The organism is Pseudomonas sp. NPDC087598, assembly GCF_044743525.1.
Taxonomy (GTDB): Bacteria; Pseudomonadota; Gammaproteobacteria; order Pseudomonadales; family Pseudomonadaceae; genus Aquipseudomonas.
The window spans coordinates 1-56,758 of the sequence record NZ_JBIUWQ010000028.1 but is presented as its reverse complement, the minus strand read 5'-3'; the positions used below and the strand labels follow the sequence as shown (position 1 = coordinate 56,758).

Below are 56,758 nucleotides of genomic sequence, written 5' to 3'. Positions count from 1 at the left end.
GCGGATCGATGCGCAACACATTGGCGCCGAGGCCGGCAAGAAAGCGGCTGGCGGTCGGGCCGGCGAGCACGCGGGTCAGATCGAGTACCTTGATTGCCGCCAGCGGTTGCGCCACCGAGCCTTGCCAGGTTTTGGAGTTTTCGTCCTGCTCATGCGTGAACTGCACCAGTGGCTCGGCATTCACCGCCAACCCCTGCGGATGTTGTTGCCACTGCCCCCAACTGCGCATCTCGGCGGCACAGCCCTTGGCCTCGACCACCGCTTGCTCGAGATCCTTGCTGGCCCATTGCGCAACTTTGGCTGCCATCGCCGCGCGGTCGGCACAGACGCCGAGTACGCTTTCGGCGGCAGCGCGGTGATGCGGGGCGTTGGTGTGCAGACGGATCCAGCCGTCCTGCGTCGCGTAGTCGCCGGCAACCGGATCCCACAGCGGCGGCACTTGCCAGCCGAGCGGGCGGATCGAGGTGGCGAACCAGAACGAAGCCAGACGTCGATCGACTTCAACTTCGGGCAGGTGACCGGTGTGCTGATGCAACAGTTCGCTGATGGCTTGCCCGGCAGCCGCGATGCTGGAGCAGGCCAGATCGGTGACGGCAAACGCCGAGGGCAGGGCGCCGCTGGCGGTGAACGGAATCGACGTGTGCGGCAAGCCGAGTGCGGCTTGAATGGACGTGAGCAGATCAGTCATCGAAAGCCCTCCGGAACGAGAGGGCGATGATAGTGCAAAAAATCGATGGGTTAGATGAAACCCCCGATTCCAGAGTTGCCACTTGACCCTGTGGGAGCTGGCTTGCCAGCGATAGCGGTGTGTCAGTCAACAATCTATCGACTGATCTGCCGCCATCGCTGGCAAGCCAGCTCCCACAGTGATTTGTGGTGATTTTTCGGTCGCTGGTTACACGCGGAACTGGTCCATGAGCTTCATCTGCTGACTGGCCAGGGCATTGAGCTGGCTGCTGATCGCTGCCGATTCGGTCGCCTGTTCAGTCAGGGTTTCAGTCACGGTACGAATCGCCGAAACGTTGCGATTGACCTCTTCGGCCACTGCGCTCTGCTGCTCGGCGGCGCTGGCGATTTGCAGGTTCATGTCGCTGATCACGGTCACCGCGTCGCTGATCTTGCCCAGTGCGTCCACGGCCTGACGGATCTGTCCGGCGTTGTTGTGGGCCTGAGTCTGGCTCGAATGCATGGTCGCGACCACGCCACGGGTACCGGTCTGAATGCGCTCGATGACCACGCGGATTTCCTCCACCGAATCCTGCGTGCGCTTGGCCAGGTTGCGCACTTCGTCGGCAACCACGGCGAAACCGCGACCGCTCTCACCGGCACGCGCCGCTTCGATGGCCGCGTTGAGCGCCAGCAGGTTGGTCTGTTCGGCGATGCTGCGGATCACCTCCAGCACCGAACCGATCTGCTCGCTGTTGACCGCCAGCGCTTCGACTTCGGTCACGGCTTTGCTGACTTCCTCGGCCAATTGATTGATGTCGCGGGTGCTGCGCTCAATGATCGACATACCGTCCTTGGCCGATTGGTCGGCACCTTTCGCTGCGTTGGCGGCGCTCGAGGCGCTGTTGGCGACGTCGTGGGCGGTGGCGCTCATTTCGTTGGACGCGGTGGCGACCTGGTCGATCTCGCGGAACTGCACTTGCATGCCTTCGCTGGTCTGACGGGCAATTTCCGAAGACTGATCGGCGGTGCCGCGTGCTTCGGTGATGCTCTGTTTGATCTGCGCGATGGTCGGTTGCAGCTTGTCGAGGAAGCGGTTGAACCAGTTCACCAGTTCGCCCAGTTCATCTTGCTTGCCGTAGTTCAAACGTTGGGTCAGATCGCCTTCACCGCTGGCGATGTTCTTCAGCATCTCGGCGACGCTGTTGATCGGTCGGGTGACGCCGGAAGCGGTCAGCCAGATCAGCAGCAAGCCAATCAGACCGGCAACCACAGCCACTGCCAATGCAGTGATCACGCCGGTTTCCTGAGCATCGTCGAGCACCGCTTGCAGCTTGACCGAGTCAGCCAGCAGCACCTGTTTCGGCAGATCGATGACCACGCCCCAGGCACGTGAATTGCCAATCGGATCGACCGGATACACCGCCCGGATCAGATCGCCCTGTTCGAGAATCTTCGGCGTGCCAGTGCTGAGCAGTTGCAGCACATCCTTGCCATCGGCCGCGAGGGTGTCGCTGATTTTCTTGCCGACTTTGGCGGCGTCGGAACTGTCGGCAGCCAGCACGCCGCTGCCGGAAACGATGAGCATGTGCCCGGCGTTGTTGAACAGGTTGCGCTGCGAGTCCACCGCCGCCGCTTGCAGGGCATCGAGGGCAATGTCGACACCGACCACGCCGATGGCTTTGCCGTCGACGATCAAGGGCACGGAAATGGTCGTCATGAGCATTTCCTTGGTGCCGACGGTGTCGGCATACGGATCGAGCAAGCAGGTGCGCTTGTTGTCGCGAGGGCAGGTGTACCAACTGTTGTAAGGCGTACCGCTGAGGCTGAGGGTGGTCTTGGTCATGTCTTCTTCGACCATGATCGTGTTCAGCGCCGAGCCGGCGGCACGGCTCCAGTACGTGGCGAAGCGCCCGGCTTCGTTGGACTGGCGTGCGGCGTCGTTGACGAACTCGCTGTCCTTGCCGTCAAGACCATTGGGTTCGAAGGCGAGCCAGATGCCGAGCACTTTGTCGTTGCGCTCGAAGGCGGTTTTCAGGCTCAGGTTCAACTCTTCGCGCAGGGCGCCGGCCTCCAGCGAACGCTTGGCCGCCATCACCCGCATGTCCTTGATCTGGTCAGCCAGCGCGGTGATCACCGTCAGGCTCTCGCCAAAAGTCTTCTGCACTCGCACCGCCTGTTCGGCGGCTTTGGCCTGCAGCAGGTTCTGCACACTGGTGGTGAGCATCTGGCTGCTGGAGTTGCTGACCAGTTCGTCGTTCTGGTTGGTCTGGTAAATGTTCATGCCGACGATCAGCGCAACCACGCCGAGCAGGCACAGACCGGAGAGCAGAACGATTTTCAGGCGAATGGAAAGAGAGTCGAACATGGGGCGATCTCGTGAATGAATAAACCGGTGGCCACGGGGTTTGGAGTTACCCGGTTCGCCAAATCCATTCAGCGCCATGCAATGCTCATCGGCGTGAGGCGAGGGCGCATGAGCGGGATGCCGACGAACGGTCAGCGCTAAACGTTTGCGCAGGAAATTGTGCTGAAAAGGCGATTAATTACAGGGAAGTTTCATTGGGATGAACACGGCCATTTCTGCAGAAGTAAGGCTTTTGTGGCGAGGGAGCTTGCTCCCGCTCGGCGGCGAAGCCGTCGCAAAACCAGTAAACGCGGTGAATCAGAACGAATGCAGGGGAGCGCTTCGCACTCCAGCGGGAGCAAGCTCCCTCGCCACAGAGGGCTCCATCGATTCAGAGGGAAATGCTTTCCGGTCGCGACCAGATCCACAGGTTGCCCATGCTCATCCCGGCAATCGCCAGATACACCGGCCAGCCGTGATCGAGCATCACCAGCATCAGCGTCGCGCACAGCAGCATACTCACCGTGGCGCTCACCTTGGCCTTGCGCGCGATGATCTTGCCGTTGCGCCAGTTACTGAGGATCGGCCCGAACAAGCGATGGTTTTCCAGCCAGGCACTCAGGCGCGGCGAACTGCGGGTCGCGGCCCAGGCGGCGAGAAGGATGAACTCGGTGGTCGGCAGGCCGGGCACGACAATGGCGATCAGGCCAATGCCGAGGCTGACGTATGCAAGCAGGCCGAACAGCAGGCGGGCGAGTTTTGAGGAGGCGGGTTGCGGCATGGGCTCGGAATTGCAGTGAGGCGAGATGGGGATCTTACAGACTTGTGGAGATCCCTGTGGGAGCTGGCTTGCCAGCGATAGCGTCCGGTCAGTCGACATAGATGTTGTTTGACGCGCCGCCATCGCTGGCAAGCCAGCTCCCACAGGGTTTTGTGTTGTGCCGGGATCAGGCAGGTTCGGCTTCGGTGGCGTACGCCTGTTCCAGCAACACCGTGAAGCGGTTGAACGCGTCAATCGCGCCTTGCTCCACTTCGGCTTCTTCCTCGGCACTGAACTCCAGCGCGTCGAGGGTTTTGACGAAGCGTTTCCAGCCTTCGGCGCGGCCACCTTCCGGCTCACCCAAATGACGGGCGCCAAAGGTTTCGCTCAGCTCCAGCGCCACGGCGCGTTTGATCAGGAACGCCGCACCCAGCTTCGAACCTTCGGAGACGAAGATCCAGCCCAATGCCCGGGCCTTGCTCGGGTTCTTCACCGCACCGGCCACCGGCGCCGGGACTTCGGCGTGCAGATCCGCCAGGTCAGCCTTGGCCGCTTCAGCGCGGCAGCGCGCCGGCAGGTCAGGGACGATCGCCGTCAGTTCGGCATCGTTGTACAGGTCGACCAGTTCCGACTGGAACAGGTATTGCGCCACGACGAAACGGGCGAAGTTGGCGCGGGTCTCGAACGGCGCGTGAGCTTTGACCAGGGCGTCGAGTTTGCTGTGCGGCTCGTGGGTGATCTGGTTCAGGCGTTGTGAACGCAGGGCTTTTTCCGAAGTGGTCATGAGGTGTCCTTGATAAAAGAGGCGCTTGATAACGAGACGAACAAGAAGACGCGTGAGCGTAAAAAAACCTCACTGCGCGGTGGCTGAACACGCGCAGTGAGGTCGACGGGATCAGATGTCCCAGATCAGATTGATCGCGAAGTTGCGGCCCGGTTGTGTCAGGCGATCTAGGTTGGCCGGTTGCGTGACCGAGGCTTCGCCGACGCTGTCGTAACCGCGCACGTCATCCCACAGCCAGTATTTCTTGTCGGTCAGGTTGTAAATGCCGCCGCTGACGGTGACGTCGTCGGTGACTTTATAGAACCCGGCCAGATCAAGAATGCCGAAGCCCGGCGTCTTGAACTGGCTGCTGACGCCGTCCGGCGACTTGAAGTTGCTGTCGTCGACACGATCCTTTTTCTTCACCACGGTCCAGCTCAGCAGGCCACCGTAGTTGTCCTGGTCGTAACCCAGGCCGAACACGCCGGTCAGCGGATTGACGCTGTTGAGTGGCTCGCCGTTGTCGTTGTTGCGACCGTAGGCGTAGGCAATCGAACCCTGGGTGTAGAGACCTTGTGGGGCGCCAAACGTATCCAGATTCAGACGGCCTTTGACTTCGGCACCCTTGATGGTGGCGTGCTTGATGTTGGCCGACTGGAAGGTCAGTTCGTTGCGGCCCGGGGTCACGGCGTCTTCGTTGATGAAATCGCGGTACTTGTTATAGAACACCGCTACGTCGAACGAACCTTGCTCGAAGTTGCCGCGCAGGCCGGTTTCATAGCTTTTGCTCTTTTCCGGATCCAGGTCCGGGTTCGGCGTCACGCTGTAGCCGGTGGTGCTGTTCTCGAAGCGGCCGTACAGCGCTTTCGCGGTCGGTGTGCGGAAGCCTTCGGCGTACTGACCGTACCAGGTGTAGTTCTCGGTCAGGGCGTAGGTCAGACCGAATTTCGGCGAGACTTTATGCCAGGTCTTGTTCTTGTCGCTGACCGTGCCCTGGCCATCCGCCGCCACGGTGTTGAGGAACTCCTGAGTGATGTGCGGCTTGAGCTGGGTGTAGTCGTAGCGCAGGCCCGGCAGGAAGGTCCAGTCGTTCCAAGTGATCTGATCCTGAGCGAAGACGCTATAGGTGTTGATGGTCGGGTCCGGGAAGTCGGTGGCCTTTTTCAACACGTCTGCCGCACTGGTCGCGCCAATCGCGGTGCAGCCACGACCGACCGCCAGGCACGTGCCGTCGCCGCTGCGCGAGCCGGTGACTTTCTGTTGCTTGATGGTGGTGCCGTAGGTGAGCACGTGATCGGTTTCACCGATGGCAAACGCCTTGTCCAGTTGCGCATCGAACACCCACTGTTTTTCCTCGTAAATCGTGTCGCGGGTGCGCAGCACTTTACGGGTCATCGGGTAGTAAAACTCTTCGGTGCTCTGGTCGGTCTTGGCGATCTGGTGGTTGAGGCTCCACTTCACGTTGTCGACCAGCAAACTGTCGAGGGCGAAGCGGTGCTCGATGCCGAAACGCTCACGGGTGATGGTGTCGTTACCGGTGCGCCATTGGTACATGCCACCGGGCAACATGCTGTCCGGAATGGTCGGCGCGCCATTGAAGAACGGGCCGCCGTAGGCGCTTTTCTGATCGGTGTCGCGATCATCCTTGTACTTTTCGTAGGTCAGGCCCAGGCGCGAATCTTCGTTGTAGTTCCAGCCGATCTTGGCCAGTACGTTGGTCGCCCTGACGTCTTCCGGGTTGGCGGCGGTGCGTTCAAGGCCAGTGCCGTTGTTGCTGCCGTAGGAGTCGGTTTCGTGACCGTCGCGCTGGCTGTAGTGCAGCAAGCCGTCGAACTGCTCGGCGCGGCCGGCCACGGTGGCGGACTTCAGCCAGCTGTCATCGGCCGAGCTGTAACCGGTTTTCAGGCGGGCGCCGAGGTCTTTGCCGGGTTTGATGATGTCGTCGGCATCGAGAGTGTAATAGCTGACAGCGCCACCGATGGCGTTGCTGCCGTACAGCACCGAGGCCGGGCCACGGAGGATTTCCACGCGTTTGACGATTTCCGGATCGACGTAATTGCGCTGGGTCTTGGCGTAGGGACCGTTGAAGAAACCGTCCGGTATTTCGACGCCGTCCACCTGCGTGAGGATGCGGTCGCCGTCGATGCCACGGATGTTGTAACCGCTGATGCCGCCGCGTGTGCCGGCGCCGCCGACGGAAACGCCCGGCTCATAGCGCACCAGATCCTTGATGGTGTTGACGTTGTTGCGGTCCAGTTCGTCGCGGGTGTGCACGGTTACGGTGCTCGGCACGCTGTTCACCGACTGTTCCTGGCGAGTGGCGCTGATGGTCACCTGATCCAGATTGAGGGCGCCGCCGGTGCTGCGTTTTTCCAGCACGACGTTGTTGTCGCTCAGCTTGCGGAAGCTCAGGTTGGTCCCCACCAACAGGCGCTCGAGGGCTTTTTCCGGTGACAGCGAACCGCGCACGCCCGGCGACGATACGCCCTGACCCAGCTCCGCCGGCAAACCGACCTGCCAGCCCGTTACGGAGGTGAAGGCATTGAGGGCCGACACCAGCGGTTGCTGGCCAATCGAGAACGAGTAATCGCCCATGTTGCGCGCCGGTTGCTCGGTGGCAGCCATCAGCGGTGCGGTACCGGCCATCAGGATGGCAGCGGTCAGCAGCGACAATACGCGGGATGGGGAAGAAGTCTGGCGGGTAAGGCGTGAGGACATCGATAGCGCTCCGTGTCGCACGAATCTTTATAGGTGCTGATCCGCGTCCGAGGATGCGAATCAATTGCATTGGCTATAACGAGACGAACGGCAATCGGCTATCGAGTAAAAATAATTCTCATTTAGTTCAAGATCACCAGCGCGGGGAATTCCTGCAGGCGCGCCGAGGTGATGTGGGCGAGGGAGCGCACCACGTCGAGCGGTTGATCGAGGCGGTAATTGCCGGTCACGGCGACATCGGCCAACTGCTCGTTGGTGTTGATAATCCAGCCCGGGTAGTAGCGGCGCAGTTCGGCCAGGACTTGATTCAACGGGCAGTTTTCGAACACCAGTCGGCCCTGCACCCAGGCAAGGTCAGTGTTCGCGTCGAGTTTGGCCGGGCGGTCGAAACCGTTCGGGCCGATGCGGATGCTTTCGCCAGCACTCAAGCGCACCCGCGCATCGTTATGGGTGGCGCGCAAATCGACATCGCCGCGCTGCACGTTGACCTGCGCCACGCCGTCCAGATAGCGCACGGCGAACGCGGTGTCGCGCACGCTGGCCCTGACCGGGCCGGCATCGATTTCCAGCGGCTGATTGCGATTGGCCGCAACCTCGAAAAACGCTTCGCCCTGATACAGCCGTGCGACGCGCTGTTGCTCGTTGATGGTGCTGGAGAAGGCCGAATTGGTATTGAGCAGGACTTTCGAGCCGTCCTCCAGTTGCAGGCGCTGCCGCTCGCCGACCACGGTCAGGTGATCGGCCTGAATGCGCATCGGCAGGTTGCTGAAACTGAACAGACCGAGAATCAGCACGGCGGCGGTGGCCAGCGGTTTCCAGTGTGGCCGCAGACGTTTGAGCACGGTGACTTTCGCAGGTGCCGTCGCCAGCTTCTGCGCACACTGGGCGATTTGCGGACCTTCCCAGATCGCCTGCGCCTTGGCGAAAGCCTGGGCGTTCAACGGATCAGCCGCCAGCCAGGCATGGAATTGCCGGGTCTGCTCCTCGTCCGGGCTGCCGAGCACGATGAGCCAGTCGAGTGCCTGGTCCATTGCGTTTGCAGCGTCCTGCGCCGATGCCGGCGAAGGCGAGCGGTGGGTGTCCGTCACGGTGTTTCCTCGGCAGTGTCTGTGCACGGCTGTTTTTTCAAGTGAAGCGTAAAAGTCGGGCAAGGGTAACAAAGCCCGATGATCAGTGCAGTCGATCCTGATACTTACAGAAAAGCCCTACAGCCTCAGTCGCCATTCAAGCGTTCGGCGACACCGATGCAGATCGACATGATCAGCTTGAGTTCTTTCTGCACCGTACTGAGCGACACATTCAGTTCGTCGGCGATTTCCTGATAGCTGTGCCCGTGCAGGCGGCTGAGGATGAATATCTGCTGCTGACGCGGGCTGAGTTCACTGAGGCTCACGTTCAAGCGCTCCAGCAATTGTTCGGCGTGGGCGGCGTCTTCGGCGCTGCTGGCAGGGGCGGCGATGCTGTGCACGACGTCCTGCGGCACGTCATCGACCATGGTCCGCGAATGAATCTTGCGCGCACGCAGATGATCCAGCGCCAGGTTGCGTGCAGTCTGGAAGACAAAGGGTTCGAGATGATCGATGGCCCGCTCGCTCAGCGCCCGCGTCACGCGCAGGTAGGTTTCCTGCAACAGGTCTTCAGCGGTGCTGTGGTTGTTGACCATCCGTTCCAGCGTACGTAGCAGTGAAGTGCGCTGGGTGAGGAAGACGTGGTTGAAGCGCGATTGACTCACGGGAGGACCTGATCCATTTTGAGCGAATGATAATGCTTATCATCTAGCTGAATGGTCAAGTACTGATTTCAAATTGGAATAATTGACCTTGTGGGAGCTGGCTTGCCAGCGATGGCGGTGGGTCAGCGGATATCCATATTGGATGTGCCGACCTCATCGCTGGCAAGCCAGCTCCCACAGGAATCAGGGGCGGGGGATTATTCGGCGTTGCACAGCGCCAGGCAGTTATCCAGCATGCGATTCGAGAAGCCCCACTCGTTGTCGTACCAGGCCAGTACCTTCAGCAGTTTGCCGCTGGCTTTGGTGTGGTTGGCGTCGAAGATCGACGACAGCGGGTTGTGGTTGAAGTCGCTGGAAACCAGCGGCAACGTGTTGTAACCCAGAATTTTCGAATGCTGACTGGCCGCTTTCAACAGAGCGTTCACTTCTTCGGCAGTAGCTTCTTTCTTCAGTTGAACGGTCAGGTCCACCAGCGACACGTTGATCACCGGCACCCGCACGGCCATGCCGGTCAGTTTGCCCGCCAGTTCCGGCAGCACCAGGCCTACCGCTTCAGCGGCGCCGGTCTTGCTCGGGATCATGTTCTGTGTGGCCGAACGCGCGCGGTACGGGTCAGTGTGGTAGACGTCCGTCAGGTTCTGGTCGTTGGTGTAAGCATGAATGGTGGTCATCAAACCGCTTTCGATCCCCAGCTCACGGTGCAGCACCTGCGCCACTGGCGCCAGGCAGTTGGTGGTGCACGAGGCGTTGGAGATGATCTGGTGCGACTGGCGCAGAATGTCGTGGTTGACACCATAAACAACAGTGGCATCGGCGCCTTTGGCCGGGGCCGAGATGATCACTTTGCGTGCGCCGGCAGTAATATGCGCAGCGGCTTTGGCACGGTCGGTGAACAGACCGGTGCATTCGAATACCACATCAATCTTTTCCGCAGCCCACGGCAGTTCGGCCGGGTTGCGAATGGCGCTGACCGCAATGCGGTCGCCGTTGACGGTCAGGCTCTCGTTGTCGTGCGCCACTTCGGCGTCGAACGTGCCATGAACAGTGTCGTATTTGAGCAGGTGCGCGTTGATCGAGCTGTCGCCCAGATCGTTGATGGCGACGATCTGCAAATCCTGACGATAGCCTTGGGTATACAGTGCGCGTAGGACATTACGGCCGATGCGGCCAAAACCATTGATTGCGATTCGAAGAGTCATGGAACAGCGCCGCCGTCGTTTTGTTGTTGGAATTACAAGATTATTCGCATAAAAATAGAAAACAAGCCTTTTTAGTGGCAATATTTTGTTTTATCTACAACGAGTGACCTGAATCAACTGGTCCGAATGGTCAAAAAAACCGTCTGTCATTCCAACAACAGCGGTGTTTGATCAGCATAGACAATCAGGTCGCCACATCCGTTAGCCTGGAGTTCTACACATGCATCCCCGCGTTCTTGAGGTCACCGAACGGCTTATCGCCCGCAGCCGCGCCACGCGTCAGGCTTACCTTGCACTGATTCGCGGCGCCGCGACCGACGGGCCGATGCGCGGCAAGCTGCAATGCGCCAACTTCGCCCACGGCGTGGCCGGGTGCGGCAGCGAAGACAAGCACAGCCTGCGGATGATGAATTCGGCGAACATCGCCATTGTTTCTTCGTATAACGACATGCTCTCGGCGCACCAGCCGTACGAAGTCTTTCCTGAACAAATCAAAAACGCCCTGCGCGAAATCGGTTCGGTCGGCCAGTTCGCCGGTGGCACTCCGGCGATGTGCGATGGCGTGACTCAAGGCGAGCCGGGCATGGAGCTGAGCCTGCCGAGCCGCGAAGTGATTGCCATGTCCACCGCCGTGGCGTTGTCGCACAACATGTTCGACGGCGCGCTGATGCTCGGCATCTGCGACAAGATCGTCCCGGGCCTGATGATGGGCTCGCTGCGCTTCGGTCATCTGCCGACGATCTTTGTCCCGGGCGGGCCGATGGTCTCGGGCATTTCCAACAAGGAAAAAGCCGACGTGCGGCAGAAATACGCCGAAGGCAAAGCGACCCGCGAAGAGTTGCTGGAATCGGAGATGAAGTCCTATCACAGTCCGGGCACCTGCACCTTCTACGGCACCGCCAACACTAACCAGTTGCTGATGGAAGTCATGGGCCTGCACTTGCCGGGCGCCTCTTTCGTCAACCCGAACACGCCGCTGCGTGAGGCGCTGACCCGCGAAGCCGCGCATCAAGTGACGCGCCTGACCAAGCAGAACGGCAACTTCATGCCGATCGGCGAAATCGTCGACGAGAAATCGCTGGTCAACTCCATCGTGGCACTGCACGCCACTGGCGGTTCGACCAACCACACCCTGCACATGCCGGCCATCGCCATGGCCGCGGGCATTCAACTGACCTGGCAGGACATGGCCGACCTCTCCGAAGTCGTGCCGACTCTGAGCCACGTCTACCCGAACGGCAAAGCCGACATCAACCACTTCCAGGCGGCGGGCGGCATGTCGTTCCTGATCCGCGAACTGCTGGAAGCAGGCTTGCTGCACGAAGACGTCAACACCGTGCTCGGCCACGGCCTGAGCCAGTACACCAAAGAGCCGTTCCTCGATAACGGCCAGCTGGTCTGGCGCGAAGGCCCGACCGACAGCCTCGACGAAAACATCCTGCGCCCGGTTGCGCGGGCGTTCTCGGCGGAGGGCGGTTTGCGCGTGATGGAGGGAAACCTCGGTCGCGGTGTGATGAAGGTGTCGGCCGTGGCGCTGGAAAACCAGATCGTCGAAGCACCAGCGATGGTGTTCCAGGATCAGCAGGATCTGGCCGATGCGTTCAAGGCCGGTCTGCTGGAAAAAGATTTTGTCGCGGTGATGCGCTTCCAGGGCCCGCGCTCCAACGGCATGCCCGAGCTGCACAAGATGACGCCGTTCCTCGGCGTGCTACAGGATCGCGGCTTCAAAGTCGCGCTGGTGACTGACGGACGCATGTCCGGCGCCTCGGGGAAAATCCCGGCGGCGATCCACGTCAGCCCGGAAGCTTATGTCGGTGGCGCTTTGGCGCGCGTGCAAGAGGGCGATATCATCCGCGTCGATGGCGTCAAAGGCACTTTGGAACTCAAGGTCGACGCCGACGAATTTGCAGCACGCGAACCCGCCAAAGGCCTGTTGGGCAACAACATCGGCAGCGGTCGCGAACTGTTTGGTTTCATGCGTTTGGCTTTCAGCTCGGCGGAGCAGGGCGCCAGCGCCTTCACTTCTGCCCTGGAGACGCTTAATTGAAACTGGCTTTGGTCGGTGACATCGGAGGCACCAACGCGCGGTTTGCGTTGTGGAAAAACCAGCAACTGGAATCGGTTCAGGTGCTGGCCACGGCCGACCATGCCAGCCCGGAAGAGGCGATCAGCCTCTACCTGAGCGGGCTCGGTCTGGCGTCGGGTTCAATCGGCTCGGTATGCCTGTCGGTGGCAGGCCCCGTCAGCGGCGATGAATTCAAGTTCACCAACAACCATTGGCGGTTGAGTCGCACAGCGTTTTGCAAAACCTTGCAGGTCGAGCAACTGCTGCTGGTCAACGACTTCTCGGCGATGGCGCTGGGCATGACCCGTTTGCAGCCGGGCGAATTTCGCGTGGTCTGCGAGGGCACGCCGGAGCCGTTGCGCCCGGCGGTGGTGATTGGCCCGGGCACTGGCCTTGGCGTCGGCACTCTGCTCGATCTCGGCGAGGGCCGTTTCGCCGCGTTGCCGGGCGAGGGCGGTCACGTTGATCTGCCGCTGAGCAGCCCGCGTGAAACGCAATTGTGGCAGCACATCCACAACGAAATCGGCCATGTCAGCGCCGAAACCGCGTTGAGCGGCGGCGGCTTGCCTCGGGTCTACCGGGCGATCTGTGCGGTGGATGGTCACGAACCCAAGCTTGATACACCGGAAGCCATCACGGCTGCGGGCCTTGCGGGCGATCCGATTGCGCTGGAAGTGCTCGAACAGTTCTGTTGCTGGCTGGGGCGTGTGGCCGGCAACAACGTGCTGACCACGGGCGGGCGCGGCGGGGTTTATATCGTCGGGGGCGTGATTCCACGCTTTGCCGATTTCTTCGTCGAAAGCGGTTTTGCCCGCAGCTTTGCTGACAAGGGCTGCATGAGTGATTACTTCAAAGGCATTCCGGTATGGCTGGTGACGGCGCCGTATTCCGGGCTTGTCGGCGCCGGTGTGGCCCTCGAACAGGCTTGATACCGAGTCGCCTTCATCGCTGGCAAGCCAGCTCCCACAGGTTTTGTGAACGACACAGATCCTTGTGGGAGCTGGCTTGCCAGCGATGAGGCCAGAACAGGCAACAAATTTCCAAGGTTCATCAGGCATAATCCGCCCCAATTCCAACAACAAGGATGCCTTCGAAGTGAGCTCAGTCAACAAGTCGATATTGTTGGTCGATGACGACCAGGAAATACGCGAGTTGCTGGAAACCTACCTGACCCGTGCCGGGTTTCAGGTACGTGCCACGGCCGATGGCGCCAGTTTCCGCCAGGCACTCAACGAGGCGCCGAGCGATCTGGTGATCCTCGATGTCATGCTGCCCGACGAAGACGGCTTCAGCCTGTGCCGCTGGGTGCGCCAGCATCCGCGTCAGGCGCAAGTGCCGATCATCATGCTCACCGCCAGTTCCGACGAGGCCGACCGGGTCATCGGGCTGGAACTCGGTGCCGACGATTATCTCGGCAAACCCTTCAGCCCCCGCGAACTGCAAGCCCGCATCAAGGCCTTGCTGCGACGCGCGCAATTTGGGCAGGAGCGCAACGGCAGTGAAGTGCTGGCCTTCGATGAGTGGCGGCTGGATATGGTCAGTCATCGGCTGTTCCACACTGACGGCGAGGAAGTGATTTTGTCCGGCGCCGACTTCGCGCTGCTGAAACTGTTCCTCGATCACCCGCAGGAAATCCTCGACCGCGACACCATTGGCAACGCCACCCGTGGCCGTGATCTGATGCCGCTCGATCGCATCGTCGATATGGCTGTCAGCCGTTTGCGCCAGCGCCTGCGCGACACGGAAAAACCGCCACGGCTGATCCGTACCGTGCGCGGCAGTGGCTACCAACTGGCAGCCAACGTGGTTGCCGGCAATGGTCACTGAGTCGCTGCGCAAACTCGCGGCCAAGGTGCCGGTGCCGCGTTCGCTGCTCGGGCGGATGCTCCTGCTGACCTTGCTCGCGGTGTTGTTCGCACAGACGTTATCCAGCGTGATCTGGGTCTCGCAACTGCGCGCCACTCAGCTCGAAGGCCTGGTCACCAGCGCCCGCAGCCTCGCCCATTCGATGACCGCCAGCGTCAGCTATTTCCGCTCGCTGCCGGTGGCGTATCGGCCGTTGGTGCTCGACCAGTTGCGCAGCATGGGCGGCACCCGGTTCGTGGTGACGCTCAACGACAAACCGTTGGGCATGGACGTGCTGCCGGTCACGCCGCGCAAGGCCGCGGTGATGAAGGCCGTGGACGAAGTGCTGCGCCAGACCCTCGGCAATGACACCGATATTTCGGTGACATTTGTCAGTCCCGAGGACCTGCGGATTTTCAACGCCGGGCTGAAGCTTGATGAACTGCCGCGCTCCTGGGCGCATTACGCGCTGACGCTGGAACCGGTAAACCCGCCCGTGCTGGTCACGCAAATCCAGATGGCGCCGGGCGAATGGCTGTACATCGCTTCCTTGCTGCCCGAGCCCTACACCAGCCTTGAAGAACAAGGCCTGCCGTCACAGCAGGTGTGGTTTATCGTTCTCACCAGCGGTTTCCTGCTGTTGTTCATCGGTCTGTTGGTGCACTGGCAGAGCCGGCCGCTCAAGCGTCTCGCGCGGGCTGCACGGGACATGTCGCTGGGCGCTGACGTCGAGCCGGTGGCCGAGGGCGGCGGCAGCGAAGTGGTTGAAGTGGGCCGGGCCTTCAACACCATGCGCGAACGCATCAGCCGTTACCTGACCGAACGCAGCCAGTTATTCAGCGCGATCTCCCATGACCTGCGCACACCGATCACCCGTTTGCGCTTGCGCGTCGAACTGCTGGAAGACGAAACGCTGCAAGCCAAGTTCGGCCGCGATCTGGATGAGCTGGAGCTGCTGGTCAAAGGCGCGTTGCAGTGCGTGAAAGACACCGATATCCACGAGAACATCGAACCGGTGGATCTGAACCATGTGCTCGATTGCCTGGTGGAGCCGTATCTGGCGCCTAATGGCAATGGCCGCGTGACTCAGGATGGTCGGGCGCTGGCGGCCTATTCGGGCAAGCCTTTGGCGCTGAAACGTTGCATTGGCAACCTGATCGATAACGCGCTGAAGTATGGGCAAAATGCTCACTTGCATATCGATGACGATGAGAGCGCGTTTGTCCTGCACGTCGACGATGAAGGGCCGGGGGTGCCGGAGCAGCGGCTGGAGCAGGTATTCGAGCCGCACTTCAGATTGGCGGGGCAGCAGCAGGGGTATGGCCTCGGTTTGGGAATTGCGCGCAACATTGCCCATAGCCATGGTGGTGAGGTGACGTTGCAGAATTTGCGTGAGGGTGGCTTGCGCGTGACCCTGCAACTGCCGCGTAGTGCTGATTGACACCCATCATTGTGGCGAGGGAGCTTGCTCCCGCTGGACTGCGCAGCAGGCCTTATTTTTGGGTGCCGCTTCGCGCCACAGCGGGAGCAAGCTCCCTCGCCACAGATTTCACTCTAGATCCATGAATGTCACGGATCGGTGACAAAACCCGCCCCCTTCGTTACAAGCCCGCCCCGGCCCGTTGTTTAGACTCCCCGCAGTCATAACAACAAAAAAGGCCACCCATGGATCTCTTCCAACCCGGCTTCAGCAGTTGGCTGAACGCCCCTGCCCACCAGCAATGGCTCGCCGCCGAAGGCCTGCGCCTGCTGGATTTCGCCAAGGCGTCAAAATTGCCCGAAGGTTTCGGCAACCTCGACGAACGCGGCCGTCTGCCCGCGAACGCGCAAGCCGAAACCATGAACACCGCACGCATGACCCACAGTTTCGCCATGGCCCATATTCAAGGCCTGCCGGGCTTCGCTGAACTGGTCGATCACGGCATTGCCGCCCTGCGCGGGCCGTTGCGTGATGCGTTACACGGTGGCTGGTTCGCGGTCGCCGAACACCGCGACGACAACACCGGCAAGAACGCCTATCTACATGCCTTCGTCGCGCTGGCGGCAAGTTCTGCGGTGGTCGCCCAGCGTCCCGGTGCCCAAGCGTTGCTGGATGATGCGATCGACATCATCGACACGTATTTCTGGAGCGAAGAAGAGGGCGCCATGCGCGAATTCTTCAACCGTGACTGGAGTGAAGAGGAAGCCTATCGCGGCGCCAACAGCAACATGCACGCCACCGAAGCGTTCCTCGCCCTCGCCGATGTCACTGAAGATCCACGCTGGCTGGTGCGCGCGCAACGCATTGTCGAGCGAGTGATTCACGGTCACGCCGCCGCCAATGGCTATATGGTCATCGAACACTTCGACCGCGACTGGCAGCCGCTGCGCGAATACAACCACGACAACCCCGCTGACGGCTTCCGTCCTTACGGCACCACGCCGGGTCACGGTTTCGAGTGGGCGCGGCTGTTGCTGCACCTCGAAGCTGCACGGGTGCAGGCGGGAATGCTGACGCCGGGCTGGCTCGCCACCGATGCGCAAAAACTCTTTGAGCAAAACTCCCGTCACGGCTGGGACGTCGATGGTTTGTCGGGCATCGTCTACACCCTCGACTGGGACAACAAAGCCGTGGTTCGCCATCGGCTGCATTGGACCCATGCCGAAGCCAGTGCCGCCGCCAGCGCCTTGCTCAAACGCACGGGTGATGCGCAATACGAAACCTGGTACCGGCTGTTCTGGGAATTCTGCGAGGTGAATTTCATCGACCGTTGCGACGGCAGTTGGCACCACGAACTCAATCCGCAAAACCTTCCGAGTGCCGATATCTGGCCGGGCAAACCCGATCTTTATCACGCCTGGCAAGCGGTGCTGATCCCTCGTCTACCCTTGTCACCGAGCATGGCCAGTGCCCTGGCGCAGTTGTCTCAAGGCGCTCCTGTGTAACCATACGGTGACATTCCCGCGTCCCTTCGTTACCTGCGAGGGGAATAGCCCTGTTTAAACTCCTGTGCAGCGCAAGCACCAGACTTGCAATGCATAACAACAAGAAAGGTACATCTCAGATGAATGCGATTTCTCGCCTCGCTACTGTCATTTCTGTCGCCTCCCTGTTCCCGCTCGCAATTCTGCCTCTCAGTGTGTCCGCTGCCGAATCCAAAGGTTCGGTGGAAGTCGTGCACTGGTGGACGTCCGGTGGCGAAAAAGCTGCCGTTGATGTGCTCAAGGCCCAAGTCGAGAAAGACGGCTTCACCTGGAAGGACGGCGCCGTTGCCGGCGGTGGCGGTGCGACTGCCATGACCGTACTGAAAAGCCGCGCCGTGGCCGGTAACCCGCCTGGCGTTGCCCAGATCAAAGGCCCGGACATTCAGGAATGGGCGTCGACCGGTCTGCTCGACACCGACGTTCTGAAAGACGTTGCCAAAGAAGAGAAGTGGGACAGCCTGCTCGACAAGAAAGTCTCCGATACCGTGAAGTACGACGGTGATTACGTGGCCGTGCCGGTGAACATTCACCGTGTGAACTGGCTGTGGATCAACCCGGAAGTCTTCAAGAAAGCCGGCATCACCAAGAACCCGACCACCCTCGAAGAATTCTACGCCGCTGGCGACAAGCTGAAGGCGGCGGGCTTCATTCCGCTGGCCCACGGCGGTCAGCCTTGGCAGGACAGCACCGTGTTCGAAGCCGTGGTGCTCTCGGTTATGGGTGTCGATGGCTACAAGAAAGCCCTGGTTGATCTGGACAACGGCGCACTGACCGGTCCGGACATGGTCAAGGCCCTGACCGAGCTGAAGAAAGTCGCGACCTACATGGACGCTGACGGCAAAGGCCAGGACTGGAACCTGGAAGCCGCCAAAGTCATCAACGGCAAGGCCGGCATGCAGATCATGGGTGACTGGGCCAAGTCCGAATGGACCGCCGCCAAGAAAGTCGCCGGCAAGGACTACGAGTGCGTAGCCTTCCCTGGCACCGACAAGGCGTTCACCTACAACATCGACTCGCTGGCTGTGTTCAAGCAGAAAGACGCTGGTACTGCGGCCGGTCAGAAGGACATCGCCAAAGTCGTATTGGGTGAAAACTTCCAGAAAGTCTTCAGCATCAACAAAGGCTCGATCCCGGTTCGCAACGACATGTTGAACAACATGGAGAAACTCGGTTTCGACTCCTGCGCACAAACCGCGGCCAAGGACTTCCTGGCGGACGCCAAGTCCGGTGGTCTGCAGCCGAGCATGGCGCACAACATGGCGACCACGCTGGCTGTGCAGGGCGCGTTCTTTGATGTCGTGACCAACTACATCAACGACCCGAAAGCCGACCCGGCCGACACCGCCAAGAAACTTGGTGCAGCGATCAAGTCGGCTAAATAAGCATCGGTAGCACAGGCCCCTCCTGTAGGAGCGAGCCTTTGTGGTGAGGGGATTTATCCCCGATGGGTTGCGAAGCGACCCCGGAAAGTTGCAGCGGCGCAGTATCAGACATGCCGCATGCAATGGTTTTGCGACTGCTTCGCAGCCGATCGGGGATAAATCCCCTCGCCACAGGGCTCACTCCTACAAGGGGACGAGTTGCCCAAGTAGTCCTTTTCTCTCGTAGTGGATTTCCCCATGAGTTCTGTTGCTGTATTCAGCAAGGCCTCGCCGTTCGATGCATTGCAGCGCTGGCTACCCAAACTGGTGCTGGCGCCGAGCATGTTCATCGTGCTGGTGGGCTTCTATGGCTACATCCTGTGGACGTTCGTGCTGTCGTTCACCACCTCGACGTTTCTGCCCAACTACAAGTGGGCCGGTCTGGCGCAATATGCACGGTTGTTCGACAACGACCGCTGGTGGGTTGCGAGCAAAAACCTCGCGGTGTTCGGTGGCATGTTCATCGGCATCACGCTGGTGATCGGCGTGCTGCTGGCGGTGTTCCTCGACCAGCGCATCCGTCGCGAAGGCTTCATCCGCACCATTTACCTGTACCCGATGGCGCTCTCGATGATCGTCACTGGTACCGCGTGGAAATGGCTGCTCAACCCGGGCATGGGCCTGGACAAATTGTTGCGTGACTGGGGTTGGGAAGGCTTCCGTCTCGACTGGCTGATCGATCCTGATCGCGTGGTCTATTGCCTGGTGATTGCCGCTGTGTGGCAAGCCTCGGGTTTCATCATGGCGATGTTCCTCGCCGGCCTGCGTGGCGTCGATCAATCGATCATTCGTGCCGCGCAGATCGATGGCGCAAGCATGCCGATGATCTACTGGAAAGTGGTGCTGCCAAGCCTGCGTCCGGTGTTCTTCAGTGCGGTAATGATTCTGGCGCACATCGCGATCAAGAGCTTCGACCTGGTCGCGGCGATGACCGCCGGTGGTCCGGGTTATTCCTCCGACCTGCCAGCGATGTTCATGTATTCCTTCACCTTCAGTCGCGGCCAGATGGGCATGGGCTCGGCCAGTGCGATTCTGATGCTCGGCGCGATCCTCGCGATCATCGTGCCTTACCTGTATTCCGAGCTGAGGACCAAGCGCAATGACTAGTCTCGCTGCCAAACCTGCTATCAGCCTGAGTCGCATCGCGATCTATGCGGTGCTGATCCTCGCCGTTTTGCTTTATCTGGTGCCGCTGGTGGTCATGTTGCTGACCAGCTTCAAGACCCCGGAAGACATCAGCACCGGCAACCTGCTGAGCTGGCCGACCGTGGTCAGCGGCATTGGTTGGGTCAAGGCCTGGGCCACCGTTGATGGCTATTTCTGGAACTCGATCAAGATCACTGTTCCGGCTGTAATCATCTCCACTGCCATCGGTGCGTTGAACGGCTATGTGCTGTCGTTCTGGCGTTTCCGTGGTTCGCAGTTGTTCTTCGGTCTATTGTTGTTCGGCTGCTTCCTGCCGTTCCAGACCGTGCTGCTGCCGGCCTCGTTCACCCTCGGCAAAATGGGCCTGGCGAGCACCACCACCGGGCTGGTGTTTGTCCACGTGGTTTACGGTCTGGCGTTCACCACGCTGTTCTTTCGTAACTACTACGTGAGCATTCCCGATGCGCTGGTGAAAGCCGCACGCCTCGATGGCGCGGGGTTCTTCACGATCTTCCGCCGGATCATCCTGCCGATGTCGACGCCGATCATCATGGTCTGCCTGATCTGGCAGTTCACCCAGATCTGGAACGACTTCCTCTTCGGTGTGGTGTTCTCCAGCGGCGATTCGCAACCGATCACCGTGGCGCTGAACAACCTGGTCAACACCAGCACCGGCGCCAAGGAATACAACGTGGACATGGCAGCGGCGATGATCGCCGGTCTGCCGACCCTGCTGGTCTATGTGGTCGCAGGCAAGTATTTCGTGCGCGGGCTGACGGCCGGCGCAGTCAAGGGGTAATCATGGCTACGCTCGAACTTCGCAACGTCAACAAGACCTACGGTGCCGGCCTGCCGGACACCCTGAAGAACATTGAACTGTCGATCAAGGAAGGCGAATTCCTGATCCTCGTCGGCCCATCAGGCTGCGGCAAGTCGACTTTGATGAACTGCATCGCCGGTCTGGAAACCATCACCGGCGGCGCGATCATGATCGGCGACCAGGACGTCAGCGGCATGAGTCCGAAGGATCGCGACATCGCCATGGTGTTCCAGTCCTACGCGCTGTACCCGACCATGAGCGTGCGCGAGAACATCGAATTCGGTCTGAAGATCCGCAAGATGCCACAGGCTGCGATCGACGAAGAAGTCGCCCGCGTGGCCAAGCTGCTGCAGATCGAACACCTGCTCAACCGCAAGCCGGGGCAGCTCTCCGGTGGTCAGCAACAGCGTGTGGCGATGGGCCGTGCACTGGCGCGGCGGCCGAAGATTTATCTGTTCGACGAACCGCTGTCCAACCTCGACGCCAAGCTGCGCGTCGAGATGCGCACCGAAATGAAACTGATGCACCAACGCCTGAAGACCACCACGGTCTACGTGACCCACGACCAGATCGAAGCGATGACGCTGGGCGACAAGGTTGCGGTGATGAAGGACGGCATCATTCAGCAGTTCGGCACGCCGAAAGAGATCTACAACGACCCGGCCAACCTGTTCGTCGCGAGCTTCATCGGCTCGCCGCCAATGAACTTCATTCCGCTGCGTCTGCAACGCAAGGACGGTCGTCTGCTGGCACTGCTCGACAGTGGTCAGGCGCGTTGCGAATTGCCGATGGGCATGCAGGACGCCGGTCTGGAAGATCGCGAAGTGATCCTCGGCCTGCGCCCGGAGCAGATTGTTCTGGCGAACGGCGAGGGCAACGGCCTGCCGAGCATCAAGGCTGAAGTGCAAGTCACTGAGCCGACCGGTCCGGACACGCTGGTATTCGTCAATCTGAATGACACCAAAGTCTGCTGCCGACTGGCGCCGGACGTGGCGCCGCAGGTGGGCGAGAGCCTGACGCTGCAATTCGATCCGTCGAAAGTGTTGTTGTTCGATGCCAAGACTGGCGAGCGTTTGGGCGTTGCGGCCCAACCACAGACCGATGCGCGGTCTGCGAACGTGGCGCAATTCAAAGGCCGCTGAAAAACAAATGTGGGAGCGAGCCTGCTCGCGAAAGCGGTCTGACATCCAGCATTGATGTCGCCTGATACACCGCATTCGCGAGCAGGCTCGCTCCCACAAAGGAGCACGCGGTGAATGGTTTGTCATTCGTCGCACTTTATGTAAACCGCGTTAGATAAAAACAGTTAATAACAATAAAGACGAGGATGTAGGGATGAAAAAGAAACACGTCAATGCCCGGTTGATCTGCCAAGTGTCAGCTGCGGCGGCATTGGTGCTGGCCGGTAACGCGATGGCCGCGGATGCCTTCAGCTCCGATTCCAAATGGATGACCGGCGACTGGGGTGGTGAGCGGACCAAGCTGATCGAGCAGGGTATCGACATCAAGGCCGACTACGTTGGGGAAGTCGGTGGCAACCTGCACGGTGGCTACAACGACGACAAGACTGCGCGTTACGCCGACCAGTTCGGTCTGGGCGTGGCACTCGATCTGCAAAAGCTGTGGGGCTGGGACAACACTCAGGCCAAGATCCAGCTGACCAACCGTAACGGTTACAACATCTCCAACGATCGCGTCGGTGATCCGCGTGCCGGCACCTTGAGTTCGTCTCAAGAAGTCTACGGCCGTGGCCATATGGTGCGTCTGACCCAGTTGTGGATTCAGCACCAGTTCTTCGACAACAAGCTCGACGTCAAGGCGGGTTACTTCGGTGAAGGCGAAGACTTCAACACCTTCCCGTGCGACTTCCAGAACCTGGCGTTCTGCGGTTCGCAAGTGGGTAACTGGGCGACCAACATCTGGTACAACTGGCCAGTCAGCCAGGCCGCGATCCGCGTCAAGTACAACATCAACGACGAGCTCTACGCGCAGATCGGTGCGTACAACCAGAACCCGTCGCAGCTGGAACACGGCAACGGCTTCAAGCTCAGCGGCAGCGGCACCGCCGGTACTGTTCTGCCAGTCGAATTGGTCTGGTCGCCGAAGGTCAACAGCCTGCCGGGCGAATACCGCGTCGGTTACTACAAGAGCACTGCTGATGCTGCCGACGTCCGTGAAGACGTCAACGGTCTCGACGCAGCGACCACTCGCGACGCCTACAAGACCCACAGCAGCAAACACGGCTACTGGTTCGTCGCGCAACAGCAACTCACCAGTCACAACGGTGATGCAACTCGCGGTCTGAACATCGCCGCCAACGCCACGTTCCACGACAAAGACACCAACTTCATCGACAACTACCAGTCGGTGATGTTCGTCTACAAAGGCCCGTTCGATGCGCGTCCGAAGGATGACATCGGCATTGGCGCGGCGCGTATCCACGTCAACGATGACGTGAAGAAAAACGCCGAGTTGCTGAACGCTTCCAACGGTGTTTCGGACTACGACAATCCGGTGTTCTCGCCGATTCGTGAAACCGAATACAACTACGAGCTCAACTACGGCATCCACGTTACCAACTGGCTGACCGTGCGTCCTAACCTGCAATACATCACGCACCCGGGCGGTGTGGATGCGGTGGACAACGCTTTGGTCGCTGGCCTGAAAATTCAGTCTACGTTCTAACGCGTCTGCGATAAGCTCCTCTCTATGTGCGCATATTTGCGGACAGCCCAGGCTGTCCGCTTTTTTTTGTGACACAGGTCGATGCAATCAAAGGTAATGCCTCTGTGGCGAGGGAGCTTGCTCCCGCTCGGCTGCGCAGCAGTCGTAAGAGCTGCTGATGAGGTTTAACTGACACACCGTAGTGAATGATTCAGGGGCCGCTTCGCAGCCCAGCGGGAGCAAGCTCCCTCGCCACAAGAACAATGTGGATTGTTGAGTACCCCCATGATTTTCAGGACCGTGGCAAATGCATGAGCATCCGCTACAACGCTTCTTCAAATCACTGCGCGAACAACCTGTGTTCGCCTGGGAGCGCTATCAGATGCGCGACGTGCTGGTGATCGATCATCCGCTGTGTCAGGCGGTGTTCAGTCGTCAGGGCGCGCAGTTGCTGCACTTTCAGCCGCGAGGGCAAAAGCCGTGGTTGTGGTGTGCGGCGAAGTGGCCGCACGTTGGTGCCATTCGTGGCGGCGTGCCGGTGTGCTGGCCTTGGTATGGTCGTCATCCGAGCGAAAACGCCTGGCCATCCCACGGCTGGGCGCGCCTGCTCGACTGGAAACTGCTCGACAGCAGCAGCGCCGAAGATGGCGTGCGCCTGCACTGGCAATTGCAGCTATGTGATTGGCAGGTCGACCTGCACGCGCACTTGGGTGAACGCATGGAACTACGCCTGAGTACCGAGCATCAGGACGACATGCCGTGCCAGATGAGCCAGGCTTTGCACGCTTACTGGCGTATTGGCGATGTGAGTGAGATAGCGCTGTCTGGGCTTGAAGGCGCGCAGGGTTACGACCAGTTGAACCGTGAGGTTTGCCAGCAGGAAGGCGAGTTGCGCGTCGATGGTGGTTGTCAGCGGGTGTTTCAGCACGACGGTGAATTACAGCTCAAGGATCATGCCTGGCAGCGCGAGTTGTGCATCGATACCGGGGACAGTGCCGACACCGTGGTCTGGCATCCGGGCTCACGGCCATTGTTGGGCGTGACCTGGGATGAGATCTCGGAGTTTGTCTGTGTGGAAGCGGCGGCGGGGGGCACGGACAGCTTGCACCTGGCGCCGGGGGAGAAGGCGCATTTGAGCTTGCAGGCGTGGGCCGCGGCTTAGTTGTGTGGTGTCGCTGCTGGCCCTATCGCGAGCAGGCTCACTCCTACATTTGAAATGCGTTCCCCTGTAGGAGTGAGCCTGCTCGCGAAGGCGGTTGATCAGTCGCCGAGATCCTGGATCAGTTGAACTCGTCCCCCACCGGATACCGGCTCGCATTCAAGCTCTCTTTGATCTTGCGCAGATGCGGCTGGAAATCCACCCCGCGACGCAACGTCATCCCCGTCGCCAGCACATCCAGCACCGTCAACTGAATGATCCGTGAAGTCATCGGCATATAGATGTCGGTGTCTTCCGGCAGCGGGATGTTCAGGCTCAGCGTACTGGCTTTGGCCAGCGGCGAGTTTTCGGCGGTCAGACCCAGTACCGAAGCACCGTTCTCCCGAGCAATACGCGCCACTTCGACCAGCTCGCGGGTGCGCCCGGTGTAGGAAATGATCACGAATAACTCGCCGGTGTGCGCCACCGAAGCGATCATCCGCTGCATCAGCACATCGGCATGCGCCGTCACCGCCAGGTTGAAGCGGAAGAACTTGTGCTGTGCGTCCAGCGCCACCGGTGCTGAAGCGCCGAGGCCGAAGAAGTGGATCTGTCGCGCCTGAATCAACAGGTCGACGGCGCGGCTGATCAGGTTCGGATCGAGTGCCTGGCAAGCGCTGTCCAGCGACGCAATGGCGCTGCCGAAAATCTTCTGCGTGTAAGCCTCGGGATTGTCATCGGCTTCCACCGCGCGGCTGACGTAGGCGGCGCCGCTGGCCAGGCTCTGGGCCAATTGCAGTTTCAGTTCCGGGTAGCCGCTGACACCGAACGAACGGCAGAAGCGATTGACCGTCGGTTCGCTTACCGACGCCGCCTGGGCGAGGGCGGCGATGCTGAAGCGGGTGGCCTGCTGCGGGTTGAGCAGGATCACCTCGGCGACTTTGCGTTCGGCCTTGTTCAGGTCTTCAAGGCGACTCTGGATCTGTTCCAGTAAATTTCGCACGCGGTCCATATGGAATTCCTAATTCACCTGCGCAAAGGTGCGCCGGGCTATGCAAATTGGGCCTTTGATATGGCCCGTAACGGTGGCCTATCCTACTGATGGCTCCGACCGACCACCACTCGGAATCTGTATTTTGCGAAAATGTTGTGGTTATTACTACATTTTCCCTTGAGTGATGCCTTGAAAAAAGGTATTTGTAGCTTAACTTGATAAAAGAACAAACATCATGCCTTCGATTACGGTTGAACCGTGCACCTTTGCCTTGTTCGGCGCTCTTGGCGATCTGGCCCTGCGCAAGCTGTTTCCTGCCCTTTATCACCTCGATGGCGCCGACCTGTTGCACGAGGACACACGCGTCATTGCGTTGGCCCGTGAACCCGGCACCGAGCAGCAGCACATGGCGTTCATCGCCGCCGAACTGCGCCGCTACGTCGGCAAGGAACTGGACGAAGCCGTCGCCGAGCGTTTTCTCGCACGCCTGACCTACCTGCACGTCGACTTCCTCAAGGCTGAAGATTACGTCGCGCTGGCCGAACTGGCCGGCAGCACGCAACGTATGATTGCCTACTTCGCCACCCCGGCCGCAGTGTACGGCGCGATCTGCGAAAACCTGGCGAAAGTCGGTCTGGCAGAAAACACCCGCGTCGTCCTCGAGAAGCCGATCGGTTCCGATCTCGAATCCTCGCGCAAGGTCAACGACGCCGTGGCGCAGTTCTTCCCGGAGAACCGCACCTACCGCATCGACCACTACCTGGGCAAAGAAACCGTTCAAAACCTGATCGCCCTGCGTTTCGCCAACAGCCTGTTCGAAACCCAGTGGAACCAGAATTACATCTCCCACGTGGAAATTACCGTGGCCGAGAAGGTCGGCATCGAAGGCCGTTGGGGTTACTTCGACAAGGCCGGCCAACTGCGCGACATGATCCAGAATCACCTGTTGCAGTTGCTCTGCCTGATCGCCATGGACCCGCCGGCTGATCTGTCCGCCGACAGCATCCGTGACGAAAAGGTAAAAGTGCTCAAGGCGCTGGCACCGATCAGTCCGGAAGGCCTGACCACTCAGGTGGTGCGCGGCCAGTACATCGCCGGCCACAGCGAAGGCAAATCCGTACCGGGTTACCTCGAAGAACCGAATTCCAACACCCAGAGCGACACCGAAACTTTCGTCGCCCTGCGTGCCGACATCCGTAACTGGCGCTGGGCCGGAGTGCCGTTTTACTTGCGTACCGGCAAGCGCATGCCGCAAAAGCTGTCGCAGATCGTCATCCACTTCAAAGAACCGTCGCACTACATCTTCGCCCCTGAGCAGCGCTTGCAGATCAGCAACAAACTGATCATTCGCCTGCAGCCGGACGAAGGGATTTCGCTGCGCGTGATGACCAAAGAGCAGGGCCTGGACAAAGGCATGCAACTGCGCAGCGGCCCGCTGCAACTGAATTTCTCCGACACCTGGCGTAGCGCGCGGATCCCCGATGCCTACGAGCGGTTGTTGCTGGAAGTGATGAACGGCAATCAGAACCTGTTTGTCCGTAAAGATGAAATCGAAGCCGCGTGGAAGTGGTGTGACCAGCTGATCGCCGGATGGAAAAAATCCGGTGACGCGCCCAAGCCGTACGCGGCCGGGTCGTGGGGGCCGATGAGTTCCATTGCATTGATCACGCGGGACGGGAGGTCGTGGTATGGCGATATCTGATGTGAAACTGCCCGCGGGCGTGAATGCCAACGAGTTCAAGAGCCCGGTGCTGTTGGCCGAAGGTCTGGCGTTGAACGTTGCCAAGCAACTGAGCGAAGCCATTGCGGCACGCGGCAACGCGGTGCTGGTGGTGTCCGGCGGTCGTAGCCCGGTGGCGTTTTTCCAGCACCTGGCCAAGCAGGATCTGGACTGGTCAAAGGTCGTCGTGACCCTCGCCGACGAGCGCTGGGTACCGGTCGAGCACGCCGACAGCAATGCCGGTCTGCTCAAGCAGTATCTGCTTAAAGGCCCGGCAGCCAAGGCGCAGTTTCTCAGCCTCTACAGCGCTGCGGCGAATGTCGAGCAGGCAGCGGAGAACGCCGATCGCTTGCTCGCCGAGTTGCCGCCGATTGACGTACTGGTGCTGGGCATGGGCGATGACGGGCATACCGCGTCGCTGTTCCCCGACAGCCCGAACCTGACTGAAGCGCTGCAAGCCGACGGCACGCGCCGTTGCTGGCCGATGCTCGCACCGAGCGTGCCGCGTCAGCGCCTGACCATGAGCCGTGCGCTGCTGGCGTCGGCGAAGCACAAGATTCTATCGATTTCCGGTCAGTCGAAACTGACCACCCTGAATGCCGCGCTGGCATCCGATGATGTCGCCGCCATGCCGGTTCGCGCGTTTCTGCAACCCACGTTAGAGATTTACTGGTGCCCATGAGCCAAGGAACAGCCGCTATGACAACCCCATCCCCGACCGTTTCCATGGCGGACAAAGTTGCCCTGATCGACAGCCTCTGCGCCGGGGCGCGGATCCTGCCGGTGATCACCATCGCCCGTGAACAGGACGTGCTGCCATTGGCCGACGCCCTGGCCGCCGGTGGTCTGACCGCGCTGGAAGTGACCCTGCGTTCGCAGTTCGGCCTCAAGGCCATCCAGATCCTGCGCGAACAGCGTCCGGAGCTGATGACCGGTGCGGGCACCGTGCTCGACCGCAACATGCTCGCGGCTGCCGAAGCCGCCGGCTCGCAATTCATCGTCACCCCGGGCATCACCCGTGACTTGCTCGAAGCCAGTGTCGACAGCCCGATTCCGCTGTTGCCAGGCATCAGCAACGCCTCCGGCATCATGGAAGGCTATGGTCTGGGCTATCGTCGTTTCAAACTGTTCCCGGCTGAAGTCAGCGGTGGCGTGGCAGCGATCAAGGCCCTTGGCGGCCCGTTCGGTGAAGTGAAATTCTGCCCGACCGGCGGCGTCGGCCCGGCCAACATCAAGAGCTACATGGCGCTGAAAAACGTCATGTGCGTGGGCGGTAGCTGGATGCTCGATCCTGAGTGGATCAAGAACGGCGACTGGGCCCGCATTCAGGAATGCACCGCCGAAGCATTGGCGCTGCTGGACTGATAGCAACCTTACACTTCGTTGTGTGTTCTACGGCTTTACGGTGCGCTTGGTCGGTGCACCGTTTTTTTTTGCCCCGAAAACAGTGGCGAATACATCCCGCGATACATAGTTACCGCACAAGCGGTTTTTTCCGGCGCTAATCTGCGTGCTTCTTATGGAAGAGAGCACGTGTCATGGATCGAGACTTCTCCGCCTCATCGCCACAACCGGTTTATCAACTGGCCCCCGAGCAAATCGCCGGGCCCTATTTCCGCAATCCCAAACTCTTGCGTCGCAACATCAGCGAAGGCGCCGAAGGCTTGCCGCTGATCCTGCGCCTGACCATTGTCGATGCGATGACCGGCGAACCGGTCAACGGTGCTCTGGTGGACATCTGGCACTGCAACGCACGAGGCGCCTACTCGGGCTGGAGTCGGGTCAACCCGGACGCGGAAGTCGATGTCGAGGCCATTGGCTCGATCCCGCGCACGGACGATGACACTTACCTGCGTGGCAGCCAGTTCTGCGATCACAAGGGGCGAGCGCGGTTTACCACCATCTACCCCGGCTTCTACGCCGGCCGCGCGCTGCACATCCATGTCGCGGTGCGCATCGTGGCCGGCAACGAATACCTGGAAGAACGCAACGTCGCCTGGGTCGGCCAATTGTTCTTCCCCGAGGTGGTTTCGCGTTCGGTACTCAACGCGAAAGCCTATCGCGGGCGCGCTTCATCGCCGCTGCAAAACATCGAGGACAGCCTCTATGCCGGCCAGAACGGTGAAGCACCAATCCTGACGGTCTGGCCGGTCGGCCGTGACTCGCACGAGGACGGTTACTTCGGCCACCTGACCATCGGCATCGACACCTTTGCGGCGTCGTCGCAGATCAAGCCCGAGGACTTCGACAAATACACCGTATAAACCGGCTTAGCGCAGCTCGTTCAGCGCACGGGTCAACAATTGCATCTCGGCCGCGGTGGTAGTCAGTCCCGGGGTGATACGGATACACGGCCCGCACGCGGCACCGGTGCGCACCACGGTGAACAGGTTATGGTCTTTCAGCAGCCGCTCGGCCATTACCTGTTGATCGTCGTGGCGAGTGAAGCGCATCGCGGTGATGCCGCAGTACAGACGCGGATCATCCGGAGTCAGCACCTCGATGCCCGGCAAATGCCGCACGGCGCTGACCCACAGATTGCGTAGGTAATTGAGTCGCGCACCTTTGGCCGCCGCCCCACCCAGTGAGCGGTGTTCCTCGAACACCAGCGGCAGGCTCATCAGCGCCGGGATGTTGGGAGTGCTGTAGGACGTGCGAGCGCGGATGTCATTAATCGGGTAGTGCATCTCGCCCATGTCCGGATCGATGTGGGCGAGGCGTTGCGGGGCGATATACAGAAAGCCCAGGGTCAGCGGTGCGCCGATCCATTTGTGCAGGTTATAGCCGGCGAACGCGATGCCCATGGCTTCGAGATCGAATTCGAACTGACCGAGGGCGTGCGCGCCGTCGAGGATGATATCGACGCCATGTTCCTTGGCCATTGCCGCAATCGCCTGCACCGGCATCACCAGGCCGGTGCGGTGGGTGACATGGGTCAGCGCCATCAGCTTGAGTTGCGGATGTCGGATGAAGGTCTCGCGATAGGTCTCCAGCAGGCTTTCGAAACTGGCTGGATGCGCATGAGCGATCTCGATCACTTCCACACCGCGATGCCGTGCCAGCCAGCGCATGGCGCCTTTGACCGTGTCGTATTCGAGGTCGCTGATCAGCACCTGATCGCCCGGTTGCAGGCGGTTGTAGTTACGGATCAACGATTGCAGGCCTTCCGTGGCATTGCGGGTGAAGGCAACGCTTTGCGCACGCACTCCAATCAACTCGGCCAGTTGCGCGCGGATGTCGAGGTTGTCGTGCTGCTCGAAGCGCTGGCGCACATACACCGAGTTGCTGTTGTTGATCAGCTCGATGTTGCGTTGGTACTCCTCGATCACCGTGCGCGACATGCGCCCGAAGTAACCGTTTTCCAGATTGACGGGGCCGGGGTGAGCGTCATAACGATCAGCGAAGGTTTGCCAGAAGGCTTCGTCTCGGGCACGGCGGGTGTTATCGGGCATGATCGGCATGACTCAAATAGAGGAGGGCGCTTCAGTGGCGCGGGGCGGGTTTGCCGTGTTTGGCGCGCAGCGGTTCGAGCAAGTCCGAGAGGCCGTTGTGGTCGATTTCCTGCATCAAGGCCAACAAGCCACCGAGTTCGCCGTGGGGAAAACCTTCACGGGCGAACCAGTTCAGGTACGGCCCCGGCAGGTCGGCAATGATCCGGCCCTTGTACTTGCCGAAGGGCATTTCGCGGGTGATCAGCAGTTCGAGTTTTTCGGGATTCATGCAGATTCGTCTGGCTGGTAACAATCAAACTGGAAAATACAGGCATTCTGCATGCAGGCCAAATGACAGATCATGCAAATAACCGCGATACAGATAGTTCACTTAACTTTAAGTGATTGATAAATAACGATTTAAATCTTTCTGGAAAGCTGGCACGCACACTGCAATATCCCTTGCATCTTCCACCGATCGCAAGGAATTGAAAAATGACCGACATGAATAAAGAAGCCATCTCTGTACTCAATGACCTGATTGAAACCAGCAAGGACGGTCAGGAAGGGTTCAAGACTTGCGCTGAAGACATCAAGCACCCTGAACTGAAAACCCTGTTCGTGACTCGCTCTGCCGACTGCGCGACCGCTGCTGCTGAACTGCAAGCAGCCGTGCGCTCGATGGGCGGCGATCCGGAAACTTCTACCAGCGTCAGCGGTGATCTGCACCGTCGTTGGGTCGACGTCAAAGCCATGTTCACCGGCAAAGACGAAGAAGCGGTACTCAACGAAGCCGAGCGCGGTGAAGACCATGCGCTGAAGGCTTATCGTGAAGCCATCGAGAAAATCAACAAGCACAACCTGGTCGGTATTCGTGATCTGGTTGAGCGCCAATACCACGGCGTACAACGCAACCACGATCAGGTGAAAGCCCTGCGTAACCAGGCTCGCGCACGCTCGTAAGCGTCACTGAAAAAACTGTGGGAGCGAGCCTGCTCGCGAATGCGGTGTGTCATGCAACGAGGTTGTTGCTGACACGGCCCTTTCGCGAGCAGGCTCGCTCCCACTTTTTTGCGTAACTGCTTAACCGATGCTGATTGCCGGCAAGGTAGGTAACGTCACGGTCTGCTGCTTGCGCGGCGCGAGAATCTCCGCCTCGCCATCCACCACCAATTCATCCCGCTGGTTGAACACGCGAGTGGCGATGCGTACGCGAAACTTCGGCAGCTTCTCGAGAATTTCCAGGCGCACGGTCAGGGTGTCGCCAATCTTCACCGGCTTCTGAAAGCTCATCTGCTGGCCGATATAGATCGTGCCCGGCCCAGGCAGCTCGCACGCTACCGCTGCACTGATCAGCGCGCCGCTGAACATGCCGTGAGCGATACGTTCCTTGAACATGCTGGCGGCGGCGAACTCGGCGTCCAGGTGCACCGGATTGTGGTCGCCGGACATCGCGGCAAACAGCTGGATATCGCGCTCTTCGACGGTCTTGCTGTAGCTGGCGGTCTGGCCGACTTCGAGGGCTTCGTAAGGGATGTTGGTAACCTGGGTCATCGGTCTCGATTCCTGTGACGGATTAAATGAATCCACAAAAAATTATTCGCTGCGGTGAGGGCGCGGATGGCTCAGGGCCTGGTCGATCCAGGTCAGCACATCGGCGATCACTTCGTCGCGGTTGGTTTCGTTGAACAATTCGTGCCGCGCCTGCGGGTAGATCTGCAGTTGCAGGTTTTGGCTGCCGGCCGTGCGCAAGGCATTGGCCAGATCAGTCAGACGCTTGCCTTCACTCACCGGATCACATTCGCCGCCGATCACCAGCAGCGGCAGGCCCGGGTCGATCTGGGCGAGATTGGACGCTTTGCTGATTTGCTGCAAGCCGCCGAGCAAGTCGATCCATAGCTGATTGGTGCAGCGAAAGCCGCACAACGGGTCGCTGGCGTACTTGTCGACTTCGGCCGGATCGCGGCTGAGCCAGTCGAATGGCGTGCGCGCCGGTTTGAATTTCTTGTTGAACGAGCCGAACGACAACCACTCGATCAACGCACTGCGGCCCTTGCCGCCTTGACGCAGCTTTTCCAGGCGGGCGATCTGCCGCGCGGCGCGATAGAGCGCCACCGGTTGAAAGTTCGAACCGCTGAGAATTGCCCCGTGCAGGCTGGCGCTGTGGTGCAGCAGATAAGCCTGGGCAAGGTAGCTGCCCATGCTGTGCCCGAGCAGGATGATCGGTACACCGGGATGCTGCTGGCCGATGTATTGATTGAGGCTGGCCAGGTCACCCAGCACCTTGCACCAGCCGTCGTCATCGGCGAAATGCCCGAGCGTGCCGTGATCGGCAGTTTTGCCATGTCCACGCAAATCCGGCGCGTAGACGCCATATCCTTTGTCGCAAAACGTGTCGGCGAGCCGTGCGTAACGACCGCTGTGTTCCGCCATGCCATGGGCCAGCAGAACCACCGCTTTCAATGGCGCGGCCGGCAGCCACTGATTGACGAAGAGGCGGCTGCGGTCACTCGCGTCCAGCCATAGGGTGTCGTGGATCATGGCGATTCCTTTGCTCAGAGTCGGATCATTGTATAGCGCGTCTGATCAGCCCACGCCACGGCAGGAAGATTCACACGATCAATGACGGCTTTGCCCTTATTTGCCTGCCTGGCCATAACTGCTAGTGTCCGTGAAGCTCCGCTTTTTGCTTTCTGTTTTCAATGGACGAAAGAGAAATGACAGAAACGCGGCCCCGGATCGGCTCAGGTAAAGAGGACAAGAACAATGCAACCTGATTTCTGGAATGACAAACGCCCGGCCGGCGTACCGCTGGACATCGACATGGGCGAGTTCAAGTCGGTGATCGAGGTGTTTGAGCGTTCCTGCAAGAAGTTCGCGGATCGCCCGGCCTTCAGCAACATGGGCGTGACCCTTACGTACGCCGAACTTGAACGCCAGAGCGCCGCTTTTGCCGGTTACCTGCAAGCACATACCGATCTGGTGCCGGGGGATCGGATCGCGGTGCAGATGCCCAACGTCCTGCATTACCCGATTGCCGTGTTCGGCGCACTGCGCGCCGGGCTGATCGTGGTCAACACCAACCCGCTGTATACCGCGCGGGAGATGCGCCACCAGTTCAAGGATTCCGGGGCGCGGGCGCTGGTGTACCTGAACATGTTCGGCCAGAAAGTCCAGGAAGTGCTGGCCGACACCGACATTCAATACTTGATCGAAGCGAAGATGGGCGACTTGATGCCCACCGCCAAGGGCTGGCTGGTCAACACCGTCGTCAGCAAAGTGAAAAAAATGGTGCCGGCGTATTCGCTGCCCCAGGCGATTTCCTTCAAAAGCGCGCTGCGTCTGGGACGGGGCCTGGGCATCAAGCCGCTGAAGGCCGGTCTCGACGATATTGCCGTGCTGCAATACACCGGCGGCACCACGGGCCTGGCTAAAGGCGCGATGCTGACGCACGGCAATCTGGTGGCGAACATGCAGCAAGTGCGCGCCTGTCTCGCGCAACTGGGGCCGGATGGCCAGCCGCTGTTGCGTGAAGGCCAGGAAGTGATGATCGCGCCGCTGCCGCTTTATCATATCTATGCGTTCACCGCGAATTGCATGTGCATGATGGTGTCCGGCAACCACAACGTGCTGATCACCAACCCACGGGACATCGCTGGGTTCATCAAGGAGCTGAAGAACTGGCGCTTTTCCGCACTGTTGGGATTGAACACGCTGTTTGTCGCACTGATGGATCACGCGGACTTCAAGACCCTGGATTTCTCCAGCCTGAAACTCACCAACTCCGGCGGCACCGCGTTGGTAAAGGCCACCGCCGAGCGCTGGGAACAGCTCACCGGTTGCCGCATCACCGAAGGCTACGGCCTGACCGAAACCTCGCCAGTGGCCTGTACCAATCCGTACGGCGATCAATCGCGTCTGGGCACCGTCGGTTTGCCCGTGCCGGGCACGCTGTTGAAAGTGATCAACGATGATGGCGTCGAGCAACCGCTGGGCGAGCGTGGCGAGTTGTGCATCAAGGGCCCGCAGATCATGAAAGGCTATTGGCAAAAGCCTGAAGCCACGGCCGAAGTGCTGGACGCCGATGGCTGGTTCAAGTCCGGCGATATCGCGGTGATCGATCCCGACGGTTTCGTGCGTATCGTCGATCGCAAGAAGGACATGATCATCGTCTCCGGTTTCAACGTGTACCCCAACGAGATCGAGGACGTGGTGATGGCCCACCCGAAAGTCGCTAATTGTGCTGTGATCGGTGTGCCGGACGAACGCTCGGGGGAGGCGGTGAAGCTGTTTGTGGTGGCGCGGGAGAGTGGAGTCAGCCTTGAAGAGTTGAAGGCTTACTGCAAAGAGAATTTCACCGCGTACAAAGTACCCAAGCACATTGTGTTGCGTGAGTCGTTGCCAATGACGCCTGTAGGAAAGATTCTGCGACGCGAGTTGCGCGACATCGCCTAAAGGTCAAAAGCACAAAGATCGCAGCCTTCGGCAGCTCCTACATTGGAATGCGTTCCCTGTAGGAGCTGCCGAAGGCTGCGATCTTTTGCTTTGAGGCCCCCGAAAACCGGGACTTTCAAGGCGATATAGGATTTTTGCTCTAAAATGACTGCCAGAAAGTCTTGAGTCATTAAAGTGACCATTCAGGCCGCTTTTGGCTCTAGTCGACCCTCGGCAAAGCTGCTACTCTCGGCGCGCTTTGTGACTTCTCGGCCTATCCAAAAGCCAGATTCACCAATACAAAACACACACCAATAATAATCGCATCAAATGCGGTGAAGAATTCGCGTTGCTGAGGAGTGGGCTTCCATGATCGAAGACTTTTGGAAGGATAAATACCCGGCTGGAATTGCTGCCGACATCAATCCAGACGAGTATCCGAACATTCAGGCAGTGTTGAAGCAGTCCTGCCAACGCTTCGCCAACAAACCGGCTTTCAGCAACCTGGGCAAGACAATCACCTACGGTGAATTGTATGAATTGTCCGGTGCGTTTGCCGCGTATCTGCAACAGCATACCGATTTGCAGCCCGGTGATCGAATCGCCGTGCAGTTGCCCAACGTTCTGCAGTACCCGGTGGCCGTCTTCGGTGCCATCCGCGCCGGGCTGATCGTGGTCAACACCAACCCGCTGTATACCGCGCGGGAAATGGAACACCAATTCAACGACTCCGGTGCCAAGGCGCTGGTGTGCCTGGCGAACATGGCGCACCTGGCCGAAACCGTGGTGCCGAAAACCGGCGTCAAACACGTCATCGTCACCGAAGTCGCCGACCTGTTGCCGCCGATCAAGCGTCTGCTGATCAACAGCGTCATCAAGTACGTGAAGAAAATGGTTCCGGCCTATCACCTGCCCAAAGCCGTCAAGTTCAACGACGTGCTGAGCAAGGGGCAGGGCCAGCCTGTGGCCGAAGCCAATCCGGACAGCGGTGATGTTGCCGTGCTGCAATATACCGGCGGCACCACCGGCGTGGCCAAAGGCGCGATGCTGACCCACCGCAACCTTGTCGCCAACATGCTGCAGTGCAAGGCGCTGATGGGCTCCAACCTCAATGAAGGTTGCGAGATCCTGATCACGCCACTGCCGCTGTACCACATCTATGCGTTCACCTTTCATTGCATGGCGATGATGCTGATCGGCAACCACAACATCCTGATCAGCAACCCGCGCGACCTGCCGGCGATGGTCAAGGAACTGTCGAAGTGGAAGTTCAGCGGTTTCGTCGGCCTCAACACGCTGTTCGTGGCGCTGTGCAACAACGAAGGTTTCCGCAAGCTGGATTTCTCCGCGCTGAAAGTCACCTTGTCTGGCGGCATGGCCCTGCAACTGGCTGCCGCCGAACGCTGGAAAGCCGTGACCGGTTGCCCGATCTGCGAAGGTTACGGCATGACTGAAACCAGCCCGGTCGCCACGGTCAACCCGATCCAGAACATACAGATCGGCACCATCGGCATTCCGGTGCCGTCGACCCTGTGCAAAGTCATCGACGATGCCGGTGTCGAGCAACCGCTGGGTGAAATCGGTGAACTGTGCGTCAAGGGCCCGCAAGTGATGAAGGGCTACTGGCAGCGTCAGGAAGCTACCGATGAAATGCTCGACAGCGAAGGCTGGCTGAAGACCGGTGACATCGCGCTGATCCAGCCAGACGGCTACATGCGCATTGTCGATCGCAAGAAAGACATGATTCTGGTCTCCGGTTTCAACGTCTACCCGAACGAACTGGAAGACGTGCTGGCGACTCTGCCGGGCGTGTTGCAGTGCGCCGCGATCGGTGTGCCGGACGAGAAGTCGGGTGAGGCGATCAAGATCTTCATCGTTGCCAAGCCGGGCGTGACGCTGACCAAAGAGCAAGTGATGGAACATATGCGCGCCAACGTCACCGGCTACAAGGTGCCGCGTTCGGTGGAGTTCCGCGACGCGCTGCCGACCACCAACGTCGGCAAGATCCTGCGTCGCGAATTGCGCGACGAAGAGCTGAAGAAGATCAAGGCGAAGAACGCCGCCTAAAGCAAAAAGCCCCGCAGATGCGGGGCTTTTTGTTGGTGCAGGCTGGATTTGTAGCGACTGTCAGGCCGCCTTCGCGAGCAGGCTCGCTCCCACAATTGACTGCGTTCCAACTGGGAGAACACGGTTGAATGTGGGAGCGAGCCTGCTCGCGAAGCTTTTGCTGTTACTGGCGGAACGGCGCGAAATTCACATTGGTCCCCGCCGGACGCATGTCCTGCAGATACGAATCCTTGTCTGCACTCAACTCCAGGCTCAACGCAGCGTTGCGTTTGCCCTCGTTGCGAATCACCAGACCTTCAAGCTTTTCACGCAGGAACACCGTCGGCACCTTCAGGTGCAGCAGTTCGTCGGTCGCTGGCGTGTGCATCAGCAGGTGAATCCACTCGTACTGACCCACGGCCAGGCGCGTCACCGGCAGGTCGAACCACCAGATGTTGCGGTTGCGGTTCAGTTCGGCGAAGTGGCAGTTGTTGGTGCCGAGCACAGCGCCGCCCAGTTCCTGGTTTCTACGGGCAATGGCCTGCTTTTTATCGAGTTTCATAACATTCCTGCGGGATCGGTTCTCGGGCGTGTGGCGCCCATATGCTGGGCATTCTCGTGGGTTGGGCAGCAAACATAAAGCCCTACCTGCACACCGCGACGAAATGAACCGGTGAAAAAAAATGAAACTTGGCGCAAACCCGGCCGGTCAATCATTACGTACTGACTTTTCCCCCTAATTGCACCAAGGAGAAACACCATGAGTAGCACAGGCGATAAAGTAAAAGGCATGGCCAACGAAGCTGTCGGCAACATCAAGCAAGGCGTCGGCAAAGCCACCGACAACACCAAGCTGCAAGCCGAAGGCAAGGTTCAAGAGAAAAAAGGCGAAGCTCAGCAAGCCGTTGGTAAAGCCAAAGACGCAGTGAAGAAAACCGTCGACAAGGCGTAATTCAGCCTTGAACGAAACACATGAACGGCCATCCAAGGATGGCCGTTTTTGTGTCGAAAACCTGCGGTCCCCCACCAAGGGTCGCCAAGTAGGCTACCGTGAGGTAAAAAACGGCCCCTGAGTCGCCACGACTTCAACCTGTAAAGCGGCGAAAGGAGACGCGAATGATATTTCCGGACATGAAAGGTCTGCCCCTGCACCGGGTGATGGTGCGCACGGTTACTGAATTCGTCGACGACGAGATGTCGACGTATGCCTCGGCACTGGCCTACCAGATGCTGTTCTCGCTGTTCCCGTTCATTCTGTTTCTGATCGCCCTGATCGGTTTCCTGCACCTGCCGGATTTCTTCTCCTGGCTGCGCCTGCAATCGGAACTGGTCCTGCCGCCGCAAGCGCTGGAACAGGTCAACCCGGTGATCGATCAGTTGCAACAGTCCAAGGGTGGCTTGCTTTCGGTCGGTATCGTCATCGCCCTGTACACCGCCTCAGCGGGCGTGCGGCTGATGATGAGCGCAATGAACGCCGCTTATGACGTGGTCGAAGGGCGGCCGATCTGGAAGCGTTTCCCACTGTCGATTTTCTACACCGTCGGCATCGCCGGCATGCTGCTGGTGGCTGCTGCGCTGATGGTGCTCGGGCCGCAAGTGATGGGCTGGATCGCCGCGCAGGTCGGCCTGGAAGAGGTCATCGTCACCGTCTGGACCATCGCGCGCTGGCCGGTGATCGTGATTCTGATGATGGTCGCTGTGGCCCTGATCTATTACGTGATGCCCGACGTCAAACAGGAATTTCGTTTCATCACACCGGGTTCGGTATTGGCCGTGGTGGTGTGGATCATCGCTTCGTTGGGTTTCGCGTTCTACGTGAAAACCTTCGCCAACTACAACGCGATGTATGGCAGCATCGGGGCGATCATCGTGCTGTTGCTGTACTTCTACATTTCCGCTGCGGTGTTGTTGCTCGGTGCGGAAATGAATGCGGTGATCGAGCACATGTCCAGTGAAGGCAAGGACCCGGGCGAGAAAGTCCCCGGCGAACTGGACGAACATCCCAAACAACACGTCTCGGGCCTGGGCCGCGATCATTCGCTCAAGCCGGACACTGACGAAGTCTGATCATGATCCGTGAAATTCTGAAAATGGGCGATGAGCGCCTGCTGCGCATCGCTCCGCCCGTGCCGCCCGAGATGTTCGACAGCCCCGAGTTGTGGCAACTGATCGACGACATGTTCCAGACCATGGAAAGCGTCGGCGGCGTTGGCCTCGCCGCGCCGCAGATCGGTGTTGATCTGCAACTGGTGATCTTCGGTTTCGAGCACAGCGAACGTTACCCGGACGCCGAAGCGGTGCCGCAGACGATCCTGATCAATCCGTTGATCACGCCGTTGAGTCCGCTGATGGAAGAGGGCTTCGAAGGCTGTCTGTCGGTGCCGGGTTTGCGTGGCGCGGTGGAGCGTTATCAGCAGATTCGCTACGAAGGGTTCGATCCGAAAGGCCAGCCGATTGTGCGGGTGGCGTCAGGTTTCCACGCGCGGGTCGTGCAACACGAATGCGATCATCTGATCGGCCGGCTGTACCCATCTCGGATTACCGACTTCAGCAAATTCGGCTTCACCGAAGTAATGTTCCCCGACCTCGATCCAAACGCCGACGACTGATCTCACAAACGCCACAAAAATCCTGTGGGAGCGAGCCTGCTCGCGAAAGCGGTGTGTCATTGATAGATTCGATGTCTGACACACCCTTTCGCCAGCAGGCTCGCTCCCACAATGGTTTTGCATCAGGCGGAAGGTACCCGTTCCATCGCAATCATCGGCTTGCTCCGCGCATACCGGCTCAACCGCTCCGCCATCGCCTGCGGAAGGGCCGGGTCGACACTGAACCCGCGACGCTCATAAAACCCGCGCAAATCCGGATGACAGAACAGCCACACCGGCTCCGTCACATCCTTCACCGCCGCAGTGATCAACTGGGCGGCAAGCCCCTGCTCACGACACGCCGGATCAACAAACAGCCCCGTCAACCATTGCCCGCCCGCCACCGGCCGCAAACACAGTGCCGCGACAATGTCGCCACGTCGAGCCACCCACAATTGTGCTTCGCGCACGGCTTTCATCGAGGATTGGTGGTTGCGATAAAACTTGTTCATCAACGGCCAGAGCGAGGCGTCGAGCAGGCTGTATTGGGTATCGGGCATGGGATCGGACTGTCGGTGGGCGAAGCGCCGATTATAAAAGAACGCGCGCCTCGGGATAGGTGTATACCTGAGCCTACAGCCCTATGAGTGGAGTACCCATCATGTCCAAAGGTATGAATTCCAAGAAAGCCGACAAGAAGAAACCGGCCAAGACCGCAATCGAAAAACGCGCGGAGAAAAAAGCCAAGAAACTCGACATTTTCGGCCATTGATCGCACCCCTCGGGAGCCCGGTTCTCGGGCTCCTGTCTGAACCCGAAAAATAATCTGCAAGATTTATCGACGTTGTTGCACAGACGGGCAAGATTCCCGTTCCGAGCAACGCCATGTCCCATTACTTCGACGCCGCCCACCGCGTGCAAATCGAAACCCTGCGCCAACGCTTCACCGCCCGCACCGAGTGGCCGACCTGGCTGTTGCTGATCGGCGTGTATGGCGGCTGGTTCGCCATCGTCCTCAATAGCGATTGGCTCGGTCGTGGCTGGAGCACTTTGCTGCTGCTTCCGCTGCTGGTGCTGTGGTTGTCAGTGCAACATGAACTGCTCCACGGGCACCCGACCCGCTCGACCCTCGTCAACAAAGTCCTCGGTTATGCGCCGTTTGCCGTGTGGTATCCGTACACGCTGTATCGCGACAGTCATTTGTTGCATCACCGCGATGAGGATCTGACCGTTCCCGGCGTCGATCCGGAAAGTCGTTACCTGACGGCGGCAGGCTGGCAGGGCAGTTCGATTTTCGAACGCGGCCTGCACTGGCTGAACAAAACCGTACTCGGTCGATTCGCAATTGGTGCGCCGCTGGCGTTGATCGCGCTGGCCACTGAAGAACTGCAACGCCTGAAACAGTGCGACCGCCAGGCCTGGCTGATGTGGCTGAGCCACGGCGTGTTCACGTTGTTGATGCTGTGGTTTATCGCCCGCTACAGCGCATTGCCGGTGTGGCATTACCTGCTGCTGATCAGCGTGCCGGCGCTGTCCATCGCAATGATCCGTTCCTACTATGAGCATCGCCCGCACGCGCAACCCGAGCAACGCACTGTGCTCAACGAAGCCGCATGGCCGTGGCGCTGGCTGTTCCTCAATCTAAATTTTCATCTGGTGCATCACGACTTGCCGAAGCTTGCGTGGTACGACTTGCCGACGGTTTACCGGATGCATCGCGAGCAATGGATTGCGCGCAGTGGCGGGTTTCTGGTGCAGGGTTACGGGCAGTTGTGGCAGCGGCATGGTTTCAAGCCGATCGACAGTCCGCAGCATCCGTTTCACTGACCGCACTGCCACCGCTAAACCCTGTGGGAGCGGGCTTGCCCGCGAAGGCGATCTGTCTGAAAACAATGATGTTGGATGTGGTGGCCTCTTCGCGGGCAAGCCCGCTCCCACAGGGTTATTTATGGGTAGGGAAGAATGTGTATGACCCAACACCACATCGAGCTCCTGATGTATGTCGCGCCTGAGCCCATCCGAGCAGCGAACGAGTGCTGGATTTCACGCATCCTCGAACACCTGGGCGTGATTCGTCTGAACGCGGAAAGCCTGTCGCTGCCTGAACTATGGCTTTCGCCGGATTTGCTGCTGACCCAAACCTGCGGTTATCCCTTGATGACGGCGCTACGCGGCGAGGTCCGAATCGTCGGCCGCCCCCGCTACGAACTCCCCGACGCCAGCGCCGGCAACCATTGCAGCCTGATTCTCAGTCGCGCCGATGATCCGCGCAAAAGCCTCGCGGACTTCCGCAGCAGTCGCGGCGTGATCAACAGCGATGACTCCAACAGTGGCATGAACCTGTTGCGCCATCGCCTGGCTCCGCTCCAGCAGGGCGGCCGGTTTTTCGCCTCGGTCGGTATCAGCGGGGCGCATCGCGAGAGCCTTCGCTGGTTGCGCGAAGGCCTTGCTGATCTGGCTGCCATCGACAGCGTGACCTACGCCTACCTCGCTCATTACGCAGCCGATGAGGTAAGTGGATTGCACGTAGTGGGGCGCAGTGCGTTGAGTCCGACACTGCCGTTCATTACGTTTGCCGGTGCCTCGGATGAGCAAGTCGAGCAGTTGCGCCAAGTGATGAATCAGGCACTGCGTGAGCTTCCTGACGTTGCACAGACATTGGGACTGGCTGAAGTGCTGCCGGCCACTGAAGGCGACTATCGGGTGGTTCTCGATTATCAGCGTGAGGCGGAGGATTTGGGGTACGGCCGCTTGCACTAAAAGATCGCAGCCTTCAGCAGCTCCTACATATTGCCTTTGTAGGAGCTGCCGAAGGCTGCAATCTTTTGATCTTAAATTCCAAAAAGAAATATAAAAATAAGATTTAAATATTATTAATGCATAAGGCGCCTTGCTACGATCGCGCCACCGGATCACCGGACATTCAGCGACCCTTCACCAAGGAGCCCCTATGTCCGGCGCCGATCTGTCCCATCGCTACAACCTCGACACCCTGTTCCGCGCCCACTATCAATGGCTTTGCAGCTACCTGCGCCGGCATCTGCATGACGCCGCCAGCGTTGAAGACATCGCCGCCGAAACCTTCGCGCAACTGCTCGAAGCGCCCGCTCTTACGGCGATTCGCGAACCTCGCGCCTTGCTCACTACCGTTGCCCAACGCCTGCTCTACCAACGCTGGCGCCGCGCCGATCTCGAACGCCGTCACCAGCAGCAGATCGATGTCGATTACGCCGCATCGCCCGAAGAGCTGGCGCAACTGAGCCAAACCCTCAATCGCCTCGATCACAGCCTGCAACGGCTGCCGGGCAAGGTCCGCTCGACCTTTCTGCTCGCACGCATCGACGGCCTGACCTACCCGCAAATCGCCGCCGAACTGGGCATCTCGCAACGTTCGGTCAGCGTCTACATGAGCCGTTCCCAGGCGCTGTGCGAGCGCCACAGTGCCAATCAATTACTACAAGACAAGAGGTCTGCATGAGATCGATCAAAACCCTGCTCGGCGGTTCGCTGCTGGCGCTGAGCCTGAGCGTCGGCGCCGTTTCTGCGGCGGAGAAAACCGCGCCGATTCACTTCGGCGACATTACCTGGGAAAGCGGCAGCTTCATCACCGAAGTGCTGCGCCTGATCGTTGAGAAGGGCTACGGCTACTCGACGGATACGCTGCCGGGCAGCACCGTCAGCCTCGAAGCGGCGCTGGCGAAAAACGATATTCAGGTGATCGGCGAGGAATGGGCCGGGCGCAGTCCGGCGTGGGTCAAAGCGGCCAATGAGGGCAAAGTGTTCGGCCTCGGCGATACCGTAAAAGGTGCCACTGAAGGCTGGTGGGTGCCGGAGTACGTGATCAAGGGCGACCCCGACCGCGGCATCAAGCCATTGGCGCCCGAGCTGAAATCGGTGGCGGATTTGCCGCGCTACAAAGACGTCTTCCGCGACCCGGAAGACCCGAGCCGTGGACGTTTCCTCAACAGTCCGACCGGTTGGACCTCGGAGATCGTCAACAGCCAGAAGCTCAAGGCGTATGCCCTGAACGACAGTTTCGTCAATTTCCGCACCGGCTCCGGCGCGGCGCTGGATGCCGAGGTGGCGTCGTCGATCAAGCGCGGCAAACCGGTGCTGTTCTACTACTGGTCGCCGACGCCGCTGTTGGGGCGGTTCAAACTGGTGAAGCTCGATGAGCCGCCGTTCGATGCCGAAGCCTGGAAGACGCTGGCCGACGCGAACAACCCTAATCCGAAAGGCACACGTTCGATGCCGGCCAGCCTGGCGATCGGCGTATCGGCTCCGTTCAAGACGCAGTACCCGGAGCTGGTGAGTTTTTTCGAGAAGGTCGATTTGCCGATTGATCTGCTCAACCAGACACTGGCGGGCATGAGTGAAAAACGCCAGCAACCACGGGCCGTGGCCGAGGCGTTTTTGCGTGATCAGCCGCAGGTCTGGAAGCCATGGGTGCCGGGAGAGGTGGCTGACAAGGTGAGTGGAAGTCTGTAAGGCATTTCTGTTGTTTTTGTAGTGCTGCAACTTTTGCTATCGCGAGCAGGCTCGCTCCCACATTTGGAATGCATACCCATGTGGGAGCGAGCCTGCTCGCGAAGGCGTCCGCCCCGCCAAAACCTCCCCGCGCTGAACCGTTTCTTGTGCAAAAAGTGCCAGATACTGGCCGACTAGTGGCCTTGCGCAAGGCTTTGCGCTGTCTATGCTCACCTGTAACTAACTATGTCGACCGTCATGCCAAACATGCCGTGCGCACAGGGTTGGTCCGTGATTCATGCTGCCAGAGTGCGCAATCCGAGGCACCGATACTGAACCAACAAGGAGCATCACTTAAATGGAAGTTCTTCAACGCGTTAGGGCTGGCCCGCGAGCGGGCTATCAAGAGAAGGATGTCTTGATTAGAGCGTCGCTGTATGGACTCTCCGATTGATCATCATTTATCACCTGACAACTTCCTCCCGTGGAGGAATGCGTGTGCCTGTTCTGTGGAACGTAGTGGTGGATTCTGAAAGACCTGAACTTTCATCAAATCAAAAGACCGCGCTGAAGGTGATACAACCATGTTCAACCTACATCACAAGGCTGACCTGCAGGAAATCGAGCGATTCAGTTGTGCGCTGACTGAGGCCAACGCCAAGTTGGCCGCGATCAGCCGTTCGATGGCGATGATCGAATTCACCCCGGAAGGCATCGTTCTCGATGCCAACGAAAACTTCTGCAAGACCATGGGCTACAGCGCTGAAGAAGTGCGTGGCAAGCATCACCGGATCTTTTGCGAGGAAGCCTTCTATCGCAGCGAGGAGTACGCCAAATTGTGGCGCGACCTGGCGCGGGGAGAGCCGATCAGTGGGACTTTTCTGCGCTTGAACAAAGCGGGCAAGGAAGTCTGGCTCGAAGCCAGTTACATGCCGGTGTATGGCGCGGACAAGCAAGTCAGAAGTGTGATCAAAGTGGCCGCCGACATCACCGCGCGGATCAACAAGGAACATGAAGAAGAAAGCATGCTGGCGGCCATCGGTCGCTCGATGGCGGTGATCGAGTTCACTCCGGACGGCAATGTGATCGCCGCCAACGAAAACTTTCTGCACACCATGCAATACACACTGCCGGAAGTCGTCGGCCATCACCACAGCATGTTTTGCCATCGCGCCGAAGCCGAATCTGCGCAATACAAGGCGTTCTGGGCTTCGCTCAATCGCGGCGAATATCACTCGCACCGTTTCGAACGCAAGAACAAGTCCGGACAGATGGTTTACCTGGAAGCTTCGTACAACCCGCTGTTCGATGCGAAAGGAAGGCTGTACAAAGTGGTGAAATTTGCCAGCGACATCACCCAGCAAATGACCACTCTGCAAAACGCTGCGGAATCGGCCCACAGCACCTCGGTACAAAACGACGCCTGCGCGCAAAAAGGCTCACAAGTCGTGCAGCAAACGGTGCAGATCATTCAGGACATTTCCCGCGACCTCAATGAAGCCGCCGTCAGTATCGATGCGGTCAGCAAACAGTCGGACATCATCGGCACCATCGTCCAGACCATTCGCGGCATCGCCGATCAGACCAACCTGTTGGCGCTGAATGCCGCCATCGAAGCGGCGCGGGCCGGTGAACACGGGCGTGGTTTTGCCGTGGTCGCGGACGAAGTACGCAGCCTCGCGGCACGCACCAGCCAGGCGACGCTGGAAATTGTCGAGGTGGTGCGCAAGAACCATGACTTGTCGCTGAGCGCGGTGTCGAGCATGCAATCAAGCCTGAGTCGCACCGGGCTCGGGGTGGAACTGGCGAACGAGGCGGGGGAGGTGATTCTGGAGATTCAGCAGGGGTCACGGCATGTGGTTGATGCGATCAGCCAGTTCAATGAGACCCTGCAACTCAACTGAGTTTTCGCAACACTGATAAACCTGTGGGAGCGGGCTTGCCCGCGATGACGGCAGAACATTCAACACAAGTGTTGGCTGATCTGTCGCTATCGCGGGCAAGCCCGCTCCCACAGGGTTTTGTGTTTTACAAACTAATCAAAGCGCAGCGAGAAACTTGCCCGCCTGCTTGTCACTGTCCTTCACATCGTTGTCCTTTTCCGATTGCGCCAGCTTCATCTTGTCCTGCAAGCGCTCGGCAATCTCCTTGCCGATGGCCAGTTGTTTCTCCGGCGGCATGGCTTTGATGTCGTCTTCGGTCAGCCCCATGGATTGCAGGACACTGTCGCGCAGACGCTGTTCGGGCGTCTTGCTCATGTAATCCTTGAATTCGTCGGTGGCGGATTTTGCCGAGGCCGTGGTGGCGTCGGTCGATTGCAGGTTGACGCGAGTCTTGGCGAACGCTTCGTCGACGTTGTCGCTGATGCGTGTCGCTTCGGCAACTTGCTGAGTGGCGATCTGCGTGGCCGAATCCTGAACCTTGGCGGTCGCATCGGTGGCTTGCGCCTGCGTCTGGTTTTGCAGGGTCTGCAGCATGGCACCGTGCAGGCCGCCTTGCAGTCCGGCCGCAGCGGTGGAGGTGGCGTCGTCATTCAGCTGCTTGGGCAGGTGGATGATTTGTTGTTGTTTGGCGCTGACCAACATGATGAATTGACCTGTAGGTAATTGCTGACTGGCGTACCGCAGCAATTAACGTGCCCGTCGCGCAAGTGCTTTAAATTCAACAGGTTGGCCAGTTGGCTCGATGTGAGCAGCGGTCATCCATTGCCGATGAGCGGCAGAGGATGACCGCCAGCCCTTAGCGATGGGCGATGTTTTCCAGCGCCAGATTGCGCGTGCGCGGGCCGAAGTAGCCGATGGTCAGCATCACGATCAACATGCTGCTGACAATGAAAGCCAACACGCCGGGCGTACCGAAATTGTCGAGAAACAGGCCGATCAACAGACTGCTGAACACCGTCGACAAGCGACTGAACGAATAGCAGAAACCTACCGCCCGGGCGCGGATGTTGGTCGGGAACAATTCGCTCTGGTAGGAGTGATAACTGAAGCTCAGCCAGGCGTTGCAGAAGGTGATCATCACCCCGCAGAAAATCAGCCCGAACGCACTGGTTTGCAGGGCGAACAAAGTACCGAAGGTCATGGCGCCAAGGGCGGAACCGACGATCTGCCATTTGTTCTCGAAACGGTTGGCGAACTTCACGAACAACAACGGCCCGAGCGGGTAGGCGAGGGTGATGATGAACGCATACATCAGGCTGTGGGTGACGCTGACGCCCTGGCCGGAAAGCAGCGCCGGCAGCCAGTTGCCGAAACCGAAGAAACCGATGGCCTGGAAGATGTGGAAGACAATCAGCATCAATGCGCGACGGCGATAGGGCGGTTGCCAGATGTCGGCAAAACGGCCCTTGCCTTCGACGTCGACCGGCACAGCCTCGGGGGCGTCCAAGGGTTGGCGATGATCCTTTTCGCAGCGAGCCTCGATGCCATCGAGAATCCTGTTGGCCTCATCGAATCGCCCGTGTTGCGCCAGCCAGCGCGGCGACTCCGGCAGACGCTTGCGCAACCACCAGATGAATAGCGCAAACACCGCGCTCGCCAACACCACCCAGCGCCAGCCACTGATCCCGAACGGCGCCTGCGGCACCAGCCACCACGACATCAGCGCCACCGCCGGCACCGACAAAAATTGCACGAAAAACGCGAAGGCAAACGCCGAACTGCGCATGCGTTTGGGCACCAGTTCCGAGAGGTAGGCGTCGATGGTCACCAGCTCAATGCCCAGACCGATGCCCACCAGAAAACGCATGCAGATAATCCCCAGCGCCGAACTCTGAATGCCCATCAGCACCGTCGCCACCGTGTACCAGATCAGCGCGAAGGTGAAGATTGCGCGGCGGCCAAAGCGATCCGCCAACGGGCTGAGCAGACTGGCGCCGAGGAACAGCCCAAGGAAAGTCGCCGAGGCAAATGCTGCCTGATCGGAGAAACCGAACACGCCCTGATTGCCGGTGGCGAAGATGCCGTCGCGGATCAGCCCGGGGCTGATGTAGGCGGTCTGGAACAAATCGTAGAGTTCGAAAAATCCACCGATCGACAGCAGCGCAACCAGTCGCCAGATCGTTGCGACAGCCGGGAGGCGGTCGATACGGGCGGACACCTGAGCGGCGCGAATCGGGTCGATGCCGTCGCGTTGCGCGGCGGCGGAGGTGTGAGCAGTCATGGGCTGATCCATTTTTTATTGATGGAAAAGCTTAGCCTGCTATCGGAGTTGATGGATTGTGAATGTCAGCGGTTTATCCGGGTAAACCGCTGATCTCTTGCAATATCTGTTTACGAATTAACGATTTATGCCGCAGCCGGTGAATCCGGGAGTGCCGAGGTCGGCAAGCCGAAGATCCGGTCGAACAACCAGTTGAAGGCGAACGTGTAGCAGGGGATGAAGATGATCAACGCCAGGTCCAGCAGGAAGGCCTGCACCAGACTGATGTTCATCCACCAGGCAATCAACGGAATCAGGAACACGATCAACGTCAGTTGAAAGCCAACGGCGTGGGCAATGCGCCGCTTGACCGTGCGGGTACGAGACTGCTGACGGCTTTCCCAGTGCTCGAACAGCGAGGTGTAAATGAAGTTCCAGGTCACGGCGATGGTGGTGATGATCACCGCCAACGGCCCGGTGCTGCCTGGCGAGGTGCCGGACAACAGCGCCAGACCGAGGGCCGAGAAGGTCATGCCGATCACTTCGTAGAGCGACACGTAGACCAGTTTGCGTTTGACGCCTTGCATGGAGATTTGCCTCTTTCTTCAGATTCATTGGCCAGCAGGGCTGGCGCAGGCGGCGAAAGATAGCTTCAATGGCTCTGACAGAAAAAGTCAGTAGCTTTCAGTTTTATTGATAGGTGGTGTGGGTGAATTTCAACAGCGACAGCATCGAACTGTTTCTCGCCGTGATCGAGCGCGGCTCGTTTTCCGCCGCCGCCCGTGCCTTGGGCAAAGTCCCGTCGGCAGTGAGCATGGGCATCGGCAATCTTGAGGCGGAACTCGGTTATCCGTTGTTCGACCGCCGCCACCGCGAACCGCAACCGACGGCAATGGCGTTGTCACTGGTGCCGCACGCACGGCTGATCGCCGAGCAACTCAAGCAATTGCGCGTGCATGCGGTGGAGTTGTCGTTGGGGCTGGAGAGCAAACTGTCGATCGGTGTGGTGGCGGACATCGAGCGTCGGCGTTTGCTGGCGGCGATCAAGGTGATGACCGAACTTCATCCGCTGCTCGACATCGAAGTGCTGACCGCACCGCAGGATGACGTGTTGGCGATGCTGCACAGTGGCCGCGTGAGTCTGTGCCTGGCGTTTGCCGGGTTGAGCGTGAACGTGCTGGAGCAGTTTCAATTTGTCGGCAGCGAGCGAATGATCGCCACACTGGCGGCGGACAGTCCGTTGTTGCAGGGAAAGGATTTGTTTCTGGAGGATCTGGTGCACGTACGGCAGATCTTCGTCGCCAGCCGTGATTTGCCGATCAGCGACACCCGGCCGCTGGTGGCCCAATCGCACTGGCGCACTGACAACCTTGGGACGGCGATGGAAATGGTCGAAGCAGGATTGGGCTGGGGCAATTTTCCGCTGTCGGTGGTGCAGCCGTGGCTGGACAGCGGGCGCTTGAAACGGCTGAATTTCCGCAATATCGAAAACGGCTTGGTGCTGCCGGTGCACGCGGTGTGGCTGAAGAGCCAGCCGCTACAGAAGGGCGCATTGGCGCTGGTCGAACTCCTCAGTCACTAAAGTCTGCGGAGATCCAATGTGGGAGCGAGCCTGCTCGCGAAAGCGTCGTGTCACTCGGCACATGCTTATCTGACACACCGCTTTCGCGAGCAGGCTCGCTCCCACAGGGATGGTGTTTCAACCTTGAATCTGTGGGATCAGGTGCTTTCGCGGATTTTCAGTTCGAAGCCCATGTCTTCCACCGGCCGCGCCACGCTGTTACCGGCCATCAGCGTCAGCATCTGCTCGGCTGCGCGCCGGCCAATCGCCTCACGCGGGGTGTTGATGCTGCTCAGGCGCGGCACCATGTGCTCGGACATCGGCAAGTCGTTGAAGCCGAGAATCGCCACCTGCTCGGGAATCTTGATGCCGTGGCGCAGCGCCTCAAGCAAAGCGCCCTGCGCCAGGTCGTCGTTACCAAAGAAGATCGCATCGACATCCGGATGCGCGGCCAGCAGTTGCAGGAACAACTCACCGCCCAGGCCCACCGACGAGGCGCGTGGCGTCAGCACTTCCAGATCCGGGTCGTACTTGCCGGCCTTCTGCAAGGCTTTGCGGAAACCTTCGCCGCGCAGCAAGGTGCGTTGATCCAGTTGTGCGCCAATGTAAGCCAGACGCTTGCGTCCACGGGAGAGCAAATGCTCAGCCGCTGTTTCGCCAGCGCTGAGCTGGGAGAAACCGACGCAATTCACGCCCGCAGCACTGTCCAGCTCCATCATGTAGACGCAGGGAATATTGCTCGCCTCGATCATTCGCCGCGAACTTTCGGTGCGATCAAACCCGGTCAGCAGGAAGCCGCGTGGCTGATAAGCCATGTAGTTGCGCAGCAGGTTTTCTTCTTCATCGCGTGAGTAGTGGAAGTTGCCGATCAGCACTTCGAAGCCCTTGGGCGTCAACACTCGATGAATGGCTTCCAGCGTATCGATGAACAGCAAGTTGGAGAGCGAGGGCACCAGAACCACCACCGAATGGCTCTGCGCCGAGGCCAGGGCGCGGGCGGCGGGGTTGACCACGTAGTTGAGTTCGAGCGCGGCTTTCTGGACTTTTTCTACCAGTTCCGTGGCCACGGTGCTGACACCGCGCAAGGCGCGGGAGGCGGTAATCGGGCTGACGCCGGCCAGACGGGCAACTTCATTAAGGGTGGGACGGCCGGTGGTGCGAGTGTTTTTATCGTTTTTAGGGGAGGTCATCGGGCGGCTTGCCAAACAAAAATCAAGGCACTAAGGTAGCGCTGTCCTGATGCAGCTGTAAATGCGTAAGCGAGGTCCTGCCTGATCTTCGCTTTTTGGCGTTGGGAACAAAACCTGCTGCAACCCAAAAAAACGACAAGAAGGCGTCGGCAACTTCTGCCTGTGCACTAGAGTCATAGCTAGCAAAGGTAGCGCTGTCTGCGCGCTGAGGTGTTATATGAGTCATCCCATCACCGCCCTGGTCATCATGGGCGTTGCCGGTTGCGGCAAGACGTGCGTCAGCGAGGCCCTGTGCCAATTGAGCGGCGCCACTGCCATTGAAGGCGATACTTTCCATCCGGCCGCGAACATCGAAAAGATGAGCGCGGGGATCCCCCTGAACGACGACGACCGTGCCGGCTGGCTCGACAGCCTGTGCGATGAACTGCGTCGCGTTGATGCCACGGGCCAGCGCCCGGTGCTGACCTGCTCGGCGCTTAAACACAGTTACCGCGAAGTATTGCGCAGCGCCTTGCCGGGCCTGGGCTTCGTGTTTCTTGAGCTGACCCCTGAAGTGGCCGCTGAGCGTGTGTCTCACCGCCCGGGCCATTTCATGCCCGCTACGTTGATCGAAAGCCAGTTCGCTACCCTCGAATCGCCGGTTGGCGAACCGTTGACCCTGGCGCTGAACGCTTCGGTTCACAGCGTTGAAGAACTGGCCGCTCAGGCTCACGTCTGGTGGCAGGCCCACGGCCTGAAACAGGCGGTATGAGTGTGTTCATGCAGAAAGCGCTGTCCTCACGACTTCTGATTAACCCGCTTTAATAACAACAACAAGCCAGGAGACACCCCCAATGTTCGGCATGTCCCATGACGCCTACCTGCTGCTCGATGCAGTAGTGACGGTGATCGGACTCATCATCCTGATCACCAAGTTCAAGATTCACCCTTTCATTTCCCTGACCATTGCGGCCGCGTTCCTCGGTCTGACTTCCGGCATGCCGATCGGCACCATCATCAAGGCGTTCCAGGACGGCTTCGGTGGCGTGCTCGGTTTTGTCGGCATCATCCTCGCGCTGGGCACCATGCTCGGCAAAATGATGGCCGAATCGGGCGGTGCTGATCAGATCGCGCAGACCCTGATTCGCGCGTTCGGTAAAGACAAAGTCCAGTGGGCGATGATGTTCGCCGCGTTCCTGGTGGGCATCCCGCTGTTCTTCGAAATCGGCTTTGTCCTGCTGATTCCGCTGGTGTTCATCGTTGCCCGCCGCACTGGCGTATCGATCATCAAGATCGGTATCCCGCTGCTCGCCGGCCTTTCTGCCGTGCACGGTCTGGTGCCACCGCACCCGGGCCCACTGCTGGCCATCGGCGTGTTCGGTGCTGACATCGGCAAGACCATTCTGTACGGTCTGATCGTCGCGCTGCCGACGGCAATTATCGCCGGCCCGATCTTCGGTACGTTCATCGCCAAGCACATTCCCGGTCACCCGAATCAGGAACTGGTCGATCAACTGGCCCGTGAAACCGACTCGGAAAAACTGCCGAGCTTCAGCATCACCCTGATCACCGTGCTGCTGCCGGTGTTCCTGATGCTGCTGAAAACCTTCGCTGACGTGGCGCTGCCGGACGGTCATTTCTTCCGCACCTGGATGGACATGATCGGTCACCCGATCTCGGCACTGCTGCTGGCGTTGCTGTTGTCGCTGTACACCTTCGGTCACAAGCAGGGCATCGGTTCTCAGCAAATGCTCAAGTGGCTGGACGCGAGTCTGGCGCCAACCGCCGCGATCATCCTGATCATCGGTGCCGGTGGTGGCTTCAAGCAGATGCTGGTGACCAGCGGTGTGGGCGACGTGATCGGCCACATGGCGGTCAGCGCGCAGATCTCGCCGATCCTGCTGGCGTGGCTGGTGGCGGCAGTGATTCGTATCGCCACCGGTTCGGCCACCGTCGCGACCATCACTGGCGCAGGCATCGTGGTGCCGGTGGTGGGGATGATTCCGGGCGTCAACCGTGAGCTGCTGGTACTGGCCACTGGTGCGGGTTCGCTGATCCTGTCGCACGTCAACGACGCCGGTTTCTGGCTGGTGAAGCAGTACTTCAACATGACAGTGGCCGAGACGTTCAAGACCTGGACGGCGATGGAAACCATCCTCTCGGTGGTCGCGTTGGGCTTTATCCTGCTGCTGTCGCTGTTCGTTTAAGCGAACCGCAGGCACAAAAAAACCGCAGTGATGCGGTTTTTTTGTGCCTGAAAATCTGTGGTAGAGCGGCATTTTGTGGCGAGGGAGCTTGCTCCCGTTGGGCTGCAAAGCGGCCCCAAAACCATTCAACGCTGATCTTCAGGCAGACCCCATTCGCCGGTTTTACGACTGCTTCGCAGCCGAGCGGGAGCAAGCTCCCTCGCCACAGGTGTTGTCCTGCAGGTTTTGTGTCAGGCGCTGGTTTTCGGGGCCAGGCCATCCGCCCGGAACATCCCGCGAATTCCGCGTACGGCCTGACGAATCCGGTCCTGGTTTTCGATCAGCGCGAAGCGCACGTGATCATCGCCATACTCACCAAAACCAACTCCCGGCGAGACACAGACCTTGGCCTCGGCCAACAGCTTCTTGGCGAACTCCAGCGAACCCAGATGCGCATAAGCTTCAGGGATCTTCGCCCAGACATACATCGACGCCTTCGGGTTCTCGACCATCCAGCCCAGTTCATGCAGGCCTTTGACCAACACGTTGCGGCGTTGGCGATACTGCTCGGCAATGTCGCGCACGCACTGTTGATCACCCTCCAGCGCAGCAATCGCCGCCACTTGCAGCGGGGTGAACGTGCCGTAGTCGTGGTAGCTCTTGATCCGTGCCAGCGCGTTGACCAGTTCCGGGTTGCCGACCATGAAACCGATACGCCAGCCGGCCATGTTGTAGCTCTTGGACAGGGTGAAAAACTCCACCGCGATGTCCTTGGCACCCGGCACCTGCATGATCGACGGGGCTTTCCAGCCGTCGTAGACGATGTCGGCGTAAGCCAGGTCGTGGATCACCAGCACGTCGTACTGCTTGGCGAGGGCAATCACTCGCTCGAAGAAGTCCAGCTCCACGCACTGCGCGGTCGGGTTGGACGGGAAGCCGAGGATCATCATTTTCGGTTTCGGGATCGAGCCGCGAATGGCTCGTTCCAGCTCGGCGAAGAAGTCCACACCGGGCACCAGCGGCACCGAGCGCACTTGAGCGCCGGCAATCACCGCGCCGTAAATGTGAATCGGATAACTCGGGTTCGGCACCAGCACGGTGTCGCCCTGATCCAGGGTCGCCAGCATCAAATGCGCCAGGCCTTCCTTGGAACCGATGGTGACAATGGCTTCGCTTTCCGGGTCGATATCGACCGCGTAACGATCCTTGTACCAGTTGGAAATCGCCCGGCGCAGGCGCGGAATACCCTTGGAGGTCGAGTAACCGTGGGTGTCTTCGCGTTGAGCGACTTGTACGAGTTTTTCGACAATGTGCGGCGGCGTGGCCCCGTCGGGATTGCCCATGCTCAAGTCGATGATGTCTTCACCACGACGCCGCGCGGCCATCTTCAGCTCGGCGGTGATGTTGAAAACGTAAGGGGGGAGTCGATCTATGCGCGCAAAGCGGCGCGGCGAACCTTGTTCAGCCATTGTTGCCTCGGATAACGTAAGCGCCCGGAACCGTCCGAGCGACGCTGGTCACTGCGGTGACCTGTGGGCGAAGATAAGGGCAGTGATGGCAGACTGTCCAGCCTGGACAAGAATAATTTTTCCCAAGGAAATGCTTAATGGAATTCACCAGCGGCTTCTTGCTGAGCCTCTCGTTGTGCCTGGATATCGGCGTGGCCAACATCGCAATGATCACGCTGGCGATGCAGCGCGGTTACTTTCAGGGCTTCGCTCTCGGCCTCGGCACCTGCGTTGGTGATCTGATTTATGCCGTGCTGGCGCTGGCCGGGATGACCGTGCTGCTGCAATACGAAACCGTGCGCTGGGTCCTGTGGATCGGCGGTTCGGCGCTGCTGATCTACTTTGCGGCGAAGATGATTTATTCGGCGATCCATCACGAAGCGCAATTGGCGGCCACGACCGAAGTGGGGCAAAACTCTCATCGCAAGGAGTTCTTTCGCGGGATCTTCCTGGCAATGTCCTCGCCGAGCGCAATTCTGTGGTTTGCCGCCGTCGGTGGCACGCTGATCGCCCGTTCCGGTGGCGGCGGGCCAGTGAGCTCGGCGCTGTTCCTCGGCGGATTCCTCTGCGCCGGGCTGCTGTGGTCGGCCGGTCTGTGCTTTGCCGCCAGCCACGGTGGCAAGTTGCTCGGTGACAAGCTGCTGCGCTACTCCTACATGGCATCTGCGGCGATCTTCTGCTATTTCGCCGTGTATGTGATCGTATCCGGCTACAACGAGTTTGTCGGTTCGGGTGCCGTCGAGCAGCTGCATTCGCTGTAATAGTGCGAAATGGCTTTGGCTTTCTATACTCCCAGCCGAACCCCTTTTTTGTTCCAGGAGTCGAGTCATGGATGAGCAAAAACGCGTCGAAGTGGCTGAACCTCGCTTCGAACATGGACACTTTCTGCTGATTGCAGGTTTTCGCGGTCGATTTACCCAAGACACTGCAAAAGACATCCCCGCACTGTGGGAAAAGTTCTTGCCGCATCTGGGAAAGATACAGGGACAAAAAAACGAAGTGACCTACGGGGTCTGCAGCAATTTCGACGGCAAGGGCGGCTTCGATTACATCGCCGGGGTGGAAATCAGCAAGCTCGATGACCTCGACCAGAAGGTGTACCAGTGGGTTGAAGTGCTGCCCCGCCAGTACGCGGTGTTTGAACATAAAGGGCCGCTTGATCAGTTGCCACAGACCTTGCAGTACATCTATAAAACCTGGCTGCCAAGCTCGCACTATGTGGAACTCAACGCCCCGGAGCTGGAACGCTACAGCGCCGATTTCAACCCGAGGTTGCACACCGGCAAGCTGGAAATCTGCGTCCCCGTCGACAGCAAATCCTGAGCCGACAACGATGAGGCGGATCAATGATCCGCCTCAAGCATTCAACCCTGTTTTCCCTTATCTGCACGTCGCGACCGCAACAGGTCGATACCCAGAGTGATAAAGCCGAACGTACTGATGCCCAACACCATCAACAGGCCGATTTCAACGCTGCTCATAAACGGTTTCCCCCACGGGTAATCAGAGACACCCCACAGCAATAGCCGCCCGCGAACCCGAAGAAAAGCGCTTATACGCAGGCTTTACGCTGCCCGCATGGATCGATATGAACACCTTATTCCTTTATGCTTTCGGCACTTTCTTCTGCTGATTTTTCGAGCCGCCATGAACACCGTCATTCGCAACGTCACCGCCGCCGACCTGGATCGCTGCTACGCCATCGAAACCGTTGCCTACGAAGGCGACGAAGCCGCCACCCGCGAAAAGATCGCCACGCGCATTGCCACCTGGCCCGAGGGTTTTGTCGTGGCCGAAGTGGACGGCGTGGTCGCCGGTTTCGTTAACTCGGGCGCGGCGTTTGATGTGCAGATGTCGGACGAGGCATTCAAGGAGTTGATCGGCCACGATCCAGCGGGGCCGAACGTGGTGATCATGTCAGTGGTGGTGCACCCGGATTATCAGGGGCAGGGCTTGGCCAAGCGCTTGATGGGCGAGTTCATCGAGCGTATGCGCGGGATGGACAAGGCGACGATTCATTTGATGTGCAAGGAGAAGCATATTCCGCTGTATGCCGGGTTCGGCTTTGCCTACATCAAACCCTCGGAGTCCGACCACGGCGGCATGGCGTGGCACGAGATGATCCTGACCCTGTAACCCGGCACCCATAACCTGTGGCAACACATAACCTGTGGGAGATTCTATGGTTGAGGGGAAGCCCTCAACCGGCTTTCGGCTGATATTCGCTTTGCCCCTTCAGCAGCGCAAATACCACTCGCGCAAG

At 59.4% G+C, this 56,758-nt stretch carries 52 protein-coding genes and 2 pseudogenes (1 of these 54 cut by a window edge); 33 read left to right on the top strand and 21 right to left on the bottom strand.

From position 1 onward, the window contains the following. The 9 genes and pseudogenes from ACIOWE_RS16700 to gap form a co-directional block, all read right to left on the bottom strand. Window positions 1–688, bottom strand: the 5' portion of a protein-coding gene (locus ACIOWE_RS16700; RefSeq protein WP_401393436.1) for a CoA transferase. Its footprint begins 659 nt before the window's first position; only the first 688 of its 1,347 coding nucleotides appear in the window; it begins with the start codon at window positions 686–688; its stop codon lies off the left edge, out of view. 207 nt (window positions 689–895) lie between these two features. Then, window positions 896–1,651, bottom strand: coding sequence for a methyl-accepting chemotaxis protein (locus tag ACIOWE_RS16695; protein ID WP_401393482.1), 756 nt, complete (start codon window positions 1,649–1,651; stop codon window positions 896–898). A gap of 102 nt (window positions 1,652–1,753) precedes the next feature. Next, window positions 1,754–2,761: pseudogene (locus ACIOWE_RS16690) on the bottom strand (HAMP domain-containing protein); the annotation flags it as partial. A 643-nt stretch (window positions 2,762–3,404) separates the two neighbouring features. Next, a complete protein-coding gene (locus tag ACIOWE_RS16685; RefSeq protein ID WP_401393433.1) occupies window positions 3,405–3,794 on the bottom strand; it encodes a YbaN family protein in 390 nt (129 codons plus the stop codon). 166 nt (window positions 3,795–3,960) lie between these two features. After that, window positions 3,961–4,557: a biliverdin-producing heme oxygenase gene (locus ACIOWE_RS16680; RefSeq protein WP_401393430.1), complete on the bottom strand. Its 597-nt coding sequence runs from the start codon at window positions 4,555–4,557 to the stop codon at window positions 3,961–3,963. A gap of 111 nt (window positions 4,558–4,668) precedes the next feature. After that, complete coding sequence (locus ACIOWE_RS16675; RefSeq protein WP_401393428.1) at window positions 4,669–7,254, bottom strand: TonB-dependent receptor; 2,586 nt, start codon at window positions 7,252–7,254, stop codon at window positions 4,669–4,671. A 122-nt stretch (window positions 7,255–7,376) separates the two neighbouring features. Beyond that, window positions 7,377–8,342 carry a FecR family protein gene (locus ACIOWE_RS16670; protein WP_401393426.1) on the bottom strand — a complete coding sequence of 322 codons (966 nt, stop codon included), beginning with the start codon at window positions 8,340–8,342 and terminating at the stop codon, window positions 7,377–7,379. Window positions 8,343–8,467: 125 nt separating this feature from the next. Further along, on the bottom strand, window positions 8,468–8,986 hold the full coding sequence (locus tag ACIOWE_RS16665; RefSeq protein WP_401393423.1) for an RNA polymerase sigma factor: 519 nt from the start codon (window positions 8,984–8,986) through the stop codon (window positions 8,468–8,470). 197 nt (window positions 8,987–9,183) lie between these two features. Continuing rightward, the gene (gene gap, locus ACIOWE_RS16660) at window positions 9,184–10,185 is read right to left on the bottom strand and encodes a type I glyceraldehyde-3-phosphate dehydrogenase (RefSeq protein ID WP_401393420.1); all 1,002 of its coding nucleotides are present in this window, start codon (window positions 10,183–10,185) and stop codon (window positions 9,184–9,186) included. A 220-nt stretch (window positions 10,186–10,405) separates the two neighbouring features. On the opposite strand from gap, the gene edd reads away from it, so the two are divergent. From edd to ACIOWE_RS16605, 11 genes are all read left to right on the top strand, one after another. Next, window positions 10,406–12,232 carry a phosphogluconate dehydratase gene (edd, locus tag ACIOWE_RS16655; RefSeq protein WP_401393417.1) on the top strand — a complete coding sequence of 609 codons (1,827 nt, stop codon included), beginning with the start codon at window positions 10,406–10,408 and terminating at the stop codon, window positions 12,230–12,232. Further along, complete coding sequence (locus ACIOWE_RS16650; RefSeq protein WP_401393414.1) at window positions 12,229–13,179, top strand: glucokinase; 951 nt, start codon at window positions 12,229–12,231, stop codon at window positions 13,177–13,179. Before edd ends, ACIOWE_RS16650 begins: the two co-directional genes overlap by 4 nt. Before the next feature lie 166 nt (window positions 13,180–13,345). Then, a complete protein-coding gene (locus ACIOWE_RS16645; RefSeq protein ID WP_008082801.1) occupies window positions 13,346–14,077 on the top strand; it encodes a response regulator in 732 nt (243 codons plus the stop codon). Next, window positions 14,067–15,536 carry an ATP-binding protein gene (locus ACIOWE_RS16640; RefSeq protein WP_201238599.1) on the top strand — a complete coding sequence of 490 codons (1,470 nt, stop codon included), beginning with the start codon at window positions 14,067–14,069 and terminating at the stop codon, window positions 15,534–15,536. The genes ACIOWE_RS16645 and ACIOWE_RS16640 overlap by 11 nt, the downstream gene beginning before the upstream one ends. A gap of 224 nt (window positions 15,537–15,760) precedes the next feature. Then, a complete protein-coding gene (locus tag ACIOWE_RS16635) occupies window positions 15,761–17,020 on the top strand; it encodes an AGE family epimerase/isomerase (RefSeq protein WP_401393411.1) in 1,260 nt (419 codons plus the stop codon). A gap of 119 nt (window positions 17,021–17,139) precedes the next feature. Beyond that, entirely contained in the window at window positions 17,140–18,441 is a 1,302-nt protein-coding gene (locus ACIOWE_RS16630; RefSeq protein ID WP_201237084.1) for an ABC transporter substrate-binding protein, read from the top strand. 237 nt (window positions 18,442–18,678) lie between these two features. Then, window positions 18,679–19,587, top strand: a complete 909-nt coding sequence (locus ACIOWE_RS16625) for a carbohydrate ABC transporter permease (protein WP_008082808.1) — start codon at window positions 18,679–18,681, stop codon at window positions 19,585–19,587. Beyond that, entirely contained in the window at window positions 19,580–20,425 is an 846-nt protein-coding gene (locus ACIOWE_RS16620; RefSeq protein WP_201237085.1) for a carbohydrate ABC transporter permease, read from the top strand. The genes ACIOWE_RS16625 and ACIOWE_RS16620 overlap by 8 nt, the downstream gene beginning before the upstream one ends. A gap of 2 nt (window positions 20,426–20,427) precedes the next feature. Continuing rightward, window positions 20,428–21,588 carry an ABC transporter ATP-binding protein gene (locus ACIOWE_RS16615; RefSeq protein ID WP_401393407.1) on the top strand — a complete coding sequence of 387 codons (1,161 nt, stop codon included), beginning with the start codon at window positions 20,428–20,430 and terminating at the stop codon, window positions 21,586–21,588. 193 nt (window positions 21,589–21,781) lie between these two features. After that, window positions 21,782–23,131, top strand: coding sequence for a carbohydrate porin (locus tag ACIOWE_RS16610; RefSeq protein ID WP_401393404.1), 1,350 nt, complete (start codon window positions 21,782–21,784; stop codon window positions 23,129–23,131). A gap of 286 nt (window positions 23,132–23,417) precedes the next feature. Then, entirely contained in the window at window positions 23,418–24,272 is an 855-nt protein-coding gene (locus ACIOWE_RS16605; RefSeq protein ID WP_401393402.1) for a D-hexose-6-phosphate mutarotase, read from the top strand. A 118-nt stretch (window positions 24,273–24,390) separates the two neighbouring features. On the opposite strand, the gene ACIOWE_RS16600 is transcribed toward ACIOWE_RS16605, so the two are convergent. Beyond that, window positions 24,391–25,251, bottom strand: a complete 861-nt coding sequence (locus tag ACIOWE_RS16600) for a MurR/RpiR family transcriptional regulator (protein WP_171057240.1) — start codon at window positions 25,249–25,251, stop codon at window positions 24,391–24,393. Window positions 25,252–25,477: 226 nt separating this feature from the next. On the opposite strand from ACIOWE_RS16600, the gene zwf reads away from it, so the two are divergent. The 4 genes from zwf to ACIOWE_RS16580 all read left to right on the top strand — a co-directional run bounded on the left by zwf (window position 25,478) and on the right by ACIOWE_RS16580 (window position 29,226). Continuing rightward, window positions 25,478–26,944 carry a glucose-6-phosphate dehydrogenase gene (gene zwf, locus ACIOWE_RS16595; protein WP_401393399.1) on the top strand — a complete coding sequence of 489 codons (1,467 nt, stop codon included), beginning with the start codon at window positions 25,478–25,480 and terminating at the stop codon, window positions 26,942–26,944. Then, complete coding sequence (pgl, locus tag ACIOWE_RS16590) at window positions 26,931–27,644, top strand: 6-phosphogluconolactonase (protein ID WP_401393396.1); 714 nt, start codon at window positions 26,931–26,933, stop codon at window positions 27,642–27,644. The genes zwf and pgl overlap by 14 nt, the downstream gene beginning before the upstream one ends. Before the next feature lie 17 nt (window positions 27,645–27,661). Then, window positions 27,662–28,327 (top strand): bifunctional 4-hydroxy-2-oxoglutarate aldolase/2-dehydro-3-deoxy-phosphogluconate aldolase, encoded by a 666-nt coding sequence (locus tag ACIOWE_RS16585; RefSeq protein ID WP_401393393.1) that lies wholly within the window; start codon window positions 27,662–27,664, stop codon window positions 28,325–28,327. A gap of 173 nt (window positions 28,328–28,500) precedes the next feature. After that, window positions 28,501–29,226 (top strand): intradiol ring-cleavage dioxygenase, encoded by a 726-nt coding sequence (locus ACIOWE_RS16580; protein WP_401393390.1) that lies wholly within the window; start codon window positions 28,501–28,503, stop codon window positions 29,224–29,226. Between the two features lie 6 nt (window positions 29,227–29,232). Here ACIOWE_RS16580 and ACIOWE_RS16575 read toward each other — a convergent pair whose 3' ends face one another. Both ACIOWE_RS16575 and ACIOWE_RS16570 read right to left on the bottom strand, forming a co-directional pair. Continuing rightward, window positions 29,233–30,414 carry an aminotransferase class V-fold PLP-dependent enzyme gene (locus ACIOWE_RS16575; protein WP_401393387.1) on the bottom strand — a complete coding sequence of 394 codons (1,182 nt, stop codon included), beginning with the start codon at window positions 30,412–30,414 and terminating at the stop codon, window positions 29,233–29,235. A gap of 31 nt (window positions 30,415–30,445) precedes the next feature. Further along, entirely contained in the window at window positions 30,446–30,682 is a 237-nt protein-coding gene (locus ACIOWE_RS16570; protein WP_003227425.1) for a DUF3820 family protein, read from the bottom strand. Between the two features lie 206 nt (window positions 30,683–30,888). Here ACIOWE_RS16570 and ACIOWE_RS16565 point away from each other — a divergent pair, with 206 nt between their 5' ends. Continuing rightward, on the top strand, window positions 30,889–31,356 hold the full coding sequence (locus ACIOWE_RS16565; RefSeq protein ID WP_129395188.1) for a PA2169 family four-helix-bundle protein: 468 nt from the start codon (window positions 30,889–30,891) through the stop codon (window positions 31,354–31,356). A 120-nt stretch (window positions 31,357–31,476) separates the two neighbouring features. Here the strand turns inward: ACIOWE_RS16565 and ACIOWE_RS16560 are convergent, their stop codons facing one another. Next, entirely contained in the window at window positions 31,477–31,947 is a 471-nt protein-coding gene (locus ACIOWE_RS16560; RefSeq protein WP_003227420.1) for a MaoC family dehydratase, read from the bottom strand. A 42-nt stretch (window positions 31,948–31,989) separates the two neighbouring features. Further along, a complete protein-coding gene (locus tag ACIOWE_RS16555; protein ID WP_401393384.1) occupies window positions 31,990–32,934 on the bottom strand; it encodes a lysophospholipase in 945 nt (314 codons plus the stop codon). A gap of 225 nt (window positions 32,935–33,159) precedes the next feature. On the opposite strand from ACIOWE_RS16555, the gene fadD2 reads away from it, so the two are divergent. Both fadD2 and fadD1 read left to right on the top strand, forming a co-directional pair. Then, window positions 33,160–34,848 (top strand): long-chain-fatty-acid--CoA ligase FadD2, encoded by a 1,689-nt coding sequence (gene fadD2, locus ACIOWE_RS16550; RefSeq protein ID WP_201237093.1) that lies wholly within the window; start codon window positions 33,160–33,162, stop codon window positions 34,846–34,848. Window positions 34,849–35,196: 348 nt separating this feature from the next. After that, window positions 35,197–36,894 carry a long-chain-fatty-acid--CoA ligase FadD1 gene (gene fadD1 / locus ACIOWE_RS16545; RefSeq protein WP_401393381.1) on the top strand — a complete coding sequence of 566 codons (1,698 nt, stop codon included), beginning with the start codon at window positions 35,197–35,199 and terminating at the stop codon, window positions 36,892–36,894. A gap of 163 nt (window positions 36,895–37,057) precedes the next feature. Here the strand turns inward: fadD1 and ACIOWE_RS16540 are convergent, their stop codons facing one another. After that, window positions 37,058–37,435, bottom strand: a complete 378-nt coding sequence (locus ACIOWE_RS16540) for a hypothetical protein (RefSeq protein ID WP_401393378.1) — start codon at window positions 37,433–37,435, stop codon at window positions 37,058–37,060. A 198-nt stretch (window positions 37,436–37,633) separates the two neighbouring features. Between ACIOWE_RS16540 and ACIOWE_RS16535 the strand changes: the two genes are divergently transcribed. The 3 genes from ACIOWE_RS16535 to def all read left to right on the top strand — a co-directional run bounded on the left by ACIOWE_RS16535 (window position 37,634) and on the right by def (window position 39,482). Beyond that, window positions 37,634–37,825: a CsbD family protein gene (locus tag ACIOWE_RS16535; protein WP_166219119.1), complete on the top strand. Its 192-nt coding sequence runs from the start codon at window positions 37,634–37,636 to the stop codon at window positions 37,823–37,825. 164 nt (window positions 37,826–37,989) lie between these two features. Further along, a complete protein-coding gene (locus tag ACIOWE_RS16530; protein ID WP_401393374.1) occupies window positions 37,990–38,940 on the top strand; it encodes a YihY/virulence factor BrkB family protein in 951 nt (316 codons plus the stop codon). 2 nt (window positions 38,941–38,942) lie between these two features. Next, window positions 38,943–39,482, top strand: coding sequence for a peptide deformylase (gene def / locus ACIOWE_RS16525; protein WP_401393371.1), 540 nt, complete (start codon window positions 38,943–38,945; stop codon window positions 39,480–39,482). Between the two features lie 122 nt (window positions 39,483–39,604). On the opposite strand, the gene ACIOWE_RS16520 is transcribed toward def, so the two are convergent. Beyond that, window positions 39,605–40,021 carry a GNAT family N-acetyltransferase gene (locus ACIOWE_RS16520; RefSeq protein WP_401393368.1) on the bottom strand — a complete coding sequence of 139 codons (417 nt, stop codon included), beginning with the start codon at window positions 40,019–40,021 and terminating at the stop codon, window positions 39,605–39,607. A 325-nt stretch (window positions 40,022–40,346) separates the two neighbouring features. On the opposite strand from ACIOWE_RS16520, the gene ACIOWE_RS16515 reads away from it, so the two are divergent. The 6 genes and pseudogenes from ACIOWE_RS16515 (at window position 40,347) to ACIOWE_RS16490 (ending at window position 45,832) form a co-directional block, all read left to right on the top strand. After that, entirely contained in the window at window positions 40,347–41,288 is a 942-nt protein-coding gene (locus ACIOWE_RS16515) for a fatty acid desaturase (RefSeq protein WP_401393365.1), read from the top strand. Between the two features lie 141 nt (window positions 41,289–41,429). After that, window positions 41,430–42,221, top strand: coding sequence for a phosphate/phosphite/phosphonate ABC transporter substrate-binding protein (locus tag ACIOWE_RS16510; RefSeq protein WP_401393363.1), 792 nt, complete (start codon window positions 41,430–41,432; stop codon window positions 42,219–42,221). 190 nt (window positions 42,222–42,411) lie between these two features. Then, complete coding sequence (locus tag ACIOWE_RS16505; protein ID WP_401393360.1) at window positions 42,412–42,939, top strand: sigma-70 family RNA polymerase sigma factor; 528 nt, start codon at window positions 42,412–42,414, stop codon at window positions 42,937–42,939. Then, window positions 42,936–43,949, top strand: a complete 1,014-nt coding sequence (locus ACIOWE_RS16500) for an ABC transporter substrate-binding protein (RefSeq protein WP_401393357.1) — start codon at window positions 42,936–42,938, stop codon at window positions 43,947–43,949. The genes ACIOWE_RS16505 and ACIOWE_RS16500 overlap by 4 nt, the downstream gene beginning before the upstream one ends. A gap of 563 nt (window positions 43,950–44,512) precedes the next feature. Then, window positions 44,513–45,289 (top strand): annotated as a pseudogene (locus ACIOWE_RS16495) (PAS domain-containing protein); the annotation flags it as partial. Window positions 45,290–45,292: 3 nt separating this feature from the next. Next, complete coding sequence (locus ACIOWE_RS16490; RefSeq protein ID WP_224787096.1) at window positions 45,293–45,832, top strand: methyl-accepting chemotaxis protein; 540 nt, start codon at window positions 45,293–45,295, stop codon at window positions 45,830–45,832. A 135-nt stretch (window positions 45,833–45,967) separates the two neighbouring features. Here the strand turns inward: ACIOWE_RS16490 and ACIOWE_RS16485 are convergent, their stop codons facing one another. The 3 genes from ACIOWE_RS16485 to ACIOWE_RS16475 form a co-directional block, all read right to left on the bottom strand. After that, window positions 45,968–46,513, bottom strand: a complete 546-nt coding sequence (locus ACIOWE_RS16485) for a hypothetical protein (protein ID WP_401393354.1) — start codon at window positions 46,511–46,513, stop codon at window positions 45,968–45,970. A gap of 154 nt (window positions 46,514–46,667) precedes the next feature. Further along, a complete protein-coding gene (locus ACIOWE_RS16480) occupies window positions 46,668–48,092 on the bottom strand; it encodes an MFS transporter (RefSeq protein WP_401393351.1) in 1,425 nt (474 codons plus the stop codon). A 125-nt stretch (window positions 48,093–48,217) separates the two neighbouring features. After that, window positions 48,218–48,658 carry a PACE efflux transporter gene (locus tag ACIOWE_RS16475; RefSeq protein ID WP_401393348.1) on the bottom strand — a complete coding sequence of 147 codons (441 nt, stop codon included), beginning with the start codon at window positions 48,656–48,658 and terminating at the stop codon, window positions 48,218–48,220. Between the two features lie 122 nt (window positions 48,659–48,780). Between ACIOWE_RS16475 and ACIOWE_RS16470 the strand changes: the two genes are divergently transcribed. Then, complete coding sequence (locus ACIOWE_RS16470) at window positions 48,781–49,653, top strand: LysR family transcriptional regulator (RefSeq protein ID WP_401393345.1); 873 nt, start codon at window positions 48,781–48,783, stop codon at window positions 49,651–49,653. A gap of 137 nt (window positions 49,654–49,790) precedes the next feature. Here ACIOWE_RS16470 and ACIOWE_RS16465 read toward each other — a convergent pair whose 3' ends face one another. Continuing rightward, on the bottom strand, window positions 49,791–50,822 hold the full coding sequence (locus ACIOWE_RS16465; protein ID WP_201237107.1) for a LacI family DNA-binding transcriptional regulator: 1,032 nt from the start codon (window positions 50,820–50,822) through the stop codon (window positions 49,791–49,793). Window positions 50,823–51,039: 217 nt separating this feature from the next. On the opposite strand from ACIOWE_RS16465, the gene ACIOWE_RS16460 reads away from it, so the two are divergent. Next, on the top strand, window positions 51,040–51,573 hold the full coding sequence (locus tag ACIOWE_RS16460; RefSeq protein ID WP_401393342.1) for a gluconokinase: 534 nt from the start codon (window positions 51,040–51,042) through the stop codon (window positions 51,571–51,573). Window positions 51,574–51,655: 82 nt separating this feature from the next. Next, entirely contained in the window at window positions 51,656–53,008 is a 1,353-nt protein-coding gene (locus tag ACIOWE_RS16455) for a GntP family permease (RefSeq protein WP_401393339.1), read from the top strand. Window positions 53,009–53,238: 230 nt separating this feature from the next. Here the strand turns inward: ACIOWE_RS16455 and alaC are convergent, their stop codons facing one another. After that, a complete protein-coding gene (gene alaC, locus ACIOWE_RS16450) occupies window positions 53,239–54,456 on the bottom strand; it encodes an alanine transaminase (RefSeq protein WP_401393336.1) in 1,218 nt (405 codons plus the stop codon). A 137-nt stretch (window positions 54,457–54,593) separates the two neighbouring features. Here alaC and ACIOWE_RS16445 point away from each other — a divergent pair, with 137 nt between their 5' ends. The 3 genes from ACIOWE_RS16445 (at window position 54,594) to ACIOWE_RS16435 (ending at window position 56,631) form a co-directional block, all read left to right on the top strand. Next, entirely contained in the window at window positions 54,594–55,256 is a 663-nt protein-coding gene (locus ACIOWE_RS16445; RefSeq protein WP_401393333.1) for a LysE family translocator, read from the top strand. Window positions 55,257–55,323: 67 nt separating this feature from the next. Further along, the gene (locus ACIOWE_RS16440; RefSeq protein ID WP_401393331.1) at window positions 55,324–55,818 is read left to right on the top strand and encodes a GyrI-like domain-containing protein; all 495 of its coding nucleotides are present in this window, start codon (window positions 55,324–55,326) and stop codon (window positions 55,816–55,818) included. 324 nt (window positions 55,819–56,142) lie between these two features. After that, a complete protein-coding gene (locus tag ACIOWE_RS16435; protein WP_401393328.1) occupies window positions 56,143–56,631 on the top strand; it encodes a GNAT family N-acetyltransferase in 489 nt (162 codons plus the stop codon). The last annotated feature ends 127 nt before the right edge of the window (window positions 56,632–56,758 follow it).

Excerpts from the sequence above, each read along its gene's own strand:
- def (WP_401393371.1), top strand. The coding sequence starts at position 38,943 with ATGATCCGTGAAATTCTGAAAATGGGCGATGAGCGCCTGCTGCGCATC.
- ACIOWE_RS16535 (WP_166219119.1), top strand. The coding sequence starts at position 37,634 with ATGAGTAGCACAGGCGATAAAGTAAAAGGCATGGCCAACGAAGCTGTC.
- ACIOWE_RS16455 (WP_401393339.1), top strand. The coding sequence starts at position 51,656 with ATGTTCGGCATGTCCCATGACGCCTACCTGCTGCTCGATGCAGTAGTG.
- ACIOWE_RS16565 (WP_129395188.1), top strand. The coding sequence starts at position 30,889 with ATGACCGACATGAATAAAGAAGCCATCTCTGTACTCAATGACCTGATT.
- ACIOWE_RS16555 (WP_401393384.1), bottom strand. The coding sequence starts at position 32,934 with ATGATCCACGACACCCTATGGCTGGACGCGAGTGACCGCAGCCGCCTC.
- ACIOWE_RS16675 (WP_401393428.1), bottom strand. The coding sequence starts at position 7,254 with ATGTCCTCACGCCTTACCCGCCAGACTTCTTCCCCATCCCGCGTATTG.
- ACIOWE_RS16460 (WP_401393342.1), top strand. The coding sequence starts at position 51,040 with ATGAGTCATCCCATCACCGCCCTGGTCATCATGGGCGTTGCCGGTTGC.
- ACIOWE_RS16610 (WP_401393404.1), top strand. The coding sequence starts at position 21,782 with ATGAAAAAGAAACACGTCAATGCCCGGTTGATCTGCCAAGTGTCAGCT.
- ACIOWE_RS16625 (WP_008082808.1), top strand. The coding sequence starts at position 18,679 with ATGAGTTCTGTTGCTGTATTCAGCAAGGCCTCGCCGTTCGATGCATTG.
- ACIOWE_RS16685 (WP_401393433.1), bottom strand. The coding sequence starts at position 3,794 with ATGCCGCAACCCGCCTCCTCAAAACTCGCCCGCCTGCTGTTCGGCCTG.
- ACIOWE_RS16485 (WP_401393354.1), bottom strand. The coding sequence starts at position 46,513 with ATGTTGGTCAGCGCCAAACAACAACAAATCATCCACCTGCCCAAGCAG.
- ACIOWE_RS16635 (WP_401393411.1), top strand. The coding sequence starts at position 15,761 with ATGGATCTCTTCCAACCCGGCTTCAGCAGTTGGCTGAACGCCCCTGCC.
- ACIOWE_RS16570 (WP_003227425.1), bottom strand. The coding sequence starts at position 30,682 with ATGAATCCCGAAAAACTCGAACTGCTGATCACCCGCGAAATGCCCTTC.
- gap (WP_401393420.1), bottom strand. The coding sequence starts at position 10,185 with ATGACTCTTCGAATCGCAATCAATGGTTTTGGCCGCATCGGCCGTAAT.
- ACIOWE_RS16475 (WP_401393348.1), bottom strand. The coding sequence starts at position 48,658 with ATGCAAGGCGTCAAACGCAAACTGGTCTACGTGTCGCTCTACGAAGTG.
- ACIOWE_RS16585 (WP_401393393.1), top strand. The coding sequence starts at position 27,662 with ATGACAACCCCATCCCCGACCGTTTCCATGGCGGACAAAGTTGCCCTG.
- ACIOWE_RS16695 (WP_401393482.1), bottom strand. The coding sequence starts at position 1,651 with ATGCAAGTGCAGTTCCGCGAGATCGACCAGGTCGCCACCGCGTCCAAC.
- ACIOWE_RS16445 (WP_401393333.1), top strand. The coding sequence starts at position 54,594 with ATGGAATTCACCAGCGGCTTCTTGCTGAGCCTCTCGTTGTGCCTGGAT.
- ACIOWE_RS16620 (WP_201237085.1), top strand. The coding sequence starts at position 19,580 with ATGACTAGTCTCGCTGCCAAACCTGCTATCAGCCTGAGTCGCATCGCG.
- ACIOWE_RS16560 (WP_003227420.1), bottom strand. The coding sequence starts at position 31,947 with ATGACCCAGGTTACCAACATCCCTTACGAAGCCCTCGAAGTCGGCCAG.
- ACIOWE_RS16435 (WP_401393328.1), top strand. The coding sequence starts at position 56,143 with ATGAACACCGTCATTCGCAACGTCACCGCCGCCGACCTGGATCGCTGC.
- ACIOWE_RS16520 (WP_401393368.1), bottom strand. The coding sequence starts at position 40,021 with ATGCCCGATACCCAATACAGCCTGCTCGACGCCTCGCTCTGGCCGTTG.
- ACIOWE_RS16680 (WP_401393430.1), bottom strand. The coding sequence starts at position 4,557 with ATGACCACTTCGGAAAAAGCCCTGCGTTCACAACGCCTGAACCAGATC.
- ACIOWE_RS16465 (WP_201237107.1), bottom strand. The coding sequence starts at position 50,822 with ATGACCTCCCCTAAAAACGATAAAAACACTCGCACCACCGGCCGTCCC.
- ACIOWE_RS16505 (WP_401393360.1), top strand. The coding sequence starts at position 42,412 with ATGTCCGGCGCCGATCTGTCCCATCGCTACAACCTCGACACCCTGTTC.
- ACIOWE_RS16440 (WP_401393331.1), top strand. The coding sequence starts at position 55,324 with ATGGATGAGCAAAAACGCGTCGAAGTGGCTGAACCTCGCTTCGAACAT.
- ACIOWE_RS16630 (WP_201237084.1), top strand. The coding sequence starts at position 17,140 with ATGAATGCGATTTCTCGCCTCGCTACTGTCATTTCTGTCGCCTCCCTG.
- fadD2 (WP_201237093.1), top strand. The coding sequence starts at position 33,160 with ATGCAACCTGATTTCTGGAATGACAAACGCCCGGCCGGCGTACCGCTG.
- ACIOWE_RS16615 (WP_401393407.1), top strand. The coding sequence starts at position 20,428 with ATGGCTACGCTCGAACTTCGCAACGTCAACAAGACCTACGGTGCCGGC.
- ACIOWE_RS16575 (WP_401393387.1), bottom strand. The coding sequence starts at position 30,414 with ATGCCCGATAACACCCGCCGTGCCCGAGACGAAGCCTTCTGGCAAACC.
- edd (WP_401393417.1), top strand. The coding sequence starts at position 10,406 with ATGCATCCCCGCGTTCTTGAGGTCACCGAACGGCTTATCGCCCGCAGC.
- ACIOWE_RS16500 (WP_401393357.1), top strand. The coding sequence starts at position 42,936 with ATGAGATCGATCAAAACCCTGCTCGGCGGTTCGCTGCTGGCGCTGAGC.
- pgl (WP_401393396.1), top strand. The coding sequence starts at position 26,931 with ATGGCGATATCTGATGTGAAACTGCCCGCGGGCGTGAATGCCAACGAG.
- ACIOWE_RS16515 (WP_401393365.1), top strand. The coding sequence starts at position 40,347 with ATGTCCCATTACTTCGACGCCGCCCACCGCGTGCAAATCGAAACCCTG.
- zwf (WP_401393399.1), top strand. The coding sequence starts at position 25,478 with ATGCCTTCGATTACGGTTGAACCGTGCACCTTTGCCTTGTTCGGCGCT.
- fadD1 (WP_401393381.1), top strand. The coding sequence starts at position 35,197 with ATGATCGAAGACTTTTGGAAGGATAAATACCCGGCTGGAATTGCTGCC.
- ACIOWE_RS16480 (WP_401393351.1), bottom strand. The coding sequence starts at position 48,092 with ATGACTGCTCACACCTCCGCCGCCGCGCAACGCGACGGCATCGACCCG.
- alaC (WP_401393336.1), bottom strand. The coding sequence starts at position 54,456 with ATGGCTGAACAAGGTTCGCCGCGCCGCTTTGCGCGCATAGATCGACTC.
- ACIOWE_RS16640 (WP_201238599.1), top strand. The coding sequence starts at position 14,067 with ATGGTCACTGAGTCGCTGCGCAAACTCGCGGCCAAGGTGCCGGTGCCG.
- ACIOWE_RS16605 (WP_401393402.1), top strand. The coding sequence starts at position 23,418 with ATGCATGAGCATCCGCTACAACGCTTCTTCAAATCACTGCGCGAACAA.
- ACIOWE_RS16540 (WP_401393378.1), bottom strand. The coding sequence starts at position 37,435 with ATGAAACTCGATAAAAAGCAGGCCATTGCCCGTAGAAACCAGGAACTG.
- ACIOWE_RS16580 (WP_401393390.1), top strand. The coding sequence starts at position 28,501 with ATGGATCGAGACTTCTCCGCCTCATCGCCACAACCGGTTTATCAACTG.
- ACIOWE_RS16510 (WP_401393363.1), top strand. The coding sequence starts at position 41,430 with ATGACCCAACACCACATCGAGCTCCTGATGTATGTCGCGCCTGAGCCC.
- ACIOWE_RS16530 (WP_401393374.1), top strand. The coding sequence starts at position 37,990 with ATGATATTTCCGGACATGAAAGGTCTGCCCCTGCACCGGGTGATGGTG.
- ACIOWE_RS16490 (WP_224787096.1), top strand. The coding sequence starts at position 45,293 with ATGACCACTCTGCAAAACGCTGCGGAATCGGCCCACAGCACCTCGGTA.